This window comes from Bacteroides pyogenes DSM 20611 = JCM 6294 (assembly GCF_000428105.1).
GTDB classification, from domain to species: domain Bacteria; phylum Bacteroidota; class Bacteroidia; order Bacteroidales; family Bacteroidaceae; genus Bacteroides; species Bacteroides pyogenes.
In genome coordinates this window covers 1-57,671 of record NZ_ATZH01000010.1, presented here as the reverse complement: position 1 = coordinate 57,671, position 57,671 = coordinate 1, and the positions used below count along the sequence as shown (strand labels likewise).

The window sequence follows — 57,671 nt, the reverse complement described above, 5'->3', positions numbered from 1 at the left end:
ATCGATACGCTTTCTTTTCAGGAAACAGCGTTTCGTGTGGCGGAAGCCTTCTTCGGTGAAGATGTTCCTGCGGATGTTTTGCGCCAAATCGTATGCGATACACTGAATTTCGACGTCCCGTTGGTAAGGGTGACGGAGGATGTTTATTCGCTGGAACTCTTTCACGGACCGACGCTCGCCTTCAAAGATGTAGGCGCAAGGTTCATGGCGCGCTTGCTGGGTTATTTCATCCGGAAGGAGAGGCATGGGCAGGTCGATGTGCTGGTGGCTACCTCCGGCGATACGGGAAGTGCCGTAGCCAACGGCTTCCTCGGCGTGGAAGGGATTCGCGTGCACGTGCTTTATCCTCAAGGGAAAGTAAGTGAAATACAGGAAAAACAGTTTACCACGTTGGGACGGAACATCACGGCGATTGAAGTGGACGGGACATTCGACGACTGTCAGGCATTGGTGAAAGCCGCTTTCATGGATGAAGAGCTTAACCGACACCTTTCCCTCACCTCCGCCAACTCCATCAATGTGGCCCGCTTTCTTCCCCAAGCCTTCTATTACTTCTATGCGTACGCGCAGTTGAAACGTATCGGAAAAGCGCAGAATGTGGTTGTTTGCGTGCCGAGCGGCAATTTCGGCAATATTACCGCCGGACTGTTTGCCAAGAAGATGGGGCTTCCCGTGAAGCGTTTCATCGCCGCCAACAACCGCAACGATATTTTTTACCGGTATCTGCAAACCGGCACATACACTCCCCGTCCTTCCATCGCCACCATCGCCAATGCCATGGACGTGGGCGATCCGAGCAATTTCGCCCGTATCATCGACCTCTACGGAAATTCCCATGCCGCCATTACCGCCGATATTTCCGGCGCTACCTATACGGACGAACAGATTCGCGAGACGGTTGCGCAGACGTGGAGAACGTCCGGTTATCTTCTCGACCCGCATGGGGCGTGCGGCTACCGTGCTCTTTCGGAAAGCTTGCAACCCGGTGAAACGGGCATATTCCTCGAGACGGCGTACCCCGCCAAATTCTTGGAGACGGTGGAAGGCATTGTAGGAGAAAGGGTGGAAGTTCCTGCCAAGTTGCAGGCGTTTATGAAAGGAGAGAAGCGGAGCCTGCCGATGCACAAAGATTTCGCCTCCTTCAAGAGGTACTTGCTCTCGCTGTGACCCTGCCTCTGAAGGGCGGCTCGCTTCTGCTCGAGGCCTTCAAGCGGTACTTGCTCTCGCTGTGACGAGGAAGCGAGCTTTTCCCTCCTTGTGCGTGACAGCCGTTTCCGCTACCGACATTCCTTATCAAAGGCGTATGCCTCATTCAAGAGTATGCCGTTCTTCCGTTTAAAACTCTTGGAAGTCTTTCGGGAAACGGGATACCCGTACATTTAAGGGCGACCGTTTCCGGTTTTCGTTTGAAGTGAAGGCGGGCGGTTGCGGGAAAGAACCGGTTGTCCCTTTATTGAGTTTTCGCTTCGGCGTAAAGCGGGGTTTGCTTTTTCGGTATATTGAAGGCCTTTTCCTGGAACACGGAGAAGATTCTTTCAGAATGTCGTAAAGCTTTTTCGATGGATTGGGAATTTGCTTTCAGTGTCGAAACGGAAGCTTTGCTGGTGTGAAACGAACTTCAATAATTGCTTTGTAGGACTTCGCCCGGAATTGAAACGGAAGCTTTGTTTGTATGAAACAGAAGCTCTGTTTCATACAAACAAAGCTTCTGCTGATGTAAAATAGAAGCTCCGTTTGGATGAATTGCAATCGCAAGGCGAATGATTGTTTAGTGCCCAACCTTCAGGCAGGAGTCTTGCCGGATATTCGCCGGAGCGGTATTTCCCTCCCATGCAATGCCCGCTTTGTGCCGGCATAAATCCTTCACCCATCCCGCTACAACCTCTTCCACCTTCTCCATCTCTTCTCGCTTGATGGAGAACAGCCCCGATACAATGCAAGAGGGGCAAAGGCGTTTCAGGTCGGGCAGTGTCTTGCTTGCCGGACTCTTTCCGCTGCTGCATACCGGTATCACAGTCTTTCCTTTCAGCATTTCCCGGTGATTGTGCAGGAAAGTCTGCATCGGCATGGCGACTTTTCCCAGCCACAGGGGATAACAGATGAAAACCGTGTCGTACGCTTCCATATCGTCCAACCGGGTGCGGATGGCGGGATAATCGTTTCTCTCGTAGATGGCGTTCTTTTCTGCGCGTGCCCGCAGCACCGTTTCCATATAGTTTTCAGGATAGGGCGTTTGAGGCTCTATCCTCACCGGCTTTCCGCCTACGGCTTTCTGTAGTGCAGCGGCAACCTTTTCTGTGTTTCCGCTCCAAGAGAAGTAAACAATAAGTTGCTTTGTCGGTTTCTCCTGCGTTTGTGCCGGGAGAGGTTGCAAGCGCAGAACGCAAAGAAGCGTGGCGATGATGAGGGGGAAAACAGGTATCTTCATATGTTTTTCTATTTTTTTTGTTACCAAGATGGGTTTCGATATAAAAATGAAGCAATAGTTTAATTAATTCTTTAAATATTTATCGGAAACAAATATAATCAAATATACCGGAATGAATGGGCAAGACTTGAAAGAAGGAATTGATTGAATCGGGAAGGTGTTAGATAAGCGAAAAGCTGTGGAAAGCATATAAAAATGTTATGGAGTCAATCGAATGAAAAAAGGACAGGTATGTTATTGTTGTGTAGAAAATACGTCGATTGCCTTGCCCGATTGATTGTTTTTTTGTTTTATGAGAAAAGCAATGACGACTATTATTGATATGTATTCAAAAAAAGCTCGATTTCAGGGATTTATATTTGTTTTTTTGTTATTTTTGTAATCCGAATGAGACGGTTTCTTTTTAATGAGTACTGACTAAAGGAATTGCCATTTCGGTTTTGTGTATTCATGACCATTTTTACATTTAGTATTTTATAATATATAAGATTTACTCACATGAGATATTATTCATTGTATTATTGCAAAATGAGGTATTTTTATTTTTTTCTCATGATTATGTGTGCATTGTTCGTATTTATCGGATGTGACGATGAGAATGAAAAAGAACTTCCTTTTGTTACGAATGTTTCGATAGCAGATGCCGATAAAATCTTTCGACCGGGAGATGCGGTTGTAGTTAAAGCGGAAGGCTTTCTTGAAAGCGATGATATACGTTTAAATATAAAGTGGATCTTATCGGAAGAATCCTCATTTCTTAAAGAAGGATATGCGATTGGTGAGTGTGCTGTTGTGATTGAACGCAGCTCCACAAGCATTCGTTTTTTGGCTCCCGGACATTATCCTGCATCTAGAGTAGAAATATTGTTACATCGACAGGGAAAAACAATGTTGTTGGGAGAAATTTCTGTTGCTGACGGACAATCGCCCGAAGAGTTGCAACTTTATGGTATTATAAACTCGCGTTCCAATACTTCAAAACCGTATGGTATTGACCATATAGATTTGAAAACAGGTGCAGTGACGGAAATAAAACACTTCACTGAAGGAGAAGATTTTTCGCTTATAACTAATATTCCCGGGAGCTGGAAGCTTTGTGGATTGTTAAAGCGCGATAGTAAGTCATTTACAGCTTTTTATGACCTTTCCATGAATTATTGGCAATATGAAGAAAGCCTCCGTCCAGTTACATTCTGTACGACCGGTAACGAAGTGTTGGTTGCCTATCAGATAGATGATGAAACTTTATCGGTTCGCAATATCTCTGGAACTTTCTTTTCCAGAACTTTGCCTTCTCCTCCTCCTCCGCTATTCAAGCTACCTGAAGGGATAAAGCCGGAAGCATTGTCACTCTATCCGGGCATATTTTTGAGAAAAGAGAACGCGATTTTGCTTTCTGCGGATAACCGGGACGGCACTTTTTCTCCTTTGATACTGAGCTTGTCTACCCAGTGTGTGAGTGTGTGTCCATCTGTAAAGGCAAAGGCGTTGATTCCTTTCGGGATGGCTGTGCAAAAGGGAGGAAAGGGGAGTATCAGTCAATCTGCAATAAGGAAAAATGACGAATTTGAGTATGTGGCAGGTTATGTGGTTTCGGGAGAGAATGGAGAAGGAACCAAACTTTGTCTCTGGAATATGCATACAATGAAAATGGAAGCTCCGTTTGCTGTTTTTCCGAATCTCGCTCGTTCGGTTTCTACGTCTTTTATGGGTGATTTAAAAACACAAAAAATCTATTTCTTATTCGATACGAATAGAGGCGGCAGGCTTATTTATACTTATGCTCCCGATACTAAGGAGTGGAATGCGCTGTCCAATATAGGTTTTCCTTATTCCGAAATCGTATTGGCACGATAATTATTGGCGGGTTATTAAAATTCTCAGAAAGCAAGAAATACGAGGTAATCTCCTTGGCAACGGATAGTGAATTCGGCAGATTTCGCTTGATTCAGCGTACCTTGCCACCAATTGTTGAAGTCGCTCAACGGATAGGCCAAACCCTCCGCCTGCAACTCCGAAGCGCCGAAAGAGAAGATGGAGATTTGCTGACCGGGTTGTGCGGCAAAGCGGCGGGTGTCTCTCGCCGGAACGAAGATACCATAATCGGTCACCATACGTACGTCCATTCCGTTTCTCATGTATTCGATGAGCAGGCTGATATTGCCCAGCGTATGGTCTTCACGTTTGCCCGTGGCGCCGACAATTGTGATTCGCCGGAATCCCCGTTGCCGAAGATAGCGGACGGCTTTCGTCTGGTCGTTCGTCTCCTGATCGGAAACATAATGAATGATGGAAGCGAACCGCTCTCTGTTTTCGGGTGAAAGAGAGTCTCCGTCTCCGATGATGATGTCGGGAGTTTTGCCTTGTGCAATGTATTCATCGGCTGCCCCGTCGCAGCAGACCGTGAATTTGGCTTCCGCCAATATGCGCAAAGGCAGCGGGTGTACAGGATATTCGCCGTTGGCGAGTATCACGGCTTCGGGTTTAAGGCCGACGGACTCGCTGCCGGTAACGCTGCAAGAGGCGGGATGTTCGGTTGTTTCTTCCATTTTCTGTATCGTTTATTCTTAGTCTGCGGGTGTTCGGGCGACGGCTTTGCTACGCTTTGTTTAAAGAACACTGTCCGCTTGCCATCAACTCTTTCCATTTCATGTAGCCAAAGATAGCTACAATGGCATAAATTCCGTATAAAGCGGAGGTGAAATATATCTCTTTGTAGATATAAAGTCCGCAACTCACGATGTCGACCAATATCCATGCCAGCCATTGCTCGATGTGTTTGCGGGCGAGCATCCACATGCCGACGATACTGAGTGCGGTGGTGAAGCTGTCCCACCAAGGCACGTCGCTGTCGGTATATTCGATCAGGATTTTGCCGATTCCCACGAAGGCGATCAGGAAGACCGCCAATAAAGGCAGGTAATACTTTCGGGGAGTATGTATGATGGGAAGGGCGTTTGTGGCATCGGAGGTTTCGGCTGTTTTCACCGGCCCTCCTTTTCTTTTCCGTTGCCCCCACATCCAGAAGCACCATCCGTACACGGCGGCTGCCAGGTAGTAGATGTTGATGCCGAAATCCGCGTAAAGCCCGGCGTTATAATACACGAAGATGTAGATAGCCGGCATGATGATGCCCGCTATCCACAGATAGATACTTGCCCGGTACTCCAGCCAAAGGTATAGGATGCCGACTGCCGTACCTGTGATTTCAAGAATGCTTGTTTCCAAAGTCGTAAACGGTTTAGAAGCGTATGGTGACATGTCCTAGCACATTGGTGCCCGCCATCGGGTAGAAACGCGGGTCTTTGCTCCATGTGTAGGGCTTTTGCTTGTCTTTGTCGGGATACAAGGCGGCGTTCTGCGCATATCCGTTCGTTTCGTATTGGGTATCGAACAGGTTATACACGGTCAGCCCTACCGTGACGCCTTTCGTATGTCGCGCCTTAAAGCGGTAGGCAATGCTGAGGTGGTGAACGAAATACGGATCGAGCGAGTTCTCCTTTACTCCGAAGTTGTCCAGATATTGGCGGCTCACATATTGCGACTGCAAAGAAGCCTCCATTCCTTTGTAGCTGAATGACAGCATACTGTTGGCCATGAACGAGGGAGAGAAAGCAATCGGTGTGGTTCCTGCTTCGAAAGCAGTCACTGTCCACATATCGTCCCGGACTTCTCCGCCCGTAATGCTCATGTCGTACAAATAGCCTACATAGTTCTTGATGCGGTTTTTGCTCCATGTGCCGTTGATGTCCCAACGAAGCCGGTCGGTCAACTGCGCGCCTGCCGTAATCTCCATACCCATGCGGTAACTGTCTTTCACATTTTCCGCCAGCGGTTCGCCAATCTCGTTTACGTTGCCGTTCAGTATCAACTGATCGGTGTAGTCCATATAATAAAGGTTGACTCCCGCCGTGAACCAACGGTTGCGGTATGTATAACCCAATTCGTAGTCGAACAGTTTTTCCGCTTTCGGATGTTCGTTGAACCTGCCGTCGGTATAGTTGTTGCGCGTAGGCTCCTTCTGCGCCACGGAGAATGAAGCGTACGCACTGTGGTTCGGATCGATTTGCCAGAATACTCCAGTCTTCGGATTGAAGAAGTCGAAGTTCTCTTTGATATTCAGCAATTGCAGGCGTTCGGGCTTGGCATTGAAATCCCATTTATCGTGATCGCCTTCGATGGTGTAGTGAATGTGGCGGTATTGCAGGTCGGCGTATGCGCTCAATGCTTTGGTGAGCTGATAATTGGCGCGCAGGTATACGTTCCCGTCCGTCTTCGCGCCGTTGTTGCGGTAGTATTCATGCTCCGGGTCGAGCTGCCCGATGTAATTCTTCACCCATATCACTTTGCCGTAGTGGTCGTTGCTGTAACGGTTGAGCCCTCCGCCGAGCGAAGCGTCCAGCCTTTCGTTGCGGTAATTGAGCGAGAACACTCCGCCGCCGAAATCATTGTCCAATAGCTTTTGGCGGACGAGGTTCGCCTTTTTCGCTTTACTTCCGTCGGGCAGCTCGAAAGGCGTCAAGCCATATTCTTTCAGCTTGCGACCGTTCTTGTACTCCTGATAATACCCGAATCCGCGCGTGTAATGGAAAGCCACGTTCAGGTTCCACTCCGGCGAGAAGATGTGATTGCCTATCAGCTGGTAGTGCGTTTGGCGGTAATGGTCGATCTGGTCGTCGTAGAAACCGATGGTTTTGGCTTCCGGGGCGTTATCGTTCCCCTCCTTGATCGCTCCGTTCGGGTTGTATCTCCGGTTGGTTTTCAGCTTCTCGCGGCTGATTCCGTCCCACGCATGATACGTTTCTTCCCTTGCTCCGAAGGTAATGAACTTGACGGTTGTGTTTTCTCCGAAGTAGCCTCCCTGCAAGAAATACGACTTCAAGTCGGAAGAAGCGCGGTCGCGGTAGCCGTCGCTCTTGATGTTCGATACCCTCGCATCGAATGCCCATACCTTATTAATAAGGCCCGATCCCACCTTCACCGTTTCCTTGTGCGTGTTGAACGAGCCGTAAGAGCCCGAAAGTTCGGCATACGGAGTAGAAGAGATGCTTTGCGTGCGCATGTTGATGCTGGCTCCGAACGCTCCCGAGCCGTTGGTCGATGTTCCTGCTCCCCGCTGTATCTGCATGTCTTCCAGCGAAGACGCGAAGTCGGGCGTATTTACCCAGAAGATAGCGTGGCTTTCGGCATCGTTCATCGGAATGCCGTTGGAGGTTATATTAATCCGCGTGGCGTCCGTACCGCGTACACGAATGGCCGTATAGCCGATTCCCGCCCCCGCGTCGGAGGTCGTCAGTACGGAAGGCGTGGTGGACAGCAGAAAAGGAATATCCTGTCCGATATTCTGTTTCGCGATTTGCTCTTTCTTCACATTGGTGAATGCCACGGGAGTTTTGGCTGTGGCACGTGTGGATACTACTTGCACCTCTTGCAGATACACGACTTTCAGGCTGTCGGCCGCGCTCTTTTGTGCGCTGACAGCGATGCCTGCCCCTAACATAGCGGCGGCCATCCAAATTCTTTTTTTCATCATTGGTAATTTATTGGTTCTCTACGCCGGCATTATCCGGTTCAGATTCTATGGGTATGTTCTCAGCCCGTCCTGTTAAGGCACCCCTATCGAATGAATCGGCACAAAATTACTGCTTTCCTCTGAAGAAAACAAAAAAAGTTTTTCTAATTGCTTGAAAGGTTGTATTTTTGTTCGTTCGCTCCCGCACGGATGGGGAGCTTTGTATGTATCATTCTTTATAAATACTGCTATTTTGTATATGTTATTTCTATTGCAACTTACACAAGTCGCCGATTCCATTGCGCGGCATACCAAACAAGAGGCCGGTGAGCTGTTGAAACAGGCAGCAAGCGGCGAGGGCATCGATAAAGTATCTCAGTTGACGCAACAATTCGTAGAGTGGGGGATTTCTGCCGGAGGGCGTATTCTCGCCGCTTTGATTGTTTTCATTGTCGGGCGGTTCATCGTTTCGATGCTGAATAAACTGGTTGCCAGATTGCTCGACAGAAGAAAGGTGGATGTCAGCATCAAGACGTTTATCCGCAGCCTGGTGAATATCTTATTGATGATTCTGCTTATCGTGGCTGTTGTCAACAAATTGGGTGTCGAAACAACCTCGTTTGCCGCCTTGCTGGCGTCCGCCGGTGTGGCTATCGGTATGGCGCTCTCGGGCAATCTGCAGAACTTTGCGGGCGGACTGATTATTCTGTTGTTCAAGCCTTATAAAGTGGGCGACTGGATCGAGAGCCAGAATGTATCGGGGACAGTCAGGGAAATTCAGATATTCCATACCATTCTTACCACTGCCGATAATAAAGTGATCTTTATTCCGAACGGAGCGTTAAGCAGCGGTGTGGTGATTAATTATAACAATCAGTTGACCCGTCGGGTAGAGTGGATTGTCAGTATTGACTATGGAGAGGATTTTGAAAAGGTTGAAGCTATTGTACGCGAGATTATTGCGGCAGATAAGCGCATCCTCGACGATCCGGCTCCGTTCGTCGCTTTGCATGCGCTGGCCGAAAGCAGTGTAAATGTCATAGCGCGCGTGTGGGTGAAGAGTTCCGATTATTGGGATGTGTATTTTACCATCAATAAAAGAATTTATCAAACCTTTAACGAAAAGGGAGTCAACTTCCCGTTCCCGCAACTTACGGTACATCAGGGCTGATTCTCATGCTCTTTCTTTTTTCGCTTTCCTGCGGAAGAGTGCTTGCCCGGCTTTCCCTTTGTTTCTTGCGTATTGAAAGGGGAAAAAGGGATATTGGAGCCATCTGCCGAGTGCCGTATCGCAGCAGTGAAAAAGAAAGAGGTGTGTTGATTTGCCACGCTAATTATATAAAACGCTTAAAAAACTAAAGCAAATGAAAAAGGGATTAAAAATCGGAGGCGTTATCGTCGGTGTGATTATCATTCTGATGCTCCTCCTTCCTTTCGCCTTTCGGGGAAAGATAGCAGGAATCGTGAAGACGGAAGGAAATAAGATGCTGAATGCTCAGTTCGATTTCAGGAAGTTGAGCATCAGCCTGTTTCGTAACTTCCCGCAGGCATCTCTCACGCTCGAGGATTTCTGGCTGAAAGGCACGGGAGATTTCGAGGGCGATACGCTGGTGCAGGCGGGAGAGGTGACTGCCGCAGTCAACCTGTTCTCGCTTTTCGGCGACAAAGGATACGATGTTTCCAAAGTTTCATTGAAAGACACCCGTCTGCATGCCATTGTGCTGCCCGACGGACGCGTGAACTGGGATATCGTGAAGCCCGATACTGTGCAGAAGGAGGAAGAGACTGCCGAAGAGGCTTCCGCTTTCAAGATAAAACTGAAACAGTTCGTTGCCGACAATGTGGATTTGGTTTACGACGACCGGCAGGGAAACAGGTACGCCGAGGTTCTTGCTCTGGACGCGCTTTGTTCCGGCGACCTGAGCAGCGACCGGACTACTCTGAAGCTGAAGGCGGAAACCGGATCGCTCACTTATAAAATGAACGGCATTCCGTTCTTGTCGAAAGTGAAGCTTGCGGCGAAGATGGACATCGACGCCGATCTGGCCAATCATAAGTACACGCTGAAAGACAACTCTTTCCGTCTGAATGCCATCGAGGCGGATCTCGACGGATGGATGACTTTGAAAGATCCCGCCATCGATATGGATTTGAAGATGAACACCAACGATGTGGGCTTCAAAGAGATTCTTTCTTTGATTCCTGCCATTTACGCCACCGAGTTTTCGAGCCTGAAGACAGACGGAACCGCTACGCTCACGGCTTCGGTGAAGGGAATATGGCAAGGGGATACGGTGCCGGCCTTCGATGTCGACATGCAGGTGAAAGATGCCATGTTCCGCTATCCGTCGTTGCCTGCGGGAGTGGACCGGATCAATGTGAACGCGCGTATACAGAATCCGGGAGGAAGCGCCGACCTGACAACGATTCGCCTCAATCCTTTCAGTTTCCGAATGGCGGGAAACCCGTTCACTGTGATAGCGGACATCAAAACTCCCGTGAGCGACCCCGACTTCAGAGCCGAAGCTAAGGGAATCCTTAATCTGGGAATGGTGAAACAGGTGTATCCGTTGCAGGATATGGAACTGAACGGAACGGTCAACGCCGATATGCAAATGGCGGGACGGATGTCGTACATCGAGAAGGAACAGTACGACCGGGTGCAGGCTTCCGGAACGGTAGGCCTTTCCGGCATGAAGCTGAAGATGAAAGACATGCCCGATGTGGATATCCGTAAGTCTTTGCTGACGTTTACTCCGAAATATCTTCAGTTGAGCGAGACCACTGTCAATATAGGCAAGAATGATTTGACAGCGGACAGCCGTCTGGAGAACTACATGGGCTATGCGTTGAAGGGCACTACGCTGAAAGGTTATCTGAATGTCCGTTCCAATCATTTGAGCCTGAATGACTTCATGAAGACGGACAGCGTTGCGGCGGCTTCGGCCGACTCGACAGCGGCTACCGGCATTGTGGAAATTCCGCGCAATGTCGATCTGCAAATAGATGCCAACCTGAAACAGGTGCTGTTCAATAAAATGTCGTTCAACGATATGAACGGAAAGATGGTGGTGAAAGACGGGAAAGTGGATATGAAGAATCTCTCCATGAACACCATGGGCGGAAATGTGGTGATGAACGGATACTACTCTACCGCCGACGTGAAGAGGCCGCAACTGAATGCCGCATTTAAAATGAATAATATAGTTTTTGCGCAAGCCTATAAAGACTTGGACATGGTGCGGCAACTGGCTCCGGTTTTTGAACATTTGAAAGGGCATTTTAACGGCAACCTGAATGTGGCGACCGACTTGGATGAAACAATGAGCCCGGTGATGAACACGATGCAGGGCAACGGTCATCTGTCTACCCGCGACATCAACCTGAGCGGAATCAAAGTCATCGACCTGATAGCCGAAGCCATCAAGCAGCCGAACCTGAAGGATATGAAGGCGAAGGACATGGATATAGACTTTACCATCAAAGACGGGCGGGTATCGACGAAGCCTTTCGATATCAAGCTGGGCGAGTATGTGCTGAACCTTTCGGGCAGTACGGGTATCGACCAAACGATCGACTATACCGGTAAGGTGAAACTTCCGGCATCGCTGGCAGGCGATTATGCCAAGCTGACGACGCTCGATCTGAAGATAGGCGGTTCGTTCGATTCGCCGAAGGTGAGCGTAGACACCAAGAGCATGGCCAATCAGGCGGTTCAAACGGTTGCCGATGAAGCCATCGGGCGGATAGGGAAGAAGCTGGGACTGGACTCTGCCGCTACCGCCAACAAAGATTCGCTGAAGCAGAAGGTGACCGAAAAAGCAACGGAGAAGGTATTCGACTTCTTGAAGAAGAAGCTGAAATAAACAAAGCTCTTTTACGATGATTCTGAAACTGTACGACAAAAACAACAACCCGCAGGATTTGCAGCGAGTGATCGATATCCTGAACGACGGCGGAATAATCATTTATCCCACCGACACCATGTATGCTATGGGTTGTCATGCGCTGAAGGAGCGTGCCATCGAGCGTATCTGCCGGATGAAAGGCATCGATCCGCGAAAGAACAACCTCTCTATCATCGGCTACGATTTGAGCAGTATCAGCGAATACGCCAAAATATCGAACGATGTGTTTAAACTGATGAGGCGCAATCTGCCCGGTCCGTTTACCTTTATCTTGAACGGTACGAACCGGTTGCCGAAGATTTTCCGCAACCGTAGGGAAGTCGGTATCCGCATGCCCGATAATCCCGTGATTCGTGAGATTGCCCGCTTGCTCGAAGCCCCCATCATGACCGCCACGTTGCCGCACGATGAGAACGAAGAGCAGGAATATGTGACCGATCCCGAACTGATCGACGAGAAGTTCGGTGAGACGGTCGATCTGGTAATCGACGGCGGCATCGGAGGGGTAGAACCTTCCACCGTTGTGCTGTGCACCGGCGACGAGCCGGAAATTCTCCGGCAGGGGAAAGGCGATTTGATAGGCTGACTTCGCTCGCGGCAATCTTTCTCATCCGGCAGGTATATGGATAGTTCGTTTTGTTTCCCGCTTGGGAAACAAAAGTTTCCACACGGGGAAAATAAAGTTTCCCACTGGGGAAACTTTTGTTTCAATAGTGGGAAACTCTTTGAAACTACCTTTGCCTGTCATCTTCCGGTGCATTTGCTTGTCGGTTCATCGTAGGGGAACTGAGGGGAGGCAGCCGTTGGTCCCAACGGTTTTCCCGTATCGTTGCGACAAACCACCGTCGGTTTTCTCGTTCGCTTTATGGCTTAAAAAGAACGTCTCAGTGCCTGTTACCAGACATTGAGACGTTCTTTGGAGTTTCCGATACTCCTGTTGAAACTCCTGTGTGAGTATCGGCTATCGTATGTTGCAACGTTTGAAGTTTGCCGGAAGCTTCGGTTGAAGTCCGTGCGGGCTGCTCAAACGATGCCACGTCGATTTACGGAATGCTTCCGAATCCGCTATCCCGGGCATATCGCACCGATGCCGGGACTGTTAAGGGAATCTTTCCGCCGCCTTATTTAAGCAGCGATTCCGGATCGAGGTGGGCGGCTTCGATGTCCTTGAAGTAGCGGTAAGTGCCTACCTTCAACTCGTCGGTAGCGGCGTCGTCGCAAACGATGATGCCCTTCTCGTGCATTTGCAGGGCGCTGATGGTCCACATCTGCGTGATGGAACCTTCCACGGCGTGGTACAATGCGCGCGCCTTATTGTGTCCGTTGACAATAATCATCACCTCTTTGGCCGAGAGCACAGTGCCTACGCCCACTGTCAGCGCAGTCTTCGGAACCTTGTTGATGTCGTTCTCGAAGAAGCGTGAATTGGCTATGATGGTGTCCGTGGTCAATGTTTTGCGGCGAGTGCGCGACGAGAGCGAAGAGCCCGGTTCGTTGAAAGCAATGTGTCCGTCGGGTCCGATTCCTCCCATGAAAAGGTCGATACCGCCGTATGATTTGATTTTTTCTTCGTATCGTGCGCATTCGGCATCCGGATCGGCAGCGTTTCCGTTCAGCAGATTGGTGTTTTCCGGTTGAATATCGATATGGCTGAAGAAGTTGTTCCACATGAATGAATAGTAGCTTTCGGGATGTTCTTTCGGCAGACCGACATATTCGTCCATATTGAAAGTCACTACATTGCGGAAAGATACGATGCCTTTCTTATTCAGGTCGATCAGCGCTTTGTACATGCCCAGCGGAGAAGAGCCGGTGGGACAGCCCAATACAAACGGTTTTTCAGCCGTCGGATTGGCAGCTTTAATTTTTGCGGCTACATAATGTGCAGCCCACAGAGATACGGACTGATAGTCCGGCTGAATAATAAGTCTCATAAATAGAATGTTTTATAGATTAATCAATAAATCGTTGTATTTGTCAGCGGTCTTTTTTCAGGCGGTCGGCCATCGCTTTTGCCAGTTCCTCGCACTGTTTATAAGTGATTTCTTTCATTGCCTGTTTCATTTCTACGGGGTCGCCCACCAGTTCGTATTTGCTCTTTTCCGCAAAGTCCGCCATGCGCTTCACCGCAGCTCCCGCCCAGGTAAACGAACCGAAGTATGCGAGGTAGCGGCCTTTAAGTTCGCGTACCAGAAGTTTGGATAAAAGCGACTCTATCTCCGGGTAGATTTGGTTGCTGTAAGTGGGCGAACCGATGATCAGCCCTTTGTAGCGGAACACATCGGCGATGATGTACGAAGGATCGCTCTTGCTCACGTTGTGCATCACGATGTTCTTGATGCCTTGCGCCGAGAGCTCTTCTGCAATGGTTTCCGCCATCTGCTCCGTGTTGCCGTACATGCTTCCGTAGGCGATGACTACTCCTTCTTCGGCTTCGTAACGGCTCAGACGGTCGTACACCCCGACCACTTTCGAGATGTTCTCCGTCCAGACAGGACCGTGTGTAGAACAGATGGTGCTGATGGGAAGGTCTTTCAGTTTAGCCAGCGCTTTTTGCACGGGGCATCCGTATTTGCCGACGATATTGGAGTAATAGCGCTCCATCTCACGCCAGAATTTATCTATGTTCATCCGCGTGTCCATGAATCCTCCGTCCAGTGTTCCGAAGCAACCGAACGCGTCGCCGGAGAAGAGGATGTGTTCTGTCTCATCGAATGTCATCATGGTTTCGGGCCAGTGAACCATCGGAGTCATGTAAAAACGGAGTTTGTGCTTTCCTAAGGCGAGGAAGTCTCCGTCGGATACCATATATCTCTCGCCGGTCACTCCGTAGAAGCCTTCGACCATGCCGAACGTCTGTTTATTGCCCACGATAACGATATCCGGATAGTGCTGCTTGATCAGACGGATAGATCCCGAATGATCGGGCTCCATGTGGTTTATAATTAAATAATTGATGGGACGTTCACCGATGACTTGCTTGATCTTGCGCAGGTAGACCTCGAAGTAGCAGATGTCTACCGTGTCTATCAATGCAATCATTTCATCGTCAATCAGATAAGAATTATACGAAACGCCATAAGGCAATGGCCACATCCCCTCAAACAGGTGTTTGGTCCGGTCATTTACTCCCACGTAATGTACGTTTCCTTTAATTGTTGATTTTTGTACCATTATTTAGTTTGTTAATAATTATAAGCACGGAGTTTGAATTATTTTCTTCATTTATTTTCTGCAAAAATAACTCTTTTTTCCGAATCCCTATACTTCTTACCTTGATAAGCGCCTCTTTCTTTCATTCTTTTTTGTAATCGGGCTGTAAATTCATAATTTTTCAGTCCCCAGTCCGGAGCGATGAGTAGCTCTTTGGGCGACTGGGAAACAAATCTTTCGAGTACCAAATCGGGGCGGAGGTGTTCCACGTAGTCGATGACGAGGTCGATATACTCGTCTACGTCTGTAAATAAGTGGAAACGTTCGGGCGATGTTTCGTATTCGTGGGCCATGCGCGTGCCGCGTATCAATTGGAGTTGATGTATCTTGAGTGTGGTGAGTGGCAGTTGCGAGAGTGTTTCTGCCTGCGAGAGGAGGTCGTCGCGACTTTCTCCGGGCAGTCCGAGAATAACATGCCCGCCCGTGAGGATGCCGCAGGCAGCTGTCCGATAGACGGCATCTACAGTTTCGGCATACGTATGCCCGCGGTTGATCTGTTTCAGTGTTTCGTCGCAGGCACTCTCTATACCGTATTCCACCATCAGGAACGTGTGGCGGTTGAGTTCTTCCAGATACCGGAGCAAATCCTCCGGCATGCAGTCGGGGCGCGTGCCGATGACGAGCCCGACCACGCCGTCTACCGCCAAGGCTTCTTCGTATTTCCGTTTCAGCCCTTCCAATCCGGCATACGTATTGGTGTATGCCTGAAAATAGGCCAGATACTTCATTTCGGGATATTTGTGGGCAAAGAAAAGTTTTCCCTCTTCCAATTGTGTGGCGATGCTTTTCTCTGTCCGGCAGTAGTCGGGGTTGAACGTCTGATTATTGCAATACGTGCATCCCCCTTTCCCTTTCGTTCCGTCGCGATTGGGGCAGGTGAAACCGGCGTTCAGCGAAATCTTTTGTACTTTGTACGGAAAGTATTTTCGAAGAAAGGTGGGGAAATCGTTATATAATAAGCGAGTCTGGTCTGTCATAACTGTCTTTTCTTTGTTACTCTCCGGAGAATGAATAAGGCGCTTCTTCCTCTTTTGTCCCTCTGTCGCGGTTGGGGCGGTCGCTCATGCTGACATGCATCGTTCCTCCGTTCAAGAGATCTTTGTGGCGGAAGAAGTTTTTGGTATAATTCTTTCCGTTCCACACCATCGAGTCGATGTAGACATTCTCTTTGCTGTTTTCCGGCGCTTCGATGGTGAGCTTCTTTCCGTTCTCGAAGTGCAGTGTGGCTTTTCTGAACAAAGGAGCGCCTGCCACATACTCGTCCGTTCCCGGGCAGACGGGGTAGAACCCTAAAGCGGAGAACACGTACCAGGCCGAGGTTTGTCCGTTGTCTTCGTCGCCACAATAACCGTCGGCTTGCGGAGTGTACATGCGGTTCATCACTTCACGCAGCCAATATTGAGCTTTCCACGGCTGGCCGGCATAATTGTACAGATAGATCATGTGCTGTATGGGCTGATTGCCGTGAGCGTAATTGCCCATATTCATCACGGTCATTTCGCGTATTTCGTGAATCACTTGTCCGTAATAACTTTCATCGAAGAGAGGCGGTACGGAGAATACGGAGTCGAGCATGGCGACGAACATCTTCCTGCCGCCCATCAGGTCGATGAGTCCCTGCGGATCGTGGAATACCGACCATGAATAGTGCCAACTGTTTCCTTCGGTGAAAGCATCGCCCCATTTCAACGGCGAGAAGGGAGCCATAAACGTGCCGTCGGCATTGCGCCCGCGCATCAGCCGGCTCTCTTTGTCGAATACGTTTTTGTAGTTCATCGCGCGTTTGGCAAAAAGAGCGATTTCCTTTTTCGGGCGTTTCAGCTCCTTTGCCATGCGGTAGATGCACCAGTCGTTGTAAGCATACTCCAGTGTGCGGGCGGTGTTCTCATTGATTTTCACATCGTAGGGCACATAGCCGAGCTTGTTGTAATACTCATGTCCCAGCCTTCCGGTAGAAGATACTTCGGGATGTACATTCTCCGTTCCGTGCAGCAGTCCTTCGTACAATGTTTCCACATCGTCCACTTTCACGCCTTTCAGATAAGCGTCGGCCAATACGGAAGCCGAGTTGTTCCCAATCATGCATCCTCTGTGTCCCGGACTTGCCCATTCGGGAAAGAAGCCGCTCTCCTTATAAGTATTGACGAGTCCTTCCTGCATCTCTTTGTTGACGGAAGGATACATGAGGTTGAGCAAGGGGAACAGGCAGCGGAACGTATCCCAGAATCCCGTATCGGTGTACATGTATCCGGGCAACACCTGCCCGTTGTAAGGGCTGTAATGAACAGGTTCTCCGTCGGCATTGAGTTCGTAAAACTTACGCGGAAAGAGCAACGACCGATACAGGCAAGAATAGAAAGTGCGGTATTGGTCGGTCTCTCCGCCTTCCACCTCAATCTTTCCGAGCACATCGTTCCAAGCCTTTCTCCCTTTTTCGCAAATCTGCTCGAGGTTGTCCGTACCCAGTTCCCGCATATTGCGCTCCGCTTGCTCCAAACTGATAAAAGATGACGCTACCCGGGCATGCACCTGCTCGCCCCGGCGAGTGTGGAAGCCGATAATGGCTCCGGCATGGTCGGTAGTCTGCTCCGTTTGCTTCTCTTCGATGGTTCCGTTATTCACGGTAGCACGGTAAGCAAAAGGCTTATCGAATTCGATGATGAAGTAGTTTTTGAAGTTTGCGGGTACGCCTCCGCTGTTGCGGGTGGTATATCCGATGATTCTTCGCTCTTCCGGCATCACTTTGACGTACGAGCCTTTATCGAACGCGTCGACTACGATGTACGAGTGCTCGCTTTCGGGGAAAGTGAAGCGGAAGATAGCTGCACGTTCCGTAGGGGAGAACTCCGTCACTACATCGTGTTCTGCCAGATATACCTTATAATAATAAGGAGTCGCTTCTTCTGCCTTGTGCGAGAACCAGCTCGCGCGCTTCTCCTCGTCGAACACCGGTTTGCCTACCACAGGCATGAGGGAGAATTGTCCGTAGTCATTGATCCAAGGGCTGGGTTGATGCGTCTGTTTGAATCCCCTGATCTTGTTGGCGGTGTACACATACTGCCAACCGTCTCCCATCTTTCCTGTCTGGGGCGTCCAGAAATTCATCCCCCAAGGGCGTGCGATGGCGGGATATGTGTTTCCTGTGGACAACTCGAATGTCGATTGTGTTCCCATCAACGGGTTGACATATTGCGTCAGGTCTTTGGCTTGGGCGATAACCGTCAGACTGAGGAGATACATACTAAGTAAGATTCTTTTCATGCTGTATGATTTATGATAAATACTTCTCTGTTTTTTTGTTTTAAGTTGGCAGAGCAATCCGTTTTCTCAAAATTCTGATGTGCAGATTGGCTCTTTTGCTTTTTCTTTTTGGGCTGACTGTATGAGCGGTTACTGTAAAATCGTTTTTTTGGCTTCATGATTTTGCTTCCCACTTGTTTCTTTTTTTCCCCGCTTTCGAGCTTTACTGTGTAGCCGGTTGCAGCAGATCCGGGCTTGTGAATGGATATTTTCCCTTTTTCCTTTTCCCTTTTAAGCCTGCTTATGCTTACCGATAATTGCATCGGAGCTGATTTCCGAGTTAATGCTTCTTGCCCCATTGCGTCGGCCGACTGCTCATTCTGATTTCCATCGTTCCTCCGCCGGCAATGTCCGCGTGGCTGAAGAACGGAGTCGTCAGCGGTTTCCCGTTGAGTACAACACTTTCGATGTATTTGTTGGTTTTCGTATTGTTCTCTACAAAGATATGGAATGTTTTCTTTTCAGGCAGGCGAATCGTCACTTTGTCGAAAGCGGGGCGTCCGATGGAGTAGACCGGTTTGCCGGGACACACTTGATAGAAGCCCATAGCATTGAGCACATACCATGCCGACATCTGTCCGCAGTCCTCGTTGCCCGAAAGTCCGTCCACGCTGTTTGCATACTGGCTGCGGAACACACTGTCCACCAACTCCTGTGTCCGCCACGGACGGTCGACATAGTTATAAAGGTGGATGATGTGATGGCTCGGTTCGTTTCCGTGCGCATATTGTCCGATAAGCCCCGTTATGTCCGAAGAAGTGGTTTCCCCTTCCAATGCAGAGTCGGCGGTAAACAAAGAATCCAGTTTTTCGACGAATGCTTCTTCTCCCCCCATTAAAGAGACAAGCCCTTCTACATCGTGCGGAACGAACCATGTCCACTGCCAGGCTGTTCCCTCGCAATAATCGTCGTTACGGTGGGTCGAAGCGCGCGGGTTGAACGGAGTACGCCAGTTGCCTTTCGAGTCGATACCGCGCATGAAGCGGGTAGACGGGTCGAAGTAGCGTTCATATCCTTTCGCAAAACGGCTGTACTTCTTTTGATTGGCGGTGTCGCCCATGGCTTCGGCAAAGACGGAGATACACCAGTCGTTGTAAGCATATTCCAATGCTTTGGCCACAGCCTCGTTGTCCCCATCGCAAGGTACGTAGCCGATGGTGTTCTTGTAATATTTAGCCTTAGGCATCAGATGAGGCAGTATCAAAGCGGGACATTTGATGCCTGCGGTGTCGTATTCCGCCACACGAAGGCAGGCTTTGTAGGCTTCTTCCACATCGAAGTCGCGATAACCCTTCATGTAAGCGTCTACAATCACAGGAACGGCGTGATAGCCTATCATTGTGCCCGTATAGTTGCCCGCCAGTTCCCACATCGGAAAGACGCCCCCTTCACGATGCTTGCTGATGAGCGAACGGACGAACTGATTGTTCAGGTCGGGGTCGATGATGGTCATCAGCGGATGCAGTGCGCGGAACGTATCCCATAAGGAAAATACGGTGTAGATCGGACGGTCTGCTTTCGTCTGTCTCACTTGCAAATCCATTCCGAGGTAGCGTCCGTCCGCATCGGTAAACAGGTTGGGACTGATGCCCGTGTGATAAAGGGCGGTGTAAAACACTGTTCTTTCGTCCTTGTCCGCTGTGCTGATGTCTATTTTCGAAAGATAAGCGTTCCATGCCGCGCGTGCGTCCTTTCGTACCCGGTCGAAGTCCCACTCCGGAATCTCGTTTTCCACGTTCTTGCGCGCGCCTTCCATGTCTACTGCCGAGACGCCGACCTTGACCAAAACCTGTTCATCCTTTTTCGTGTTGAATTGTAGCAGCGCTTTGCATTGCGGCAGACGCTTGCCGTTGTCCATCGTTACGGAATCGGTGATAAGCGTACAGGTGAACGGTCTGGAAAACTTCGCATAGAAGTTGATGTATTGGTCGAACGCCCAATAAGTCGTCTTTTTGCGTCCGCGTAGCTCGGTATCGCTAACGATTTCGATACTCATTTCCGAGTTGGTCTGTCGTTGCAGACTGTAATCGAGGTCGAGAATAAATCCCGCTTCCTTGCTTTCGGGGAATGTGTAGCGATGGATGGCGCCCCGCTTCGTGGCGGTAAGTTCCGCCTTCACTCCGTAAGTGTCGAGGAATACGGAATAATATCCCGGCTCTGCCGCCTCATTCCGGTGTGAAAAGGTGGAAGCGTATGCCAAACGTTGGCTGCTCGGGTCGGTTGTCAGATAATGTTGCTTGCCTGTGGTAGGCATCAGCAGCACATCGCCGTAGTCGCAGCAACCCGTCCCGCTGAGGTGGGTATGCGAGAACCCGTTGATGGAGGAGTCGGAATAATGATAGCCTGAACAAGCGTCCCATCCGTCGATACGAGTGTCGGGACTCGGCTGAATCATGCCGTGCGGAACCACTGCTCCGGGAAACGTATGTCCGTGTCCGCCGGTTCCGATGAAAGGGTTTACGTACGCGCAGTAATCCGGCTCGCCGGCCGGAGCGTTGCAGGAGCTGAAGAACAATAGTCCGCCCAGACATCCCATAAAGAGTTTTTTTATTTTCATGGTATATGATATTATCCGTTTGCAGGTTTTGAAGTTGCTACATTTATATAGAACAAGGTTTTAGGGTGCCGAAATCGGGAAGCCTTGTTTCTTATTCCGTATAAACTCTATTATAAAAGACAATCCGAAAGGCTGAAACGCTAAAACAGCTCTTTCTGTTTTTTATATGTATATTGAAAGACAAGGGTAACCGGAATTTTTCTTTCTAAATAATCTATACTGATTTACAGCAGATTGCAATTACATGGTACAAATATGATTTCTGAAATCGATTACAAACAATCGGTTATATTACCTTTATTGCTCTGATTTTTCAAGTTCTATTCGAGCTGTGAGTTCTTCTTGGTATCTGGTCATAAACTTATTGAAGTCCATAAAAGCATTATCAAGAGTGTTTATCTATTTCTTATTTTTCTCCAATTGTCTAATGTGAGTTTCGTGAAATGTTCTGTGCGAAATTCATTCAATAATGGAACTGACTTATTGTACTCTGTATGACTGTAAATGAATCCACATTTTTCTTGTACACGCCTTGATTTTTCATTTCCGTCAAAATAACCACACCAAACGGCAGTCTGCTTTAGGTCATCAAAAGCATATCGAAGTAGCTCATTTACAGCTTCGGGTATCAAGCCCTGTCCCCAAAATGGCTCTCCGAGCCAGAAACCTATTTCGCACTCGGTATCTGCTATTTTTGCAGAGTGAATTTCACTCCTTGAGGTCATTATTCCAATACTGCCGACCGCCTCACCAGTCTCTTTCAATATAACAGCGTAAGTTTCTGGCACTCTAAGGATGGTTGCAATGATCTCGCGACTATTCTCAATACTCGTATGTGGGGGCCAACCTGCTATCGGCCCAACATTAGGGTTTTGCGCATACTTGTAAAGTGCTTCGGCATCGTTCTCTAGCCATGGTCTCAAAATTAAACGTTCTGTTTGTAATTCCATATTTTTATTAAGATTGAATTTTACTCTATTATCTAGTTCACTGTATCTTTTCTACCTCTAACAATATAGAAAACTACACTAATAGCTATTCTAAAATACGCTGTTTTGCACCGCGCCACTCTATTCTCTTATTCTATTTGAGTATTATCCACTTTCCAGCCTTTGTTGAGCCTTCGTGCTTGATAACTCCTTCTTTAACCATCCTCCTAAGATAATAACGAATACTGTCCTCCGTTCTGTTTAACCTTTTTGCTAAATCTTTCCTTGTAACTTGCGGAAAGTTTTTTATTTCATCTAATATTTCATCTAATATTTCATCTAATATTTCATCTAATATTTCTTGGGCTTTTCTTGGGTCTTTCCTGGGCTTTTCTTGCGCAGTTTCTCCTCCAAAGCCTTCTTCAAAGTACTTTTGAGAGACGTTCTCAACTACTCGAAAAGCTGTAATCAATGAAAAATCAAAAGAGGCTTGCCCGTTACCGTTTTCTTTCAACTCCAAATATTCATTATTTCGGAATAGTCCGAAGTGTTTATTTTTTGAATATGACATTGCTTGTGCTCCATATTTTATTGAATGTTATCTTTCTGTAATCATTCACTACCCAAACTTTTGTTAAAGATACTTCCTGTATCACACCTTCTCACTATAATACTGCTCAACTGTGACCTATTGAGAGATGACCTTTGCCTCTATCATAAGGCTTTGATGTGTTGATTATTTTTCCCCTTTCAGTAAGCTTACATCCTGCATTGTAGAAGTATGGTTTCTACTTGCCGTCGGGTCTCCTTTCTGCCCAAGAATTTACAGACGAACCGCAGCATGGCTTCTACGGATGTAAAGTTCTTGTAGTTGATTGACTCTTGCTTTCCATTGAAGCCGAAAGACGGTTTTTATTTGCCGGCGGGGCTGCTTCCCATTTCAAACTCTACGGTCGCCCCGTTCATGATTTGCTCATGAGTAAGGAACGTCTCTCCGTAGGGGTTCCCATTCACTTTCACAGACTGTACGTATATGTTTTCTTTGCTGACATTGGGGGCAAGCACGGTAAAGGTTTTTCCGTTGCTCAGGCGCAACCGCAGTTCAGGAAACAGGGGAGTGCCTATTTCGTATTTCCCGCTCACCGGATTCACCGGATAGAAACCCATCGCGCTGAACACATACCATGCCGACATCTGCCCGCAGTCTTCGTTGCCGCAAAGTCCGGCGGGAGTATTGCGGTAAAGCTCGTTCATTACCTTTGCCACGTACTCTTGTGTGCGGTGAGGCTGCCCCACCGCATTGAAAAGGTAAATCACGTGGTGTCCCGGTTCGTTGCCGTGGGCATACTGCCCGATCATCCCCGTACTGAAAATGGGAAGTTCGTCATCTGCCGACGGATGATAAGTGAACATGCTGTCGAGCTTTTGCGCGAACTGCTGCCTGCCTCCCGTAAGTTCTATCAGCCCGTCGATATCGTGCTGCACCGACCAGAAATATTGCCAGGCATTGCTCTCGCAGATATGCGGAGTGTATTCGTCCGCTTTGAAAGGAGTGATGAAACTCCCCTTGTCATCGCGCGGTTGCATGAACGAAGTGGCGGGATTGTACACGTTGCGATAGTTTTGCGAACGCCGGTAGAACTCTTCCGCTACCTCCTTCTTGCCCATTTTATGCGCCATTTCGGCAATGCAGTAATCGTCGAAGGCATATTCCAATGTCCGGGAGAGCGACCAGTTCTCGGTATTGTACTCATCTTTTACGTTGTAAGGAACATAACCCAGCTTTTTGTACAGACCAATACCCCGGTATTCGTCGATGTTGGCGGTTGTCACGCAAGCCGCCAGCGCTTTCTCCGCATCGAAGTCGCCGATTCCTTTCAGATATGCGTCCGCAATCACGGGTACGGCATGATAGCCTATCATCATATCCGTTTCGCTGGCGTAGAAATTCCATACCGGCAGGCGGCCGTTTTGTTCGTAGAATGCGATGAACGATTTCACCATGTCGTTCACCCGTTCCGGCTGGGTGTAGGTGAACAACGGATGCGAAGCCCGGAATGTGTCCCACAGAGAGAAAGTGCTGTAGTTTACCCATCCGTCTGTCCGGTGCAACTTCTTGTCCGGACCGTAATAACTGCCGTCTACATCGCTATAGATGGTCGGCGCGAGCATGGAATGGTATAAAGCCGTATAGAAATTCACCTTATCATCTTCGTTGTTGCCTTTTACGTCGATCTTTCCGAGTTGGCGGTTCCAAGCCTTTTGGGTTGCGGCAAGATATTTGTCGAAATCATTCTCGGGCACTTCGGCTTGCAGGTTTCGGGCGGCTCCTTCCATGCTTACTCCCGACACGGCAGTGCTTACGAGTATCTGTTCTCCCTCTTCGGTGCTGAAGTCGAAGCGGGCGATGAAGGCTGTGCCGGTCTGTTTCCCCTCTTTCACGACGGCAGTCGTGTCCATCGTCACCTTATCGAAGGGGCGTGAGAAGCGGGTGCGGAAGTAGATACGCTGGTCGCGCGCCCATCCGTCGGAATAGCGGTAACCCTGAATGGTGACGGAGTCTACCACCTCGATGTGCGAGTCGTTTGTAAAGTCCCAGTTCATGGCTTTCTTCAGGTTGAGGAATACGGCGGCTTGGGCTTTCGGAAAAGTATACCGCTGGATGCCGCAACGCTCGGTGGCAGTCAGCTCCACATTGATGCCGTAATCCTGCAAGCGCACCCGATAGTATCCGGCATACGCCTTTTCGTCGGCGTGCGAAAACTTGGAGTGAATGCCCAGCGGCGCTTCGGCCTCCTTGTAGGGCAGGGTGACGGGCATGAACGAAATGTCGTACAAATCGCCTGCTCCCGTGCCCGAGAGGTGTGTATGGCTGAATCCGGCGATTGTGCTGTCGGGATAGAAATAGCCGGAAATACGGTCCCATCCGGGCAGACCGTTGTCCGGACTGAGTTGCACCATGCCGAACGGAGCTTGTGCGCCCGGATAAGTATTTCCCGTAAAGTCGGTCCCGATAAACGGATTGACATATTGCGTGTAGTCTGTTTCCGCAGATTTTTGAGAGGTAGTGCACGCCACCAGCAGGCAGGCACACAGAGCGAACAGGTGGAAAGGTGTTTTCATGGGTTACTTTTATAGTTGTATCTTTCGATTGTTTGTCGAATAATGATTGAAAAAACGGATTTACGGACAAAGGTAGGAAAAATAAGTGAAAAGCGAAAAAGGGCAGGAGTCTGCCTGAGATGAAAAAACAGTTTGCTTAAAAAACACGTTTAGACAGAGAAGCTATCATCGGTTTATTGAACCGTGTGGCGATTGCTAATCTCCCTCCCAATCTGCATATTCGTTCGGCAAGAGCTGTACGACTTTCTGTTTCGTCGGATTAATATGTTTTTAATTGTTGTCGGAAAAGAGATAAGACAGATTGGTGAATTGTGGAAATAATCGTGTAATTTTTTAAGAAAGTATGTGCTTTGTGTAAAATAATTTTAGATATCGGGCATGTCGCAGATCTTTCGCATTCACTATATATATATACTCGCTCTGATGAGCATATATATCTACCCTCATGAGTATATATGGCTACCGCGGTGAGTATATATGGCTACCAAGGCAACTTAATATAGCTGTCCGGGTGGGTGTGTAAATGTCTGAATTACAATATATTGAAAAGGTAATAAACTGACGTGTCTCAAACATAAGAATCGCCCCTGCCACAATTTCTTGCAGCAGGGGCGATTTTGCGGAAGAAGCTTTTGTCGGGCTTTCTCCTTTTTCATCTTGAATGTGTCGTATTTGCAAACCTCTCCGGTTAGATTTCCGCCAGCTCCAATACTTTCTCAACGGCAGCGTTCAATCCATCGGGGTTCTTTCCTCCGGCTGTGGCGAAGTGAGGCTGTCCGCCTCCACCTCCCTGAATCAGTTTGGCTGCCTCTTTCACCAGATTGCCGGCTTTCAGCCCTCCTGCTACCAGATTGTCGCTGATCATAACCGTCAGCATGGGTTTGTCGTTCTCTTTGCTTCCGGCTACGAAGAAGAGGTTCTCGGTTATCTCCCCGCGAAGTTGGAAAGCGATGTTTTTCACCATCTCGGCAGGTATCGGAGCGCAGAACTTAATCACTTTCACACCGTTCTTCTCCTGTACGTTTTGCAGAAGTCTCTCTTTCAGAGCGGCTTCTTTTTCTTTCATGAAGTCTTCTACCTGTTTCTTCAGTCCGGCGTTCTCGTCGAGATATTTGCGGATAGCTCCTTTCAGGTCGGGAGCGTTGTTGAACAACGCTTTCAGTTCGCTGAAGGTATCTTGAATATTGTTTAGCATCTCTTCCACACGAGCTCCGGTATAAGCTTCGATACGACGTACTCCTGCCGCAATCGAACTTTCGGAAACGATTTTCAGCATTCCGATGCTTCCGGTGGCGGCAACGTGCGTACCTCCGCAGAATTCGATGGAAGAGCCGAAACGGATGACGCGCACCTTATCGCCGTACTTCTCTCCGAAGAGTGCGATGGCTCCCATCTCTTTGGCTTCTTCGATAGGCAAGTCGCGATACTCCTGCAAAGGTATGTTGGCACGGATGCGGGCGTTGACCAATTGCTCCACTTTGCGGATTTCTTCGTCCGTCACTTTCTGGAAGTGAGAGAAGTCGAAACGCAGAGAGTCAGGCGTAACCAACGAGCCTTTTTGCTCGATGTGTTCGCCCAGCACTTCACGCAGAGCCGCGTCGATTAAGTGGGTAGCCGAGTGATTGGCGGCACAGGCCGCGCGCTTGTCGGTATCTACGCATGCCATCATCGGAGCTCCCGGATGTTCGGGCATTTTCTTCACGATATGTATCGGCAGGTTGTTCTCTTTCTTCGTGTCGATGACTTCAATGGTTTCGAATTCGTTCACTAATACTCCGGTATCGCCTACCTGTCCTCCGCTTTCGGCATAGAACGGGGTATAGTCGAGCACGATCTGGTACAACGTCTGATTCTTTTGTTTCACCTGACGGTAGCGCAGGATAGACGCTTCGTATTCGGTATAGTCGTAACCTACGAATTCGCTCGTTCCTTCTTTCAGTGTAATCCAGTCTCCGGTTTCCACAGCAGCTGCATTCCGGGCACGCGCTTTCTGTTGCTCCATCTCCGTATTGAATTCTTCGATATTGATAGTCATTCCTTTTTCGCGGAGAATCAATTCGGTGAGGTCGAGCGGAAAGCCGAAAGTGTCATACAACGTAAAGGCGTCTTTGCCGCTGATTTCTTTCTTGCCGGCAGCTTGAGCCTCTTCCGCTGTTTTGTCGAGCAGGCGGATTCCCGTCTCCAACGTGTGGAGGAACGATTCTTCTTCTTCCTTGATCACTTTTTCGATCAGCGTTTTCTGTGCCATCAGTTCCGGATAAGCATCTCCCATGTTGTCGATCAGCACCGGCAGCAAGCGGTACATGAAAGCCTGCTTCTGGTCGAGAAACGTGTATCCGTAGCGCACTGCCCGGCGAAGAATGCGGCGAATTACATAACCGGCCTTCGCGTTCGACGGCAATTGCCCATCGGTGATAGAGAAAGCAATAGTGCGGATATGGTCGGCAATGACGCGCATAGCTACGTCCTTTTGCTTGTCTTTTCCGTATTCGGTTCCGGCGATAGAGGCAATGGCCTTGATCATAGGCTGGAATACGTCGGTATCATAGTTGGAAGTCTTGCCCTGCAGTGCCATGCAAAGACGCTCGAAGCCCATCCCCGTGTCGATTACTTTGGCCGGAAGCGGTTCGAGGCTTCCGTCGGCCTTGCGGTTGTATTGCATGAATACGAGATTCCATATCTCGATCACTTGCGGGTGATCTTTGTTCACTAAATCGCGTCCTGAAACTTGGGCTCGTTCTTCGGCGGGGCGCAGGTCAATATGGATTTCCGAACATGGTCCGCAAGGTCCCGTGTCTCCCATTTCCCAAAAATTATCGTGCTTGTTGCCGTTGATGATATGATCTTTCGGCAGAAATTGTTCCCAATACGAAGAAGCCTCGTCGTCGCGGCTCAGTCCCTCTTCCGGGCTTCCTTCGAAGACTGTGGCATACAGGTTTGCCGGGTCGAGTTTCAGCACGTCTACCAGATACTCCCATGCCCATTCGATGGCTTCTTTCTTGAAGTAGTCGCCGAACGACCAGTTGCCCAGCATCTCGAACATGGTGTGATGGTAAGTGTCATGACCTACTTCTTCCAAGTCGTTGTGCTTTCCGCTTACACGCAGGCATTTCTGAGAGTCGGCCACTCTGTGGTATTTGGCGGGCTGGTTACCCAGAATGATATCTTTAAATTGATTCATCCCTGCGTTGGTAAACATCAGGGTGGGGTCATCTTTTATTACCATTGGAGCCGAGGGGACAATGTGGTGTCCTTTCGACTCGAAGAAACTCTTAAACGAATCTCTGATTTCTTTTGCAGTCAACATACTTTCTTTATATATCTATTGTTGAGGTTAATATTCTCAAAAAAACGATGCAAAGATAGCTTGTTTTTATTACTTTTGTCGTATTAACGAGTGAAATATTTCCAAAAAGATGCGCAAAGTTTACTACATCTATAACCCACGAACACAGACTTATGACCGGATCTATCCCACTGTAAGACAGCGGGGGCTCAGTATTCTGCGCAGGCTTTTTGTGGGTATGGGGCTGGGAGCGGGTAGCTTTCTTCTCCTTCTGCTGCTGTTCGGTTCTCCTTCGGAGAAGGAGTTGCGGATAGAGAACAGCCGACTTCTGGCACAGTACAATGTGCTTTCGCGACGATTGGATGATGCGGAGGAAGTACTCCGCGACATTCAGCAACGCGACGATAACCTCTACCGCGTCATAATGCAGGCCGATCCGATAGCTCCGGCTATCCGACAGGCAGGATATGGCGGTACGAACCGTTATGAAGAGCTGATGGATATGGCTAATGCCGGACTGGTGGTCAACACCACTCAGAAGCTGGATGTGCTTTCCAAGCAACTCTACATTCAATCCAAATCTTTCGATGATGTGGTAGAAATGTGTAAAAACCACGGTGAGATGCTGAAATGTATGCCTGCCATTCAGCCTATTTCGAATAAGGATCTTCGCCAGACAGCCTCTGGATACGGTACTCGGATCGACCCTATTTATGGAACGGCGAAATTCCATTCCGGCATGGACTTCTCCGCTTCTCCCGGAACGGACGTGTATGCAACCGGCAACGGAACAGTGGTGAAGATGGGGTGGGAGACCGGATACGGAAATACCATCGTGATAGATCATGGTTTCGGATATCAGACGTGGTATGCGCATTTGAGAGATTTTCGCACGAAATTGGGTAAGAAGGTGGTACGGGGAGAAGTGATAGGAGGGGTAGGGAGTACGGGCAAGAGCACCGGTCCTCATTTGCATTACGAGGTGCATGTAAAGGGGCAGGTAGTAAACCCGATCAACTATTACTTCATGGATTTGAGCGCGGAAGATTATGACAGGATGGTTCAGCTTGCCGCCAATCATGGAAAAGTGTTCGATTAATTATAAGGAAACAAGAGGAATATGCTAAATACCGATAAAGACTTGAAACTGTACTATTCCATCGCTGAAGTGGCTCAAATGTTCGGCGTGAATCAATCGCTGCTTCGTTTTTGGGAAAAGGAGTTTCCTCAGATTTCTCCCAAAACGGCAGGAAGAGGCGTAAGGCAGTACCGGAAAGAGGACGTAGAGACAATCGGTCTTATTTACCATTTGGTGAAAGAAAAAGGGATGACGCTTACGGGTGCCCGCCAGAAATTGAAAGATAATAAAGAAGGCGCTGCGCGTAATTACGAAATAATCTCTCGCCTGAAAGCTGTTAAAGAAGAACTTTTGGCTATTAAAAAGGAGCTGGACGAAAGATAAGCTTTGTCTGGTTGCTTGGCTTATTCTTCTATCCGGCTGACTTGCTTGATGTTCTTAATCTTTCGGAGGTTGTTGCACACCGAGCGCACATCTTCCACATCATGTACCCATAGCTGTATTTTACCTTCGAAGATACCGTCGTTGGTTTCGATGTTCAGTTTACGCATATTCACATTCATCTGTTTGGAAATTACTTGGGTGATATCGTTCAGAAGTCCTACGCTGTCTATTCCTTTGATATATATGTATACCAAGAATGAAAGCTCTTTGTGAGTATCCCATTCGGTTGCCAATATACGGTTTCCATAGCTGCTTTTCAACTTTGCCGCCACCGGGCATTGGCGTTTGTGAATGATAATACGGTTTTTCTCGTCGATATATCCCAGTACGTCGTCACCGGGGATAGGATGACAACATTCGGCCATGATGTATGTCTTCTGAAGGCTTTCTTCTGTCAATTTCAGTATTTGCTTCAGATTGATTTTTTCTATTTCGGTTGTTTTTTTCTCTTCCGGCTTCTCTTTGCTATTTCCAAAAGAGAAAGTAAGATACTTTTTCCAACTGCTTGATTGCTTTTCCTTCAGTTCATTTCTGTCTGCTTCTCCCAGTACAATATTTTCACTCCCGATTGCTGCAAGCAATTCTTCTGAGTCTTTGCATCTGTGTAATCGGCATAATTTCTCGATTACACTGTCTTCAAGGCGGATTTCTTCTTTCTGCAAGAACTCATTCAGTAATTTTTCTCCTTTCTTCTGATTGGCTTTTTGCTCTTTTCGAAGAATGGCGGCTATTTTCGTGCGGGCGCGGGCTGTAGTGGCAAACAGTTCCCATTGAGGCTGTACCCGTTGCGATTTGGATGTAAGTATTTCTACCTGATCGCCGCTTTGCAGCTTATGGCTGATCGGTACTAATTTATGATTGACTTTGGCTCCAATGCAATGGCTTCCGATATCGGTATGCAACGAAAATGCGAAATCGAGAGCGGTGGAGTTTTGAGGCATGGTTTTCAGTTCACCTTTCGGGGTAAATACAAATATCTCCGAAGCAAACAGATTGAGCTTGATAGTATCCAAAAAGTCGATAGCATCCGGCTGAGGGTCGTCTAATATTTCTTTGACAGTTTTAAGCCATTTCTCCAATTCTCCTTCGTCTTCGCTGCCTCCTCCTTCTTTGTACTTCCAGTGAGCGGCAAATCCTTGTTCGGCTACGTCATTCATTCGTTCGCTGCGTATCTGCACTTCGATCCATTGGCCGTTGTTTCCCATGAGGGTGACGTGCAGAGCTTGATATCCGTTGGCTTTGGGATGGCTTACCCAATCGCGCAACCGATCGGGATGCGGCTTGTATATTTTGGAGATAGTCACGTAAATATCGAAGCAATCGTTCAGTTCTTCTTCCTGATTGCGCGGTTCGAAAATGATGCGAACAGCAAGCAGATCGTATATTTCTTCGAAAGGTATATGCTTGGTTTGCATCTTGTTCCATATGGAATAGATGGATTTGACGCGCGCTATTAGTCGGTATTTCAGTCCCATCTTATCCAATTGTGTACGGATAGGGCTTGTGAATTCGTTGAATACTTTGTCGCGTTCCGCAGCCGTAGCATTCAGCTTTTCTTCAATCTCGACATACTCTTCCGGATGTTCATATTTGAAGCTGAGGTTTTCAAGTTCTGTTTTTATCTTATATAATCCCAGCCGGTTGGCTAAGGGAGCGTAGATATAGAGCGTTTCACCGGCTATTTTGTATTGCTTGTTTGGCAACATGGATCCCAAAGTCCGCATATTATGCAAGCGGTCGGCTATTTTAATGAGGATTACCCGGATGTCGCTCGACATGGTAAGCAACAGTTTCTTGAAGTTTTCGGCTTGTGCCGAAGCGTGATCGCCGAAGATACCGCCAGATATTTTGGTTAACCCGTCTACAATCTGGGCTATTTTGGGACCGAAAATGTTTTCAATATCTTCTACCGTGTAATCGGTATCTTCTACGACGTCGTGCAACAGAGCGGCACAGATAGAGGTCGACCCCAGTCCGATTTCATTGCACACTATTTTCGCAACCGCTATCGGATGCAGAATATAAGGTTCACCGGAGCGCCGTTTGATGCCTTTATGCGCTTGATTGGCAAAATTGAACGCTTTGGTGATGATTTCAATTCTTTTACGGTGTTTTGTGCCGAGATAATCGGTCAGCAGTTTTTGAAACTCCTGTTCGATCATCTCTTCATCGGTCATTTCTTTTGGGGGTAAGTTATCCATAGTTGTTGTTCTTTCACTTGCTTAGCTTTGCAAAAATAGCCAAAATCCCGAATGATGCAAGCAAAAAGCTTTTTATTTGTATATTTTGAGTTGCTTTCCTGCCGAGATTTGAGTTTTGGACAATCCATTCCATCGCTGGAGATCTTTTACGCGTACATTGTATTTGCTTGCAATGGAGGATAACGTGTCTCCTTTTCTGATTTTATAGTATGTGACATTCCCGCTTCCTCGGCTCTTACCGGTTCTGCGCGCGCTCGGAGTGTCGTCTTTCATTTCAATCACTTTCCGGTTGTGGAAAAGTTCTTCCGAACGATGTGCGTAAATTGTGTCTTGTCTGTCGATAAAAGAGCTGATTGCATGAATTGGGAGCCGTAAGGTATAAGGCTTATGATCACCGGGGATGATTTGTTTTTTGTATTGTGGATTCAAGCTTTTGATTTCATCCAGTGGAACATTGCAGAGCTCTGCTATTTGCATGAAATGCAGGTTTTTGTTTATTTGCACGGTATCCGTATTTGCCGGGATATTGGTTTCCATCGGGCAAATATTGTGGTCGCAATAATACGTCATTACATAGTTGGCGGCAATGAAAGCAGGCACATATCCCCTGGTTTCCCGAGGCAACAGATTGTATATTTTCCAATAATCGGTTTCGCCTCCGGCCCGTCGGATAGCTTTATTAATGGTCCCGGGACCGCAGTTGTAGGCAGCGATAACCAGGTTCCAATCACCGTAAATGGCATGCATCTCTTTTAAATAGCGGGCTGCCGCCCAAGTCGCTTTTATCGGGTCGCGGCGTTCGTCTACCAAGCTGTTGGATTCAAGTCCGTAGATTTTTCCTGTACCTATCATGAACTGCCAAAGCCCTGAAGCGCCTGCCCGTGATACTGCGGAAGGGTTGAGCGCCGACTCGATGATCGGGAGATATTTGAGTTCCAAAGGAAGTCCGTAAGCATCGAGCGCTTCCTCGAAGATGGGCATATAGAAATTACATGCGCTCAACATAAAGGCCACTTGGTTGCGAAGTCGTCCGGCATAGAGGTCGATAAACTTGCGAACAATCTCGTTGTAAGGCATTTCCATGATGGCGGGGATGCGTGACAAACGGTCGATATAAACCGAGTCGGTAAAGTACGGATTGATTTCGGCGGTGTTGCAATCTTTTCCTAAATCAATGTAATTTTTGGCTTTCCAGTCGGTTAGCAAGCTGTCGAGCGGGTAAGTCATGCTTTTAGGCAGATCAATGCTTTCTCTACGCACCGTTCCGTTTTCACGAATGACGACATCTACGCTTTGAGCTTCCGCACGTAATGCTACTGTCAGGAAAAGAAATATGATTGGATAATAAATTATAAGTTTTTTCATTCTTCAATAATTGGTTGAGTCATTTGTTTATTAGTTTTTTGATTTTGAGGGTAGGTCGCGTAAATCGAATTATTTCAACCTCTTTCTCAGAATCGCAATACACATTGCATTCCCACCGATTTTCGTCCTGAATTAAATTGATCGCAGAGAACCGCAGGCTCCAGGCGCATGCTTAAGTCGGGAGTTATGTCGAAATTCGACAGTTCGGCATCTACATAAGCATCGATGATAGAAATGACGTAAACTCCGATAAACGCAAAAATGCTGAGGTCTCTGTAGCGTCGGAACATGTCTTTTCTGCGCTTAAGCGTATTGGTGAGTTGTTCTACGTTATAGGAAGCGTTGGGAGGAAGGAGATCCTCATAGCTTTTGGTGTTCGGGTTTTTGTCCATAATATCCAAATAAGCTTGCGAATAATCTTTATACATTTTGTTGTTCCAGCTGAGGGCGTAGGCACATCCTGCAAAACCTCCGTATATGATGGGGAGTTTCCAATATTTACGATTATAGATTTGTCCTCCGCCCGGGAAGACAACAGCCAGCCAGGTGGCCTTTCCTGGGTTCGGCATAAACATCTCTTTGTTAATGCCGGGTATGGCGGAGAGGCTGTCTTTTAGCGTAACAGCGGCCGGTTGTTCTATCTTCTTCAGTCCCTTCCGGTTGATGATATCCAGACTGTCGGCTATTTGGGCTTTGGCTATCGAGGTGCTGTCGAATGATATGGAATCGAGCACTGTAGTTCTTATCGGTTTTAATACCTTTATTAAACTGTCTTTTGCCAGTGAATCTTTTTCTGCGTCCGGCGAACGGTCTCTGCGGGCACGGGCTTTGGGGAGTTCTCTCCCTAGTATGGTGCTGTCTTTTTGTGCGGGAGCTACGGGAGCCTGTGCATGCGCACCGGTCCCGGACAGCTGTAACATGCAGAAAAGCAGTGCAGTGATAACCGATTGATGTGTTTTTTTGTATCTGATCATTTATTCTTTAGCGTATCGAAGATTTCCATGATACGTTCGAGTTCTTCTTCGTTAGCAAAAGGAATGCTGATTTTTCCTTTTCCTTTGTCGGAACAGGTGAGTTGTACCTTGGTGTTGAAAAAGCCTGAAAGCTGTTGTTTCAGGAGGTTGAACCCTTCGGGCAACTTACCTCGCTTCGGTGTAATTTTCCGTGTCCCGCTTTTTACGGCTTCTCCTTCGCTGAGTGATTTAACAATCTCTTCAACCTTGCGTACGGAATATCCGTGGGTTTGTATTTCTTCGAACAGTTGAACCTGAAGTTTCGGGTCGCCCAATGAGAGCAATGCACGGGCATGCCCCATGTCTATCAGCTTGTTTTGCAACGCCATCTGTATGGGAGCCGGCAATTTGAGAAGGCGAAGGTAATTGGCTATTGTGGTGCGGTTTTTGCCGACGCGTTCGCTCAATCTTTCTTGAGTAAGTTCGTATTGTTCCAGCAGGTGCTGGTAGGCAAGTGCGATTTCTACGGCATTCAGGTCCTCGCGCTGAATGTTTTCGATCAGCGCCATTTCCATCATATTCTCATCATCGGCTGTACGGATGTATGCGGGAATCGTTTTCAGACCGGCTTTTTGCGAAGCCCGGAAGCGGCGTTCACCGGCGATAATCTGGTATTCGTTTTCCGAGAGTTTGCGTAAAGTTATCGGCTGTATGATGCCGATTTCTTTGATGGAGTCCGCCAACTCTTGCAATGCGGCGGGGTCGAATTCTCGACGGGGTTGATTGGGATTGACGATGATTTTTGCCAGCTCTATCTCGTTGATGGAAGAAGAACCTTCGGTTTTTACCTCGTCCATAGAGAGCAATGCGTCCAGTCCGCGTCCCAATGCATTTCTTCTTTGTGCTGTCATTTCTTCTTCAATTTTTTATTGTTTGTTCCTGTTGATTAGCTCTTTGGCCAGCGCCAGATGGTTTTTGGCACCGGTGGAGTCTGCATCGTAAAGGATGGTCGGGATTCCGTAGCTGGGAGCTTCACTAAGTTTCACATTCCGTTGGATCACAGTGTTGAACACCAACTCTTGGAAATGCCGTTTCACCTCATCGTAGATTTGATTGGCCTGTCGCAATCGGGAGTCGTACATCGTCAGTAGAAAGCCTTCGATCTCGAGTGTCGGATTTAATTTCGATTTGATAATCTTGATCGTATTCAGCAGTTTGCTGATTCCTTCCAGTGCGAAATACTCCGCCTGTACGGGGATAATTACCGAATCGGCGGCTGTCAGAGCGTTGATGGTGATCAGGCCCAAAGAAGGCGAACAATCGATCAGAATAAAATCATATTCCTCTTTCAACGGAGTAAGTATCTCTTTCAGTATCTTTTCACGGTTTTCCAGATTGAGCATTTCAATTTCCGCTCCTACTAGATTGATATGTGAGGAGATGACTTTCAAAGATTCGATTTCGGTATCGTGAATGGCGTCTTTTACATCGGCTTTATCTATGAGGCATTCGTAGATAGTACACTCCGACTGCTTGATGTCCACTCCCAATCCGGAAGATGCATTTGCCTGCGGGTCGGCGTCTACTACGAGTACTTTTTTTTCAAGGGTTGCAAGCGAGGCTGCGAGATTGATGGTAGTCGTTGTTTTGCCTACTCCCCCCTTTTGATTGGCCAAAGCTATAATTTTTCCCATATTCTATCATTTTATTGATGGCGAAATAAGCGATAAATCTTCAGAGTGCCTACGAAAAAATAGAAACTTTGTATTTTTTGTTGATAAGTCACCTGTTTTGTTAATAACTGCTTCTTCCGCAAAAGCTGTGAAACTACAGTGAATCTATCTTTTAACTTTTTCTAAGCCCGCAAATATATATATATTTATTGGATTTCTATTGTTTTTTTCAACTCACTTGCAGAACATTAAGATTTCATAGAACACCCTGTTTTTGCAAAGAAAAATATCTATCTTCCTAAACACTTTTTTTAAGTAGTTGCCTTTTGCCCGGTTTCTCTAAAAGAAGGACGAGTCCGATAGCTATGTTATAGATGGGCATGAAGTTAGTTAGCGTTCGAGTGATGACTATACTCGGACAGATAGTTGACTTTCAAGTGAGGGATAAGTCGCCCTTTGTGTGATAACCCGGTATTCGGTTGGCAATGCAAGTTCTTTTTCTTATTTTTGTCCGGCACATATTAAAGATAGGAAAAAAGATATGGAAAATAAACGACCGTTGATTCTGATTTCTAACGATGACGGTATTATGGCAAAAGGATTGAATGAATTGATCCGTTTTTTGCGCCCTTTGGGCGAGATTGTGGTAATGGCGCCCGACAGGCCCCGGTCGGGTAATTCAACTGCGGTCACGTCAACAACACCGGTGCATTATTCTTTGGTGCGGAAGGACGTAGGGCTGTCGATATATAAATGTTCGGGCACTCCTACCGATTGCGTAAAACTAGCGAAACATCTGGTGCTCGACCGTGAACCTGACTTAATTGTAGGTGGGATTAACCATGGAGATAACTCTGCAACCAACGTGCATTATTCGGGTACAATGGGTGTGGTTATTGAAGGTTGCCTGAATGGTATTCCGTCTATAGGCTTTTCTTTGTGCAGTCATGATATTGACGCTGACTTCGATGCTGCCGCACCTTATGTTCGCAAAATTGCGGAAATGGTATTGGAGAAAGGACTTCCGCCTTTGACTTGCCTGAATGTGAATTTCCCTGATACTCCTGAAATTAAAGGAGTGAAAATATGCGAACAGTCGAAAGGGCGATGGATACACGAATGGGAGGCTTGTCCGCGGAGAAACGACGCGAACTATTTCTGGCTGACCGGAGAGTTTGCCGATCATGAGCCGGAGAATGAGAAGAACGACCATTGGGCGCTGACCAACGGTTACGCTGCCATTACTCCTACTACGGTAGATCTTACGGCATACGGTTTTATGGATGAATTACGCGGATATTGCCGCCAAGCCGGAATCTGATGAAGTACTATTTGATTGTCGGTGAGGCCTCGGGCGATTTGCATGCGGCTCATCTGATGGCAGCTTTGAAAAACGTAGATCGGGAGGCGGAATTCCGCTTTTTCGGAGGCGATTTGATGGCAGCCGAAGGTGGTACGATGGTAAAGCATTATAAAGAAATGGCATACATGGGATTCATTCCCGTGTTGCTTCATCTGCCGGCTATCTTTGCAAACATGAAACAGTGCAAGGAGGACATTGTAGCTTGGCAGCCCGATGTCGTGATTCTGGTCGATTATCCGGGTTTCAATCTCAATATCGCCAAGTTTGTTCGTGCCAAAACCCGGATTCCGGTTTATTATTATATCTCTCCGAAAATATGGGCTTGGAAAGAGTACCGCATTAAGAACATCAAGCGCGATGTGGACGAGCTTTTTTCCATCCTCCCTTTCGAAGAGGAATTCTTTCGGGAGAAGCATCAATATCCCATTCATTATGTAGGAAACCCGACGGTCGATGAAGTGTCGGCTTACCGGCGTGAGAATCCGAAGGATATGAATGCTTTCATCTCTGAGAACGGACTGGAGGAGAAACCTGTGATCGCCTTGCTGGCGGGAAGCCGTAAGCAGGAGATTAAAGATAATCTTCCGGATATGTTGGAAGCTGCGTCCGCTTTCCCCGATTATCAGGTGGTTTTGGCTGGAGCACCAGGCATATCCCCGGATTATTATGCCCGATACATTGGTAAGGCAAAAGTAAAAGTTGTGTTCGGTCAAACTTATCGGTTGCTCCATCATGCCGAAGCGGCTCTCGTTACTTCGGGAACCGCTACATTGGAAGCCGCTTTGTTCCGTGTTCCGCAGGCTGTTTGCTATCATACTCCCATCGGTAAGGTTATTTCTTTCTTGCGTAGGTATATATTGAAAGTAAAGTTTATTTCGTTGGTCAATCTCATCGCCGGACATGAGGTTGTTAAAGAGCTTGTGGCCGACAGCATGACTGTGGAAAATATGCGAAATGAGCTTCATTTTCTTCTGAAAGATAGTGTGTATAGAGAGCGTATGTTTGCCGGATACGGATATATGTCTCAGCGGTTGGGACCTCCCGGAGCACCTCAAAATGCAGCTCGTGTCATGTCGGACTTGCTGAAAAAGTAACTTCTTTTTTTGAATAATATATTAGTCGGTGCAGTAAATGACCGGCTTTTTTATTTATAAAGCAGAAGAGTATAAGAAGACTATAAAAGAAAGGAGTATAGATATGAAAAGGATGAAATTTATTTTGGGAATGTTACTGCTTGTGCTGACACCGGTATGGCAGTCGTGCGATGACGACGACGGATATTCTTTGGGAGATATTGGTGCGGATTGGGCAACCGTGAAGACCACCGGCGGTGGTGGTTATTATTTGGAAGGAGACAGCTGGGGTATTATTTATCCGGTAGCTACTTCCATACCATGGTATAGACCGGTAAATGGACAACGGGTAATCTCTTTCTTTAATCCGCTGGGTGATATGAAAGATAAAAAAGGCGTTCAAGTAAAAATGGAAGGAATTTACGAACTGCTTACTAAAGGAGTAGAAGAACTGACTGAAGAAAACGAAGAAGCTTTCGGCGATGACCCGATTGCTATTATCAAAGGTGGTATATGGCTTGGAGGCAAGCATTTGAATCTTGTTTTCATTCAAGATCTGCCCAGTAAAAAGAAACATCGCATCAGCCTTGTGCAGGATAAAAAAGTAGCAGAGCCCTCAGAAGACGGGTACATTCACCTGCAGTTGCGTTACAATACTTATGAGGATGTGACAAATCTTCAAGGGCGGGGAAGGGTGTCTTTTAGTCTGAAAGATTTTTATCCTGAGAATGAGTTAGCAGCTGAAAAACTGAAAGGATTTAAAGTACTCGTTAATCTGAAAACAAGTGGAAAAAAGGAAATAGTTCTTGATATTAAACATGATGCCGAAATGCCTAAGGAAGAGAAAGAGGGGCATACCGCTTCTATGTTGGAGTAGGCTTTCTTAAAAAATCACCATTATTATTAATGAAAAATAGCGGTGAGTTTAAAAACAGCTCCGGCACATTCTTATTTTTTTTGTTTGTATTTTTACGACCAGGTCAACGCATAGAGATATACGACTGCCGCTGGTATGGCCATCAACGCGCTGTCGAATCGGTCGAGCATTCCTCCATGCCCCGGAAGAATTGTGCCGGAATCTTTGATTTGGAGTTGACGTTTGAGTAATGATTCTGTTAAATCGCCCCACGTGCCGAATACAACAACGATAAGGGCTAACCCTATCCATTCCAAAGTTGAAATGAACGGGAAGAAATGAGCCGGAACAAAAGAGGATGCTATTGCGAGTATTCCTCCCCCTATCGAACCCTCCCACGACTTTTTCGGCGAGATGCGTTCGAATAGCTTGTGCTTTCCGATAAGCGATCCCACGCAATAGGCACCGGTATCGCTCAGCCAAAGAAAGATAAAAACGGAAAGAGGTAAAATTGGGTTATAACTCACTGTATCATATTCCGCATCGTTGTGGAATGCCAATACATTCAGTAGAGCGAAAGGCAAACCGATATAAAGTTGGCTGAACAGTGCGTACGCCCAATTGAGTACCGGATTCTTTTTTTTCAGATACAACTCGCTAATCATTATATACAGCAACAGGATTATATAAGGAATAAAAATCTTAGAATCGGCCGCATTGATGCAGAATCCCATTACTGCCAGAAAAAGATAAGCTCCTCCCAACATGGCAATGGTTTTATTCATGCTTACTTCCCCCGTCCGGTTTATGATTTGTCCGAACTCATAAATACTTAGCGCGCTGATTGCTACGAAAAGTATTCCGAAACTGATCGGCGCGTAAAGAATCGATCCGACCAGAATGGCTACAAAAAGTATTCCGGTAGTAGCCCGTTTGATGAAATTGCTGTTCAAAACTTTCTGTTTTTTTAGAATTATTGTGGTTCAGTTGTCCTCTCTTCTTCAGAGCTCTCGCCTTTTTTATCTTGCAACTCTTTCTCTTTTAGCTGTTCAGCCAGTTTCCTCTCTGCTTTGGCTGCTTCCTGACTGGCTTTCGCAGCCATGATTTCTTCGGAGCGTGAAGCCCATGGTCGTTTACCGAATATACGTTCCACATCTTCCGCGAAAATAACTTCCTTGTCAATCAATATTTGAGTAAGCTCATTATGCCCTTCTTTATGTTCGGAGAGAATTTTCTTGGCTCTTTCGTACTGCTCGTTAACCATTCTCTTGACTTCTTCGTCAATGAGTTCTGCGGTTTTTTCACTGTAAGGACGATTGAAAGAATACTCTTCATTGGTATAATAGCATAAGTTAGGCAATCGCTCGCTCATGCCGAGGTAGGCAATCATGCCGTACGCTTGTTTGGTTACCCGTTCCAAGTCGTTCATTGCGCCTGTCGATATCCGTCCGATAAACAAGTCTTCAGCAGCACGTCCTCCCAAAGTGGCGCACATTTCGTCGAGCATCTGTTCTTTCGTTGTGATCTGACGTTCTTCCGGCAGATACCAGGCGGCTCCTAATGCACGCCCTCGGGGCACGATTGTCACTTTAATCAAGGGATTGGCATATTCGAGCAGCCAGGAAATCGTGGCGTGCCCGGCTTCGTGTAGGGCGATGGAGCGCCGCTCTGCTTCAGTCGTTATTTTGGTTTTCTTTTCCAGACCGCCGATAATACGGTCTACCGCATCTAGAAAGTCTTGTTTGCCTACGAATTTCTTTCCATGGCGCGCAGCAATCAAAGCAGCTTCGTTGCAGACGTTGGCAATGTCGGCACCCGAGAACCCCGGTGTTTGGCGTGCCAACAAGTCCACATCCACGGTATCGTCTATCTTGATAGGGCGTAAATGTACTCCGAATACTTCTTTACGCTCATTCAGGTCAGGCAAGTCCACATGTATCTGTCGGTCGAACCGGCCTGCGCGGAGCAATGCCTTGTCCAAAACATCTACACGGTTAGTTGCGGCAAGGATAATGACGCCTGTGTTGGAGCCGAAACCATCCATTTCTGTGAGCAACTGATTTAGTGTGTTTTCGCGTTCGTCGTTTCCTCCCATTGCCGGGTTTTTACCACGTGCGCGTCCTACGGCGTCAATCTCGTCGATAAACACAATACACGGAGCTTTTTCTTTGGCTTGTTTAAACAAGTCGCGCACACGTGAAGCGCCTACGCCTACGAACATTTCTACAAAGTCCGATCCTGCGAGAGAAAAGAATGGTACATTCGCTTCTCCGGCCACGGCTTTTGCAAGCAAAGTCTTACCTGTTCCCGGAGGGCCTACCAATAGAGCTCCTTTAGGAATCTTACCTCCCAATTCGGTATATTTTTGAGGTTGTTTCAAGAATTCTACGATTTCTTCCACCTCTTGTTTGGCTTCTGCCAATCCCGCCACATCTTTAAATGTGACTTTTATGGAGCCTCCTTTTTCAAAGAGTTGCGCTTTCGATTTACCGACGTTGAACACTCCGCCGGGTCCACCGCTTCCTCCTCCGCTCATGCGTCGCATAAAGAATACCCATAAGGCGATGAGCAAAACCAGCGGAAGTATCTGTACAAGGATGGCAGGGAATAAATCCGACTTGGGTAAGTATTCTGATGAACCGTCGAAATGTCCGGCTTCTTTTTCCGCTAGCAGAAAGTCCTCCAGTTTGTCGGTTGACGGCGCTCTACTTGTAATCATCGGATTGCGGCCTACTCTGTTCGAGTCGTTGCCGAATACGGCTCCTACTGCGTTCGGTTTGATGTATGCCTCGATTGATTTGTCTTCATAGCCCAACACCTTGCTGATGTAGCCACTGGATATGTATTTTTGCAGTTCGCTGTACGAAACATATTTGCTACCTCCACTTCCTGAATTGCTTCCCCACCACAATGCCAAAAGCATCAAGGCAATAATCATATACATCCAGTTCAAATTGAACTTAGGCATATTTACTTTGTTGTTGGGTCTTTTTTTATTATTTGTATTATTATCCATAATGATACTTTAATCTATATTGGGTATTGTAGTGAGTTTGGCATCTGCCCAAAGGTTTTCGAGGTTGTAAAAGACTCTTGTTTCCGGAAGAAAAACATGTACCAGTACATCTGCATAATCCATGGCCACCCATTCGGCATTCCGTAGCCCATCGATGGAGAAAGGCTTGATTTTTGCTCCTTTTCGAGCGAATTCTTTAATGGAGTCTACAATGGCGTCCACTTGGCTGGGAGAGTTCCCCTCGCAAATGATGAAATAACTGCAAATAGTATCTTCTATATGGCTTAAATCAGCTATAACGATGTTTTTACCTCTTTTTTCTTGAATTCCTTCTGTTATTTTTTCAATTAAAACTTGGGTTTCGTTCATTCTTTCAATTTGAAATTAGTGATTATGTATGTCTTATAACAAATAATGCTTATCCTTTGTTTCTGTTTGAGAAACGTATATTGGCGGCAAATATACGGTGATTTATTGGATACAAGAAAGTTATCTCTCGATTTTTGTGTTTTTTAGTGATGTGCTTTTATATCTATCAAAGGGTTTACTATGATTTTTGCAAAAAAAAGCTCCGAAAGAGTTTGATTTTGCAAAATATTTGTATCTTTGCACCCGCAAACCTGATCATTGGGCTATGGTGTAATGGTAACACTACAGATTCTGGTCCTGTCATTCCTGGTTCGAGTCCAGGTAGCCCAACAATAAAAAACGCGGAGATTTCAAGAATCTCCGCGTTTTTTGTGCTTTCTTTTCCTTTTTTTAAGCCAGCGAAAGAATGAGCATTTGCGCCGTTAACACTCGCAAGAACATGGTAAGCGGGTAGACAGTAGCATAGCCCACTGCAGGAGCATCGGTCGATGTAAGGTCGTTCGAATAAGAGAGAGCGGGTGGGTCGGTGGTGGCTCCGGCAAGTACGCCGATCAGCGTGAAGTAGTTCAGCTTAAAGTAGTATCTTCCCACTAATCCTGCAATCAGCAGCGGTAAGATGGTAATGATGACTCCATACCCTATCCATGTATATCCTCCCTCGTTAATAATGGTTTCCACAAACCCCTTTCCGGCTCCCAAGCCTACACAGGCAAGAAAAATCGAAATACCAATTTCGCGCAACATGAGATTGGCGCTCATGGTGGTATAGGTGATTAACTTATATTTCGGACCGAAGCGGCTGATTAGAATCGAGACGATGAGCGGTCCGCCTGCCAGCCCTAACTTCATCGGCTGCGGAATACCGGGGAAGGTAAACGGAATACTTCCGAGGATACATCCCAAAGCAATACCAATGAATATCGGAATCAGGTTCGGATGATTCAGACGTTTCAGAGAGTTACCGAGCACTTTCTCCGTATGGCTGACGGCAAGTTCCGTTCCGACGATAGTTACGCGGTCTCCCATTTGTAACTGTAATTGAGGAGTGGCTACCAAGTCTACACCCGATCGGTTGACCCGGGTGATGCTGGCGCCGAAATTATTACGAATCTTTAGTTGAGCCAGAGTTTTACCGTTCAGTTCCGGTTTGGTGATCAGGATGCGACGAGAAATCAGTTCTTTATTCAGTTTTCCCCATTCCATCGTAACCTCCTTTCCGAAGAAAACAATGATTGCCTCAATGTCCACAGGAGTGGAGATGATCAGTATTTTATCCCCGACGTGCAGCGTCGTATCCGAGTTCACTAATTCTGTTTCCCCTCCTTCACGGTATTTGATGCGGGAAATGACAAATTTCCGGTTCAGCAATGGGTGAAGTTCTTTTACACTCAGTCCGTTTACGGCTTCATTGCGTATTTCGATAGAAATAGGATGTACGGTCAGATCCTGTTGTTGCCCCAATCCTTCTTCGGCTTGTTTTTCTTCTTTTTCGGTATTTATACGCATGAAATATTTCAGTACAATAAGCGATAAGATGATGCCTACTACACCCAGCGGATAACTCACGGCATACCCCAACGCGATTTCCGGCGCATCTATACCGCTCAGGTCGCTATAAGCTTGTTGGGCAGCACCCAGGCCGGGTGTATTGGTTACGGCTCCTGATAAGATTCCCACCATGGTGGTAATAGGCAGCCCGGTTATGAAATGTAAGGCAACCGTAATTCCTACTCCCAGCACGACAACGATGATGGCAAGCATGTTGAGCGTTAAACCGCCTTTTTTGAAAGCTGAGAAAAAACCGGGACCGACTTGCAGACCGATGGAATAAACAAAAAGAATCAGTCCGAACTCTTTCATGAAATGTAGAAGATGCGGGTCCAGATTCATGTTGAGATGTCCGAAAAGGATGCCGACAAACAGTATCCAAGTAGCTCCAAGAGACACTCCCCATAGTTTGACTTTGCCCAAAATGATGCCGAAAGCAATCACAAGCGATAAGATTAAAACGGAGTGGGCTACTCCGCCTCCCCATAAGTTGGGGTAACCTTCGAGTAAATTTCTAAGAACTTCCATTGTGTCTTTTCACTTTTTTAGTCACACATTTATATATTGATTCGCGACACCGTAATATAATACACATACTTGCCGGCAATTGTTCATGCCGGTCGTGCAGGTTTGATTCGCATTGCCGCGGACGATTCTTTACTTTGGTTGTTTCCCTATCCCACGAGTGAAAACAGCCTTTGAAATGAAATGGCAGGTCTTCTGACTGACTCCCTTCCCGATGCCTTCCCGACGGCGCTTGTATTGTCTGTCAGTGGCGAAAGATTTTATCGGAAAGTTGGGCAGAGCTTCACAGCAGCGGGACTGTCCGGGATTTTCACCCGATTCCCTTTTAATCCGGACAATCGATACGACTGTTCGGAACCAGTTCGCTTGCAAAGGTAATGCAAAATAATAGATAAACCAACTGCTTTGAGCTGCAATTGTTTTTATAAGTTCCTTTTAAGCAGGCTTAATGAACTTCCTAATTATCGGGTTAGTTCGAAAACTATATCATTTGTAGATAAAGTTACGGAATTTTCCTGTTTGACTCACGGTTCCCGCAGGTCTTTTGTCTGTTATTAGAAAAGATGCTATAAAGTCATATGCGACACGTTCGACAGACGAATAAATTGTTTAAGAAAAGGAACTCTTCTTTGCAGCTTTTTCCGTTAATTTTTTATGTTTTTCCGAAAAGATTCCGTATGTTTGTTTCGTAACTATGTGAAACAAATAGATGACAGGACGATGAACGATCATTATATCATTAATGTCGGTCGCCAATTGGGGAGCGGTGGGAGAGAGATCGGCGAGAAACTGGCTGCTCGCTTGGGAATAGGATTCTACGATAAAGAGTTGATAAATCTGGCTTCTCAAGAAAGCGGATTGTGCAAAGAGTTTTTTGAGAAAGCCGACGAAACAGCTTCTCAGGGAATTATCGGCGGTGTGCTTGGCATGCGGTTCCCATTTCTTAACGAAGTGGCGTTGCCTGCAACGAATTGTCTGAGCAACGATGCTTTGTTTAAAGTTCAAAGCGATGTGATCAGAGATCTGGCAGCGAAAAAATCTTGCTTGTTTGTAGGGCGTTGTGCCGATTATATTTTAAGAGAGCATAGCCGTTGTGTCAATCTTTTCGTTTCGGCCCCTATGCAGAAACGCGTGGAGCGCCTTTGCCGCATGCACGGAATAGACGAAGAAAGGGCTGAAGAGATGATTGAAAAATCAGACAAAAAACGTTCGGAGTACTACAATTATTATAGCTATAACGTTTGGGGAGCGGCGTCGACCTATCACTTATGTATCGATTCTTCTTCTTTGGGCATTGAGGGGACGGTGGATTTTCTCAAAGATTTCGTGATAAAGAAGTTGAAACTTGCGACCGATGATCTTTAAGCATTGTATAGAATCAGGTTTCGGCATGCGGAAAATCAATGTTCTTGGTGCTTATTGCTTGCGTAAGTCTGCGTTTTGATGACAGGACGTTCGTTATATTATTCAGTCCGTTTTTCCTATCCGACAGAATGTTACTTGCGGATGCGATTTTTCCCTAAAAAAGAATATCGTTCGAACTAATTAATTATATTTGCAAGTCTAATAGTAGACATTTAGGAAGAACAAAGGATAGAACTAATAAAAAACAATACTAACTTGTTTTAATTTTAAATAAACTATGGCAGACAAAAAAGAAAAACTCTTCTCGGACTTTCCTTCCGTTTCTACCGAAAAGTGGATGGAAAAAGTAGTGGCCGACTTGAAAGGCGCTGATTTTGAGAAGAAGCTCGTTTGGAAAACGAACGAAGGATTTAAAGTAAAACCTTTCTACCGGATGGAAGATTTGGAAGGTTTGAAAACAACCGAAGCTCTTCCCGGAGAGTTTCCGTATCTGAGAGGGACAAAGAAGAACAACAATGAATGGCTGGTTCGTCAGGAGATTAGGGTGGAATCTCCAAAGGAAGCCAACGCCAAGGCGTTGGATATCTTGAATAAGGGTATCGATTCGCTTTCTTTTCACCTGAAAGCGAAAGAGTTGAATGCAGAATACATTGAAACACTGCTGAAAGATATTGAACCCGAATGTGTGGAGCTGAATTTTTCTACCTGTCAGGGGCATATGGTGGAATTGGCCGAGTTGCTGGTCGCTTACTTCCGCCGGAAAGATTGTGATTTGACGAAGTTGAAAGGCTCTGTCAATTACGATTTCTTCAACAAAATGTTGACTCGCGGCAAAGAAAAAGGAGACATGGTGCAATCTGCAAAAGCTTTGATGGAAGCCATACAACCTCTTCCTTTCTATCGGGTGCTGAATGTGAATGCCTTGTCGCTCAACAATGCGGGGGCATACATTTCTCAGGAATTGGGTTATGCGCTGGCTTGGGGAAACGAATATATGAATCAGCTGACCGAAGCCGGTCTTCCTGCCGCTGCGGTAGCCAAAAAGATCAAATTCAATTTCGGCATCAGTTCCAATTACTTCCTTGAAATTGCTAAATTCCGTGCAGCACGAATGTTGTGGGCGAATATTGTTTCGGCTTATCATCCCGAATGTCTGCGCGACTGTGAAAACAAGTCGCCTGATGGCGAATGCCGTTGCGCCTCGAAGATGGCAATTCATGCCGAAACATCTACTTTCAACCTGACGTTATTCGACGCGCATGTGAATTTGCTCCGCACGCAAACTGAAGCGATGAGCGCGGCGTTGGGCGGTGTGGACTCGATGACGGTGGTTCCGTTCGATAAAACCTACGCTACTCCGGACGAGTTCTCCGAGCGTTTGGCACGCAATCAGCAGCTTCTGTTGAAAGAAGAATCTCATTTCGACAAAGTGATCGACCCGGCTGCGGGTTCTTATTATATCGAAAACCTGACAGTGTCCATTGCAAAGCAGGCATGGGATTTGTTCCTTGCGATCGAAGAAGCCGGAGGTTTCTATGCGGCATTGAAAGCTGGTACAGTTCAGGCGGCTGTGAACGAAAGCAATAAAGCCCGTCATAAAGCGGTGGCCCAGCGTCGAGAGATTTTGTTGGGAACCAATCAGTTCCCCAACTTCAACGAAAAGGCCGGAGAGAAGCGTCCGGTAGAGTCCAAATCTTGTTGCGGCGGGAAAGAAACATGCGAAAAAGATGTTTCCACACTTGTATTCGACCGTGCAGCCAGCGAATTTGAAGCGCTGCGTCTCGAAACCGAAATGTCGGGCAAACGTCCGAAGGCATTTATGCTTACCATCGGCAATCTGGCAATGAGACAGGCTCGTGCGCAATATTCATGCAACTTCCTTGCTTGTGCCGGTTACGAGGTAGTCGACAATCTCGGCTTCGAAACGGTGGAAGCGGGTGTGGAAGCTGCCGTGGCAGCCAAAGCGGATATCGTGGTGATTTGCTCCAGCGATGATGAATATGCGGAATACGCCATTCCTGCTTTCAAAGCATTGAACGGACGTGCCATGTTTATCGTGGCCGGTAACCCGGAATGTGCGGAAACATTGAAAGCCGCCGGAATAGAGCATTTCATTCACGTACGTGTCAATGTGCTGGATACTTTGAAAGAGTTTAACGCCAAATTGCTGGGCTAACTAAAAACGACAACAAGATGAGAAAAGATTTTAAAAACATCGATATATATGCCGCATTTCAGCCGGCTAACGGGGCTGAATGGCAAAAGGCGAACGGGATTTCCGCAGATTGGAAAACACCCGAACACATTGAAGTGAAGCCTGTTTACACAAAAGAAGATTTGGAAGGCATGGAGCATCTGGACTATGCTGCCGGTATTCCTCCTTATCTTCGCGGTCCGTATTCTGTAATGTACACGCTTCGTCCCTGGACCATCCGCCAGTATGCCGGATTCTCTACGGCCGAAGAGTCGAACGCTTTCTATCGCCGTAATCTGGCTTCCGGACAGAAAGGTCTGTCGGTGGCTTTCGACCTGGCTACTCACCGCGGATACGACCCCGACCACGAACGTGTGGTGGGCGACGTGGGTAAAGCCGGCGTGTCTATTTGTTCGCTGGAGAACATGAAAGTTTTGTTCGACGGTATCCCTTTGAGCAAGATGTCCGTGTCTATGACAATGAACGGAGCCGTGCTTCCGGTAATGGCTTTCTACATCAACGCCGGTCTGGAACAAGGCGCTAAGCTCGAAGAAATGGCGGGCACGATTCAGAACGATATTCTGAAAGAGTTCATGGTTCGTAACACCTATATCTATCCGCCTGCATTCTCGATGAAGATTATTTCGGATATATTCGAATATACATCGCAGAAGATGCCTAAGTTCAACTCGATCTCTATCTCCGGTTATCACATGCAGGAGGCGGGAGCTACGGCGGATATCGAGCTGGCTTATACGTTGTCCGACGGGCTTGAATATCTCCGTGCCGGTACGGCCGCAGGTATCGACATCGACGCGTTTGCCCCCCGCTTGTCTTTCTTCTGGGCCATTGGAACCAACCACTTTATGGAAATAGCCAAGATGCGTGCTGCGCGTATGTTGTGGGCGAAGATTGTGAAGCAGTTCAATCCGAAAAACCCCAAATCGCTGGCGTTGCGTACACACTCGCAGACTTCGGGCTGGTCGCTCACCGAGCAGGATCCGTTCAACAACGTAGGCCGTACCTGTATCGAGGCGATGGCTGCCGCTCTGGGACATACGCAATCTTTGCACACCAATGCGCTGGATGAAGCCATTGCCCTGCCGACAGACTTCTCCGCACGTATCGCCCGTAATACGCAGATTTATATTCAGGAAGAAACGTATGTCTGCAAGAATGTCGATCCTTGGGGAGGTTCTTACTATGTAGAAGCTCTGACCAACGAACTGGCGCATAAAGCCTGGGAGCATATTCAGGAAATCGAGAAGCTGGGCGGTATGGCGAAAGCCATCGAAACCGGTCTGCCGAAGATGCGTATCGAAGAAGCGGCCGCACGCACGCAGGCACGTATCGATAGCGGCTCGCAAACCATTGTCGGTGTGAACAAATATCGCCTGGAGAAAGAAGCTCCGATCGATATTCTTGAGGTGGACAATACGGCCGTTCGTAAGGAACAGATCGAGAACTTGAAACGTCTGAAAGAAGGACGTAATCAAGCCGAAGTGGATAAGGCGCTGGCGGCTATAACCGAATGTGTCAAGACGGGCAAGGGCAACTTGCTGGAGTTGGCGGTTGAGGCGGCTCATGTGCGCGCTACGCTGGGAGAAATATCTTCGGCTTGCGAGGATGTGGTAGGACGTTATAAAGCAATAATCAGAACAATATCAGGTGTGTATTCTTCAGAAAGTAAAAACGACGGCGATTTCAAGCGCGCGTGCGAACTGACCGAGAAGTTTGCCAAGAAAGAGGGGCGTCAGCCTCGTATCATGATTGCCAAAATGGGGCAGGACGGCCACGACCGTGGCGCGAAAGTTGTAGCAACCGGTTATGCCGACTGTGGTTTCGACGTGGATATGGGACCGTTGTTCCAGACTCCGGCGGAGGCTGCACGCGAAGCGGTGGAGAACGACGTGCACGTGGTTGGCGTTTCTTCGTTGGCTGCCGGACATAAGACACTGGTTCCGCAGATTATCGAAGAGTTGAAGAAGCTGGGACGCGAAGACATCGTTGTCATTGCTGGTGGTGTAATCCCTGCACAGGATTATGATTTCCTGTACAAAGCCGGTGTGGCTGCCATCTTCGGACCCGGTACTCCGGTGGCTAAAGCAGCCTGCCAGATTCTGGAGATTCTAATGGACGAATAAAAGCATCTATGGGAGAGGGATTCGGATTTTGAACGGCTTGTAGTTTGAAATCCGGAACCTTTATGAAGATTAAAAGAGGATACGTTAAGACTAAAACTACCCTCGAAAAGTTATAAACGATAACTGAAAAATGTAAAAAGAGTCGTATCAAGCTCTACTTCGAGTGAGGATACGGCTCTTTTTTTATTTCTGTCCGGCGAACACAGAGCGAATGGGAAACTATGGGGTACGATTTCGGGAAGAGAAAGTTTTTGCCAGATTTTTTTCGTGTTTGTCCGAATCCTGTTTTTCAGGCGGACAAAAAACAAGCGGAGAACTTTTTGCGGACATGGGGGTGCGAGTTCCTATTTTTTGGTGCTTCATGCCGCCGGACTGAAATAATCTTGTACCTTTGCAACCGACAGTCAGCAGTAAAAACAGAAAGGAAGATGATAGTTTGCATAGCCGAAAAGCCCTCTGTGGCACGTGATATAGCCGAAGTGCTCGGCGCCCGCGACCGGAAGGAGGGATATATCGAAGGAAACGGATACCGGGTGACTTGGACGTTCGGTCATCTCTGTACGCTTAAAGAGCCGCACGAATATACGCCGACATGGAAGTCGTGGAACTTGGGCAGCCTGCCGATGATTCCGCCCCGTTTCGGTATCAAGCTTATCAGCAACCCCACTTACGAGAAGCAGTTCCGCATCATCGAGAGCCTGATGCAACAGGCCGACGAGATAATCAATTGCGGCGATGCCGGGCAAGAGGGAGAGTTGATTCAGCGTTGGGTGATGCAAAAGGCGGGCGCGCGCTGTCCGGTGAAGCGCCTGTGGATTTCTTCGCTTACCGAAGAGGCAATCCGCGAAGGATTTGCCAAACTGAAAGACCAGAACGAGTTTCAGTCTTTGTACGAGGCAGGGCTTTCAAGAGCGGTGGGCGACTGGCTGCTGGGGATGAACGCTACGAGGCTTTACACCGTGAAGTACGGGCAGAACAGGCAGGTACTTTCCATCGGAAGGGTACAGACGCCTACGCTCGCACTCATCGTGAACAGGCAGTTGGAAATCGAAAACTTCCGCCCCAAGCAATATTGGGAGTTGAAGACGACGTACCGCGACACGGTCTTTTCGGCTTTGATACGGAAGAGCGACGAGGAGATAGCGGCGGAGGAAGAGAAAAACGGCGGAAAGAAGAAAATCGACAATCCCGGTATCGACCCTATCGCCGGACGTGAGGAAGGCGAAGCATTGGTGGAACGTATCAGGGAATTGCCTTTTACGGTGACCGGCATCAGTAAGAAAGACGGAAAAGAATACCCTCCGCGTTTGTTCGACCTGACTTCCCTTCAGGTGGAGTGCAATAAAAAGTTCGCTTATTCGGCGGACGAGACATTGAAACTCATCCAGTCGCTTTATGAAAAGAAGGTGGCTACGTATCCGCGTGTGGATACCACGTTTCTGAGCGATGACATCTATCCGAAATGTCCCGCCATCCTGAAAGGCCTGCGCGACTATGAGACGCTGACGGCGCCGCTGGCGGGGGGGAAACTTCCGAAGTCGAAAAAGGTGTTCGACAATTCGAAAGTGACCGATCACCATGCTATCATTCCCACCGGAGTGCATCCGCAGAATCTGACGGATATGGAGCGCAGGGTGTTCGACCTGATAGCTCGCCGGTTTATCGCCGTGTTTTATCCCGACTGCAAGGTTGCTACCACCACCGTGATGGGAAAGGTGGAAGAAATAGAGTTCAAGGTGACGGGAAAACAAGTATTGGATCCCGGATGGAAGGTCGTTTTTTCGAACGGGCAGGGAGAATCCGGGCAAGGAGTGGGGCACGGACGGGGAGAGTCCGGACAAAACGCAGGGCATGAGCAAGCGGATACGGAGCAAGACGGGGGACAGGAAGAGGAACGCAGCCTGCCTCGCTTCGTGAAAGGGGAGAGCGGCCCTCATCTGCCCGATTTGAATGAGAAATGGACACAGCCGCCGAGACCGTACACGGAAGCTACTCTGCTCCGGGCGATGGAAACGGCGGGTAAACTGGTGGATAACGACGAGTTGCGCGATGCGTTGAAAGAGAACGGAATCGGTCGTCCTTCCACGCGTGCCGCCATCATCGAAACGCTGTTCAAGCGGAATTATATTCGTAAAGAACGGAAAAACCTCATCGCCACACCCACAGGGGTGGAACTGATACAACTCATTCGCGAAGAACTGTTGAAGTCGGCGGAGCTGACCGGTATCTGGGAGAAAAAGCTGCGTGAGATCGAGAAGAAGACATACGATGCCCGCCAGTTCTTGGAAGAACTCAAGCAGATGGTTTCGGAGATCGTCATGAGTGTATTGTCGGATAATACGAATCGCCGGATCACGATTCAAGAGGCTGCCGCTCATGCAACAGACAAGAGTGCGGAAACAACCAAGAAACGGGAACGGAAATCGACACCCTTAGGGGAGAAGAAAAGAGAAACAAAAGGCAAAACTGTAAGAAAAAAAACAGCAGCTCCCAACGTAACGGTTTCGAAAGCAACAACTGAACAAGTCGTTGTTCCCGACGTGCATAATCCGGAAGCGACAGCTAAACAAGTGGTAGTTCCTGATGCGCTGAATCCGAAAGCAACAACTGAACAAGTATTGACTCCCAACGTGACAGCTTCGGGAACGACAACTGAACAAGCAAACGCTTCCGATGCACTGAATGCGAAAGCGGATGATGAGTGGGTAGGTACTCCCTGTCCGCAATGCGGCAAAGGAACCCTTATCAAAGGAAAAGCAGCCTATGGCTGCTCCGAGTGGAGGAACGGCTGTACGTATCGCAAGCCGTTCTCCTAAAGTTTGTTGTTTACCGGTAGTGGAAATGAGACGTGAAACGATGTCGTCCATTCCTAAGATACGGTCGGTTTGTTGTTTATCGGTAGTGTAAATGAAACCGTACCCAGATTCTTCATCGATGCGGGCGTTCCATCTTTATTGTTTATCGATAGTGTAAATGAAACTCTATCACGGCTTCAATTCCTTTGCGGAAAATATCCAGTGAGAAGTTCTCGTTCGGCGAATGGATGGCGTCCGATTCGAGACCGAATCCCATCAGTACGGTTTTGATGCCCAGCACCTGTTCGAACGTAGAGATGATGGGAATACTTCCTCCGCGTCTCACAGCCAGCGGCTTTTTGCCGAAAGCAATCTCGAATCCTTTTTCCGCCGCCTGATAAGCCGGGAGCGAGATGGGGCAGACGTAGCCTTGTCCTCCGTGCATCGGGGTAACTTTTACCTGCACGCTTTCGGGGGCGATGCTGAGAATGTAGTCGGCAAACATACGGGAGATTTTGTGATGGTCTTGATGCGGAACCAGACGACAAGAGACTTTGGCGTACGCTTTCGAGGGGAGCACCGTCTTGGAGCCTTCGCCCGTATAGCCTCCCCATATGCCGCAAACGTCGAACGAGGGGCGGCAACTGTTTCGTTCGAGCGTGCTGTATCCTTTTTCACCGGAAAGGGCCTTCACACCGATGGATTTTTTGTATTTCTTTTCGTCGAAAGGAATGCGGGCAATCATCTCCCTTTCCGCTTGCGGCACTTCTTCTACTTCATCGTAAAAGCCGGGCACGGTGATTCGTCCGTCGTCGTCTTTCACCTTGCTGATGATTTCACAGAGCACGTTGATGGGATTGGCTACCGCTCCGCCGAAATGTCCAGAATGAAGGTCGCGGTTCGGACCGGTGACCTCTATCTCCCAATAAGCCAATCCGCGTAATCCCGTAGTAAGCGACGGGAGGTCGGCTCCCAGCATGCTGGTGTCCGAAACCAGAATAACGTCGGCTTTCAGCAGCTCCTTGTGCTCTTCGCAGAATGCTTCGAGGCTCGGAGACCCGATTTCCTCTTCTCCTTCGAAGATGAACTTTACATTGTTCTTCAGCAAGTTGTTTTTTACGAGATATTCGAAAGCTTTTACCTGAATGAACGACTGTCCCTTATCATCGTCCGCCCCGCGCGCCCAAATGTATCCGTCTCTTATTTCCGGTTCGAAAGGACGGCTTTTCCACAAATCCAGAGGCTCGGCGGGCATAACGTCGTAATGCGCGTACACCAGTACGGTCTTGGCTTGCGGGTCTATCATCTTTTGTCCGAATACGATCGGATTGCCTTTCGACGGCATTACCGTCGCTTCATCGGCTCCTGCCTCGAGCAATAACTCTTGCCAGCGTTGCGCGCATGCCAGCATATCGCTGTGATGTTCGGGCAGAGCGCTGATGCTGGGAATACGGATAAGGCTGAATAGATCTTCGATGAATCGGGGTTCGTTTGCTGCGATGTATTTCTGAATTTCGTTCATTTTCATTGATTGTTTTATAGAGAGCCGGCGGGAGAGAACTTATGGAGCGGACTTCCCGACCGCTTTCCCGTTGTTTATAATTGCGTTGTTTTGTCTAACAGATAATAGTCGAGTATAGTGATGGCCGCCATTGCTTCCACGATGGGCACGGCTCTTGGCAGCACGCATGCGTCGTGTCGTCCGCGCGCTTTCAGAGTAGTGTCCACTCCGTCGATGTTGACCGTTTCCTGCTCCATTAATATGGTGGCTATCGGCTTGAATACCACGCGGAAATAGATGTCTTCGCCGTTGCTGATGCCTCCCTGTATGCCGCCGGAATTGTTGGTATGCGTTTCAATTCGTCCCTTATTGTTGTAAAACACGTCGTTCTGTTCGGAACCTTTCATCTTGATTCCTTTGAATCCGATGCCGTATTCGAACGCTTTGGCGGCGTTGATGCTCAGCATTCCATTGGCCAAAGCGGCCTGAAGTTTTCCGAAAACCGGTTGCCCCAATCCGATGGGACATCCTTTGATGACGCACGTCAGCGTACCGCCGATAGTGTCTCCCTCACCTTTCACCTTATAGATAAGATCGGCCATTTCTTTGGCTTTTACCGGATCGGGGCAGCGTACGTCGTTAGTTTCGATGAGGTCGAGGTCATAGTCCGAATAGCTTCCTTCCAGTTTGATGGCTCCTACTTGCGAGGTGTAGGCGGTGATACTGATTCCCAATTGGCGAAGCGCCAGTTTTGCCAATGCTCCGGCTACGACACGCGAAATTGTTTCACGCGCCGACGAGCGACCTCCTCCGCGATGATCGCGTATGCCATATTTGACGGTATAAGTGTAGTCGGCATGCGAAGGGCGGTATACTTCTTTCAGATTGTTGTAATCGTTAGAGTGCTGGTTTTTGTTCCATACGATAAAACCAATAGGGCATCCGGTTGATTTTCCTTCAAAAATACCTGAAAGAAATTCTACCTGATCGGGCTCTTTGCGCGCTGTGGTAAGAATCGATTGTCCCGGACGTCTCCGGTTCAATTCCTGTTGTACAAACTCTTCGTCGATGGTAATGCCTGGAGGGAACCCGTCAATCACTCCTCCGATTCCTTTCCCATGCGACTCTCCGAAGCTTGTAAGTCGAAAAATATTCCCAAATGAGTTAAACATAGTTGTGGCTTTTTAAAACATTATTGTATACAAAGATAACAAACTGATTGCCGGAATAGTTGTGTTTTCGGGGCTTATATTCTGGAAAATTCGTGTAAAAAAGTTTGTACCTCTTCCAAACTGCCCGTATGTTTTCCTTCATCGTCCGACAGTTTGATACATTCTCTCCATTCCTGATTGGGATTCATTTTGCATTGTGTGAGTTTCATCACGATGTTCGATGGTTTGAATCCCGTATCGTTCGTCAGGTTAGTCCCGATTCCGAACGAACAACGGATTTTGTCGCGGCAATACTCCTGAATCTCCAACGCTTTGTTGAAGTCGAGCGCGTTGCTGAATACGATTGTTTTGGTTGTGGCATCGATGCCGAACCCCCGGTAGCGGGCTACGAGCTTGTCGATAAATTCGAACTCGTTGCCCGAGTCGCACCGCACTCCATCGAACAGTTTGGCTTGTTTGCGGCTCAGGTTGCTCAGGAAGATATCCGTCGTGTAAGTGTCTGAAAGTGCTATCCCCAAGTCTCCGTCGTATACGTTCACCCAATTTTCAAGAGCCATGTAGTTGGCATGCTTATAGCCGAACTGGGCTCCGTGAAACATGAACCATTCGTGCGGATGCGTGCCCATCATTTTCATGTCGTACTTCATGGCGAAGTGGCAGTTGGATGTGCCGGTGCAATACCGGGCTTCCTCTTTGAGGTATCTGATGACCGCCTCTTGCACATCGGCCGAAAAGCGCCGGCGTGTGCCGAATTCTGAGAAACGAATCCCGTGGCGGTTGGAAAGCTCCGCTTTGTCCGCCAGTTTGCGAAGAATGCCGTCCATGTCGGCTACATATCCGTGGAGTCTGTTTTTTATTTCGGAAACAAGGGCAAGCAAAGGCACTTCGTACAACGTGGCTTTGTAGAGAAAATCGCTCACTTCGATGTGCAGGTGCCGGTTTTCATCCAGATGAACGTCGATTTTGTCTGCATCGAACCGGAAAGACGAGAGCCACTCCCAATATACTCCGGGAAGGAACCGGCAGTTGCGAGTCATATACTCCAGTTCTTCCTTCGTGAGCCTTATAAGGCTTAAGTTTTCGATTTCAGCCTTAAGCTGTTGCAAGAATTCTTCTGTGTATGGGGTTCGGTTCCGGTCGTTGAAGCTGAAAGTACCCATGGCGGAAGGAAACAGTTTGATATAAGCGTACGAAGTGGTAAACTTATAAAGGTCCGTGTCCAGTAGTGTCTTCACAATCATCCGTTTTCTCCTTCTTTCTTTAAAGTGTTGAACGCTGTAAAGATAATTATTTTCTTCGTATCTGTCTATGGGCGGCCGCCAAGTTTTTACCTTTCTTGCTTTTCTTTTCTGCCGATTGTTTACGATCGCTTGAATTCGGGATGAGGACGATCCGATATCCGGAGCATCCGGAATGGGGGAATCGTTGTTTCATGTTGTTTCATGAGAGTGAAGCAAAAGTTTCCCCGGTGGGAAACAAAAGTTTCCATAGCGGAGGTGTGTCGTAATGCACGATGCACTTCCTTTTTTGTTCATCGCTATACAAATCGGTTCATTATCTTTAAGCTGCGATATTTTGAAGATTTCTTTGATTTATGTGTTTCCAGCACTTAAATAAAGCGGCAGTAAGCTCATAAAACAGCCTAATTAGCCAATCCATGCCTTCTTTTGTCATTTTTGCACACATCTTTTTTATATTGAAGGCAATGGCCAGGAAGGAAAAGTCCATAAAGACCTTGTCCTTTCCAAAATGTCTGAAACGTTTGTAGTTCATATTGTTT

At 47.6% G+C, this 57,671-nt stretch carries 40 protein-coding genes, 1 tRNA gene, 1 pseudogene and 2 riboswitches (1 of these 44 running past the window's edge); of the genes and pseudogenes, 15 read left to right on the top strand and 27 right to left on the bottom strand.

All coding sequences use genetic code 11. From position 1 onward, the window contains the following. Nucleotides 1-1,167 carry the 3' portion of a threonine synthase gene (gene thrC / locus C234_RS0102670; protein ID WP_027324503.1) on the top strand. It extends 135 nt beyond the left edge of the window, so the window shows 1,167 of its 1,302 coding nt (coding positions 136-1,302); its start codon lies off the left edge, out of view; it ends in the stop codon at nucleotides 1,165-1,167. Nucleotides 1,168-1,768: 601 nt separating this feature from the next. Here thrC and C234_RS16690 read toward each other — a convergent pair. After that, on the bottom strand, nucleotides 1,769-2,428 hold the full coding sequence (locus tag C234_RS16690) for a flavodoxin (RefSeq protein ID WP_052001887.1): 660 nt from the start codon (nucleotides 2,426-2,428) through the stop codon (nucleotides 1,769-1,771). 498 nt (nucleotides 2,429-2,926) lie between these two features. On the opposite strand from C234_RS16690, the gene C234_RS0102655 reads away from it, so the two are divergent. Next, on the top strand, nucleotides 2,927-4,285 hold the full coding sequence (locus C234_RS0102655) for a WD40-like domain containing protein (RefSeq protein ID WP_081688098.1): 1,359 nt from the start codon (nucleotides 2,927-2,929) through the stop codon (nucleotides 4,283-4,285). Between the two features lie 23 nt (nucleotides 4,286-4,308). Here the strand turns inward: C234_RS0102655 and C234_RS0102650 are convergent, their stop codons facing one another. The 3 genes from C234_RS0102650 to C234_RS0102640 are packed head-to-tail and all read right to left on the bottom strand — an operon-like array spanning nucleotide 4,309 to nucleotide 7,958. Continuing rightward, nucleotides 4,309-4,977 carry a thiamine diphosphokinase gene (locus C234_RS0102650; RefSeq protein ID WP_081688097.1) on the bottom strand — a complete coding sequence of 223 codons (669 nt, stop codon included), beginning with the start codon at nucleotides 4,975-4,977 and terminating at the stop codon, nucleotides 4,309-4,311. A 49-nt stretch (nucleotides 4,978-5,026) separates the two neighbouring features. Next, nucleotides 5,027-5,656 (bottom strand): nicotinamide riboside transporter PnuC, encoded by a 630-nt coding sequence (pnuC, locus tag C234_RS0102645; RefSeq protein WP_027324500.1) that lies wholly within the window; start codon nucleotides 5,654-5,656, stop codon nucleotides 5,027-5,029. A 13-nt stretch (nucleotides 5,657-5,669) separates the two neighbouring features. Further along, nucleotides 5,670-7,958, bottom strand: a complete 2,289-nt coding sequence (locus C234_RS0102640; protein ID WP_027324499.1) for a TonB-dependent receptor — start codon at nucleotides 7,956-7,958, stop codon at nucleotides 5,670-5,672. A 1-nt stretch (nucleotide 7,959) separates the two neighbouring features. Then, nucleotides 7,960-8,056: riboswitch (TPP riboswitch) on the bottom strand. A gap of 143 nt (nucleotides 8,057-8,199) precedes the next feature. Here C234_RS0102640 and C234_RS0102635 point away from each other — a divergent pair. The 3 genes from C234_RS0102635 (at nucleotide 8,200) to C234_RS0102620 (ending at nucleotide 12,434) form a co-directional block, all read left to right on the top strand. Further along, nucleotides 8,200-9,111 carry a mechanosensitive ion channel family protein gene (locus tag C234_RS0102635; protein ID WP_027324498.1) on the top strand — a complete coding sequence of 304 codons (912 nt, stop codon included), beginning with the start codon at nucleotides 8,200-8,202 and terminating at the stop codon, nucleotides 9,109-9,111. Nucleotides 9,112-9,304: 193 nt separating this feature from the next. Further along, nucleotides 9,305-11,806, top strand: coding sequence for an AsmA family protein (locus C234_RS0102625; RefSeq protein WP_027324497.1), 2,502 nt, complete (start codon nucleotides 9,305-9,307; stop codon nucleotides 11,804-11,806). Between the two features lie 16 nt (nucleotides 11,807-11,822). Continuing rightward, complete coding sequence (locus tag C234_RS0102620; protein ID WP_027324496.1) at nucleotides 11,823-12,434, top strand: L-threonylcarbamoyladenylate synthase; 612 nt, start codon at nucleotides 11,823-11,825, stop codon at nucleotides 12,432-12,434. 535 nt (nucleotides 12,435-12,969) lie between these two features. On the opposite strand, the gene nagB is transcribed toward C234_RS0102620, so the two are convergent. From nagB to alaS, 10 genes are all read right to left on the bottom strand, one after another. Next, nucleotides 12,970-13,782: a glucosamine-6-phosphate deaminase gene (gene nagB, locus C234_RS0102615; protein WP_027324495.1), complete on the bottom strand. Its 813-nt coding sequence runs from the start codon at nucleotides 13,780-13,782 to the stop codon at nucleotides 12,970-12,972. Nucleotides 13,783-13,825: 43 nt separating this feature from the next. Then, nucleotides 13,826-15,022, bottom strand: coding sequence for an FprA family A-type flavoprotein (locus C234_RS0102610; RefSeq protein ID WP_027324494.1), 1,197 nt, complete (start codon nucleotides 15,020-15,022; stop codon nucleotides 13,826-13,828). A 47-nt stretch (nucleotides 15,023-15,069) separates the two neighbouring features. After that, nucleotides 15,070-16,038, bottom strand: a complete 969-nt coding sequence (gene mnmL, locus C234_RS0102605) for a tRNA modification radical SAM protein MnmL/YtqA (protein ID WP_027324493.1) — start codon at nucleotides 16,036-16,038, stop codon at nucleotides 15,070-15,072. Nucleotides 16,039-16,054: 16 nt separating this feature from the next. Next, nucleotides 16,055-18,322 carry a GH92 family glycosyl hydrolase gene (locus tag C234_RS0102600; RefSeq protein ID WP_027324492.1) on the bottom strand — a complete coding sequence of 756 codons (2,268 nt, stop codon included), beginning with the start codon at nucleotides 18,320-18,322 and terminating at the stop codon, nucleotides 16,055-16,057. After that, nucleotides 18,319-18,624 (bottom strand): hypothetical protein, encoded by a 306-nt coding sequence (locus C234_RS0102595; RefSeq protein WP_027324491.1) that lies wholly within the window; start codon nucleotides 18,622-18,624, stop codon nucleotides 18,319-18,321. Before C234_RS0102595 ends, C234_RS0102600 begins: the two co-directional genes overlap by 4 nt. A 17-nt stretch (nucleotides 18,625-18,641) precedes the next feature. Continuing rightward, nucleotides 18,642-20,918, bottom strand: coding sequence for a GH92 family glycosyl hydrolase (locus C234_RS0102590; protein ID WP_027324490.1), 2,277 nt, complete (start codon nucleotides 20,916-20,918; stop codon nucleotides 18,642-18,644). A 395-nt stretch (nucleotides 20,919-21,313) separates the two neighbouring features. After that, nucleotides 21,314-21,868 carry a GNAT family N-acetyltransferase gene (locus tag C234_RS0102585; protein WP_021647071.1) on the bottom strand — a complete coding sequence of 185 codons (555 nt, stop codon included), beginning with the start codon at nucleotides 21,866-21,868 and terminating at the stop codon, nucleotides 21,314-21,316. Between the two features lie 133 nt (nucleotides 21,869-22,001). After that, on the bottom strand, nucleotides 22,002-22,418 hold the full coding sequence (locus C234_RS0102580; RefSeq protein WP_027324489.1) for a winged helix-turn-helix domain-containing protein: 417 nt from the start codon (nucleotides 22,416-22,418) through the stop codon (nucleotides 22,002-22,004). A gap of 341 nt (nucleotides 22,419-22,759) precedes the next feature. Continuing rightward, on the bottom strand, nucleotides 22,760-24,970 hold the full coding sequence (locus C234_RS0102575) for a GH92 family glycosyl hydrolase (RefSeq protein ID WP_027324488.1): 2,211 nt from the start codon (nucleotides 24,968-24,970) through the stop codon (nucleotides 22,760-22,762). 688 nt (nucleotides 24,971-25,658) lie between these two features. Then, entirely contained in the window at nucleotides 25,659-28,277 is a 2,619-nt protein-coding gene (gene alaS, locus C234_RS0102570; RefSeq protein WP_027324487.1) for an alanine--tRNA ligase, read from the bottom strand. Nucleotides 28,278-28,386: 109 nt separating this feature from the next. Between alaS and C234_RS0102565 the strand changes: the two genes are divergently transcribed. Both C234_RS0102565 and C234_RS0102560 read left to right on the top strand, forming a co-directional pair. Continuing rightward, complete coding sequence (locus C234_RS0102565; protein WP_021647076.1) at nucleotides 28,387-29,355, top strand: M23 family metallopeptidase; 969 nt, start codon at nucleotides 28,387-28,389, stop codon at nucleotides 29,353-29,355. Nucleotides 29,356-29,376: 21 nt separating this feature from the next. Then, entirely contained in the window at nucleotides 29,377-29,718 is a 342-nt protein-coding gene (locus tag C234_RS0102560) for a MerR family transcriptional regulator (RefSeq protein ID WP_021647077.1), read from the top strand. 20 nt (nucleotides 29,719-29,738) lie between these two features. Here the strand turns inward: C234_RS0102560 and C234_RS0102555 are convergent, their stop codons facing one another. The 5 genes from C234_RS0102555 to C234_RS0102535 all read right to left on the bottom strand — a co-directional run bounded on the left by C234_RS0102555 (nucleotide 29,739) and on the right by C234_RS0102535 (nucleotide 35,991). Beyond that, complete coding sequence (locus C234_RS0102555; protein WP_027324486.1) at nucleotides 29,739-31,979, bottom strand: RelA/SpoT family protein; 2,241 nt, start codon at nucleotides 31,977-31,979, stop codon at nucleotides 29,739-29,741. Between the two features lie 72 nt (nucleotides 31,980-32,051). After that, nucleotides 32,052-33,344 carry a lytic transglycosylase domain-containing protein gene (locus C234_RS0102550; RefSeq protein ID WP_027324485.1) on the bottom strand — a complete coding sequence of 431 codons (1,293 nt, stop codon included), beginning with the start codon at nucleotides 33,342-33,344 and terminating at the stop codon, nucleotides 32,052-32,054. Between the two features lie 86 nt (nucleotides 33,345-33,430). Continuing rightward, nucleotides 33,431-34,318 (bottom strand): DUF5683 domain-containing protein, encoded by an 888-nt coding sequence (locus C234_RS0102545; protein ID WP_027324484.1) that lies wholly within the window; start codon nucleotides 34,316-34,318, stop codon nucleotides 33,431-33,433. Next, nucleotides 34,315-35,208: a ParB/RepB/Spo0J family partition protein gene (locus C234_RS0102540; protein WP_027324483.1), complete on the bottom strand. Its 894-nt coding sequence runs from the start codon at nucleotides 35,206-35,208 to the stop codon at nucleotides 34,315-34,317. The genes C234_RS0102545 and C234_RS0102540 overlap by 4 nt, the downstream gene beginning before the upstream one ends. A 15-nt stretch (nucleotides 35,209-35,223) precedes the next feature. Beyond that, nucleotides 35,224-35,991 carry a ParA family protein gene (locus C234_RS0102535; RefSeq protein ID WP_027324482.1) on the bottom strand — a complete coding sequence of 256 codons (768 nt, stop codon included), beginning with the start codon at nucleotides 35,989-35,991 and terminating at the stop codon, nucleotides 35,224-35,226. A gap of 520 nt (nucleotides 35,992-36,511) precedes the next feature. Here C234_RS0102535 and surE point away from each other — a divergent pair. The 3 genes from surE (at nucleotide 36,512) to C234_RS0102520 (ending at nucleotide 39,283) form a co-directional block, all read left to right on the top strand. After that, entirely contained in the window at nucleotides 36,512-37,291 is a 780-nt protein-coding gene (gene surE, locus C234_RS0102530; RefSeq protein WP_027324481.1) for a 5'/3'-nucleotidase SurE, read from the top strand. Next, nucleotides 37,291-38,427 carry a lipid-A-disaccharide synthase gene (gene lpxB / locus C234_RS0102525; RefSeq protein ID WP_027324480.1) on the top strand — a complete coding sequence of 379 codons (1,137 nt, stop codon included), beginning with the start codon at nucleotides 37,291-37,293 and terminating at the stop codon, nucleotides 38,425-38,427. The genes surE and lpxB overlap by 1 nt, the downstream gene beginning before the upstream one ends. A 103-nt stretch (nucleotides 38,428-38,530) precedes the next feature. Beyond that, nucleotides 38,531-39,283 (top strand): NigD1/NigD2 family lipoprotein, encoded by a 753-nt coding sequence (locus tag C234_RS0102520; RefSeq protein WP_027324479.1) that lies wholly within the window; start codon nucleotides 38,531-38,533, stop codon nucleotides 39,281-39,283. 92 nt (nucleotides 39,284-39,375) lie between these two features. On the opposite strand, the gene C234_RS0102515 is transcribed toward C234_RS0102520, so the two are convergent. From C234_RS0102515 to rsfS, 3 genes are read right to left on the bottom strand one after another with little or no spacing between them, the layout of a single operon-like run. Next, nucleotides 39,376-40,215: a phosphatidate cytidylyltransferase gene (locus tag C234_RS0102515; protein WP_027324478.1), complete on the bottom strand. Its 840-nt coding sequence runs from the start codon at nucleotides 40,213-40,215 to the stop codon at nucleotides 39,376-39,378. Between the two features lie 20 nt (nucleotides 40,216-40,235). After that, nucleotides 40,236-42,278 (bottom strand): ATP-dependent zinc metalloprotease FtsH, encoded by a 2,043-nt coding sequence (gene ftsH, locus C234_RS15750; RefSeq protein ID WP_034540683.1) that lies wholly within the window; start codon nucleotides 42,276-42,278, stop codon nucleotides 40,236-40,238. A gap of 9 nt (nucleotides 42,279-42,287) precedes the next feature. Further along, entirely contained in the window at nucleotides 42,288-42,647 is a 360-nt protein-coding gene (gene rsfS / locus C234_RS0102505) for a ribosome silencing factor (RefSeq protein WP_027324477.1), read from the bottom strand. Nucleotides 42,648-42,906: 259 nt separating this feature from the next. Between rsfS and C234_RS0102500 the strand changes: the two genes are divergently transcribed. Then, nucleotides 42,907-42,977, top strand: a tRNA-Gln gene (locus C234_RS0102500). Nucleotides 42,978-43,037: 60 nt separating this feature from the next. Here the strand turns inward: C234_RS0102500 and C234_RS0102495 are convergent. Beyond that, on the bottom strand, nucleotides 43,038-44,723 hold the full coding sequence (locus C234_RS0102495) for a putative transporter (RefSeq protein ID WP_027324476.1): 1,686 nt from the start codon (nucleotides 44,721-44,723) through the stop codon (nucleotides 43,038-43,040). Between the two features lie 165 nt (nucleotides 44,724-44,888). Next, nucleotides 44,889-45,097: riboswitch (cobalamin riboswitch) on the bottom strand. A 343-nt stretch (nucleotides 45,098-45,440) separates the two neighbouring features. On the opposite strand from C234_RS0102495, the gene C234_RS0102490 reads away from it, so the two are divergent. The 4 genes and pseudogenes from C234_RS0102490 to C234_RS0102470 form a co-directional block, all read left to right on the top strand. Next, nucleotides 45,441-46,085 carry a cytidylate kinase-like family protein gene (locus tag C234_RS0102490; RefSeq protein WP_027324475.1) on the top strand — a complete coding sequence of 215 codons (645 nt, stop codon included), beginning with the start codon at nucleotides 45,441-45,443 and terminating at the stop codon, nucleotides 46,083-46,085. 277 nt (nucleotides 46,086-46,362) lie between these two features. Next, nucleotides 46,363-48,261 carry a methylmalonyl-CoA mutase small subunit gene (gene mutA, locus C234_RS0102485; protein WP_027324474.1) on the top strand — a complete coding sequence of 633 codons (1,899 nt, stop codon included), beginning with the start codon at nucleotides 46,363-46,365 and terminating at the stop codon, nucleotides 48,259-48,261. 17 nt (nucleotides 48,262-48,278) lie between these two features. After that, a complete protein-coding gene (gene scpA, locus C234_RS0102480; RefSeq protein WP_027324473.1) occupies nucleotides 48,279-50,423 on the top strand; it encodes a methylmalonyl-CoA mutase in 2,145 nt (714 codons plus the stop codon). Between the two features lie 428 nt (nucleotides 50,424-50,851). Next, nucleotides 50,852-52,891 (top strand): annotated as a pseudogene (locus C234_RS0102470) (DNA topoisomerase 3); the annotation flags it as partial. 490 nt (nucleotides 52,892-53,381) lie between these two features. Here C234_RS0102470 and C234_RS0102465 read toward each other — a convergent pair. The 4 genes from C234_RS0102465 to C234_RS15745 form a co-directional block, all read right to left on the bottom strand. Continuing rightward, complete coding sequence (locus C234_RS0102465; RefSeq protein ID WP_027324471.1) at nucleotides 53,382-54,740, bottom strand: dipeptidase; 1,359 nt, start codon at nucleotides 54,738-54,740, stop codon at nucleotides 53,382-53,384. 74 nt (nucleotides 54,741-54,814) lie between these two features. Continuing rightward, nucleotides 54,815-55,891: a chorismate synthase gene (gene aroC, locus C234_RS0102460; protein WP_027324470.1), complete on the bottom strand. Its 1,077-nt coding sequence runs from the start codon at nucleotides 55,889-55,891 to the stop codon at nucleotides 54,815-54,817. A 74-nt stretch (nucleotides 55,892-55,965) separates the two neighbouring features. Then, nucleotides 55,966-57,132 carry a nicotinate phosphoribosyltransferase gene (pncB, locus tag C234_RS0102455; protein WP_027324469.1) on the bottom strand — a complete coding sequence of 389 codons (1,167 nt, stop codon included), beginning with the start codon at nucleotides 57,130-57,132 and terminating at the stop codon, nucleotides 55,966-55,968. Nucleotides 57,133-57,451: 319 nt separating this feature from the next. Continuing rightward, nucleotides 57,452-57,671, bottom strand: a 220-nt coding sequence (locus C234_RS15745; protein WP_034538124.1) for a transposase, incomplete at its 5' end; no start/stop codon positions are given.

Bases quoted from the DNA above. Each gene is read 5' to 3' on its own strand.
- C234_RS16690 (WP_052001887.1), bottom strand. From the start codon at position 2,428: ATGAAGATACCTGTTTTCCCCCTCATCATCGCCACGCTTCTTTGCGTT.
- C234_RS0102655 (WP_081688098.1), top strand. From the start codon at position 2,927: ATGAGATATTATTCATTGTATTATTGCAAAATGAGGTATTTTTATTTT.
- C234_RS0102650 (WP_081688097.1), bottom strand. From the start codon at position 4,977: ATGGAAGAAACAACCGAACATCCCGCCTCTTGCAGCGTTACCGGCAGC.
- C234_RS0102640 (WP_027324499.1), bottom strand. From the start codon at position 7,958: ATGAAAAAAAGAATTTGGATGGCCGCCGCTATGTTAGGGGCAGGCATC.
- C234_RS0102635 (WP_027324498.1), top strand. From the start codon at position 8,200: ATGTTATTTCTATTGCAACTTACACAAGTCGCCGATTCCATTGCGCGG.
- C234_RS0102625 (WP_027324497.1), top strand. From the start codon at position 9,305: ATGAAAAAGGGATTAAAAATCGGAGGCGTTATCGTCGGTGTGATTATC.
- C234_RS0102620 (WP_027324496.1), top strand. From the start codon at position 11,823: ATGATTCTGAAACTGTACGACAAAAACAACAACCCGCAGGATTTGCAG.
- nagB (WP_027324495.1), bottom strand. From the start codon at position 13,782: ATGAGACTTATTATTCAGCCGGACTATCAGTCCGTATCTCTGTGGGCT.
- C234_RS0102610 (WP_027324494.1), bottom strand. From the start codon at position 15,022: ATGGTACAAAAATCAACAATTAAAGGAAACGTACATTACGTGGGAGTA.
- mnmL (WP_027324493.1), bottom strand. From the start codon at position 16,038: ATGACAGACCAGACTCGCTTATTATATAACGATTTCCCCACCTTTCTT.
- C234_RS0102600 (WP_027324492.1), bottom strand. From the start codon at position 18,322: ATGAAAAGAATCTTACTTAGTATGTATCTCCTCAGTCTGACGGTTATC.
- C234_RS0102595 (WP_027324491.1), bottom strand. From the start codon at position 18,624: ATGCAATTATCGGTAAGCATAAGCAGGCTTAAAAGGGAAAAGGAAAAA.
- C234_RS0102590 (WP_027324490.1), bottom strand. From the start codon at position 20,918: ATGAAAATAAAAAAACTCTTTATGGGATGTCTGGGCGGACTATTGTTC.
- C234_RS0102585 (WP_021647071.1), bottom strand. From the start codon at position 21,868: ATGGAATTACAAACAGAACGTTTAATTTTGAGACCATGGCTAGAGAAC.
- C234_RS0102580 (WP_027324489.1), bottom strand. From the start codon at position 22,418: ATGTCATATTCAAAAAATAAACACTTCGGACTATTCCGAAATAATGAA.
- C234_RS0102575 (WP_027324488.1), bottom strand. From the start codon at position 24,970: ATGAAAACACCTTTCCACCTGTTCGCTCTGTGTGCCTGCCTGCTGGTG.
- alaS (WP_027324487.1), bottom strand. From the start codon at position 28,277: ATGTTGACTGCAAAAGAAATCAGAGATTCGTTTAAGAGTTTCTTCGAG.
- C234_RS0102565 (WP_021647076.1), top strand. From the start codon at position 28,387: ATGCGCAAAGTTTACTACATCTATAACCCACGAACACAGACTTATGAC.
- C234_RS0102560 (WP_021647077.1), top strand. From the start codon at position 29,377: ATGCTAAATACCGATAAAGACTTGAAACTGTACTATTCCATCGCTGAA.
- C234_RS0102555 (WP_027324486.1), bottom strand. From the start codon at position 31,979: ATGGATAACTTACCCCCAAAAGAAATGACCGATGAAGAGATGATCGAA.
- C234_RS0102550 (WP_027324485.1), bottom strand. From the start codon at position 33,344: ATGAAAAAACTTATAATTTATTATCCAATCATATTTCTTTTCCTGACA.
- C234_RS0102545 (WP_027324484.1), bottom strand. From the start codon at position 34,318: ATGATCAGATACAAAAAAACACATCAATCGGTTATCACTGCACTGCTT.
- C234_RS0102540 (WP_027324483.1), bottom strand. From the start codon at position 35,208: ATGACAGCACAAAGAAGAAATGCATTGGGACGCGGACTGGACGCATTG.
- C234_RS0102535 (WP_027324482.1), bottom strand. From the start codon at position 35,991: ATGGGAAAAATTATAGCTTTGGCCAATCAAAAGGGGGGAGTAGGCAAA.
- surE (WP_027324481.1), top strand. From the start codon at position 36,512: ATGGAAAATAAACGACCGTTGATTCTGATTTCTAACGATGACGGTATT.
- lpxB (WP_027324480.1), top strand. From the start codon at position 37,291: ATGAAGTACTATTTGATTGTCGGTGAGGCCTCGGGCGATTTGCATGCG.
- C234_RS0102520 (WP_027324479.1), top strand. From the start codon at position 38,531: ATGAAAAGGATGAAATTTATTTTGGGAATGTTACTGCTTGTGCTGACA.
- ftsH (WP_034540683.1), bottom strand. From the start codon at position 42,278: ATGGATAATAATACAAATAATAAAAAAAGACCCAACAACAAAGTAAAT.
- rsfS (WP_027324477.1), bottom strand. From the start codon at position 42,647: ATGAACGAAACCCAAGTTTTAATTGAAAAAATAACAGAAGGAATTCAA.
- C234_RS0102495 (WP_027324476.1), bottom strand. From the start codon at position 44,723: ATGGAAGTTCTTAGAAATTTACTCGAAGGTTACCCCAACTTATGGGGA.
- C234_RS0102490 (WP_027324475.1), top strand. From the start codon at position 45,441: ATGAACGATCATTATATCATTAATGTCGGTCGCCAATTGGGGAGCGGT.
- mutA (WP_027324474.1), top strand. From the start codon at position 46,363: ATGGCAGACAAAAAAGAAAAACTCTTCTCGGACTTTCCTTCCGTTTCT.
- scpA (WP_027324473.1), top strand. From the start codon at position 48,279: ATGAGAAAAGATTTTAAAAACATCGATATATATGCCGCATTTCAGCCG.
- C234_RS0102465 (WP_027324471.1), bottom strand. From the start codon at position 54,740: ATGAACGAAATTCAGAAATACATCGCAGCAAACGAACCCCGATTCATC.
- aroC (WP_027324470.1), bottom strand. From the start codon at position 55,891: ATGTTTAACTCATTTGGGAATATTTTTCGACTTACAAGCTTCGGAGAG.
- pncB (WP_027324469.1), bottom strand. From the start codon at position 57,132: ATGATTGTGAAGACACTACTGGACACGGACCTTTATAAGTTTACCACT.